The following is a 57,671-nucleotide window of genomic DNA, read 5'->3' on the forward strand; positions in this document are numbered from 1 at the left end:
TACATGTTCACCAACACCGGCGCATCATCGCCATGCCGGGAGTACCAATCCTCCAACCGGCCCAGTTCCAGCGCCTCACCACCGAAAACGACGTAACGCAGCGCCAGGTCACTTCCTGGGTTTTCTCGGTCGGCGGCCATCAACTGGTAGAACGCCGACGGCGTCTGGTTGAGGACCGTCACCCGCTCAGCGGCCAGCAGCTCCAGGAAATTTTCCGGAGAACGCGACGTCAGGAACGGCACCACCACCAGACGGCCGCCATACAACAGCGACCCCCACAACTCCCACACCGAAAAATCGAACGCATACGAGTGGAACAACGTCCACACATCATCCGACCCGAAACCAAACCACCGCTCAGTGGACTTCAGCAGCCGCACCACATTCTGATGCGGCACCACCACACCCTTAGGCCGACCCGTCGAACCCGACGTGTAAATCACATACGCCGGATGCTCCGCAAGCAGCCCCACCCCGCCCAGGTTCTCGTCCGGGCGACCGGTGACGTCATCCTCATCGAGCAGCACCCTGGGCAGGTTCTCAGGCAGCACCGCCGCCGCCTCGCTCGTGGTGACCGCCAGGACCGGACCGGAGTCCTGAAGCATGTAGGCGATCCGGTCCGCCGGATAATCCGGATCCACCGGCACATACGCCGCGCCCGCCTTCAACACCGCGAGCACACCCACGACCAAGTCGATCGAACGCGGCAACGCCAAAGCCACAAACCGCTCCGGCCCCGCCCCACGCTCCACCAGCAACCGCGCCAGCCGATTCGCCGCAGCGTTCAACTCCCCATACGTGACGCTCACACCCTCGAACGTCACCGCCACCGCATCGGGAGTACGCGACACTTGGGCTTCGAACAACGCCGGAATCGTCGCCCGCTCCACCGCGGCACCGGAACCACCGGCCCATTCGGTGAGGATCGTGCGCCGCTCCGCCTCGTCCAGCAGGTCCACCGACCCGATCGGCACGTCCGGGTCGGCCAGCAGCGCCGTCAGGAACCGTTCGAACCGGGTGACCAAGTCCTCGGCGGTCGCTGGGTCGAACCGGTCGAGGGCGTACTCCAGCTCGCCGTCCAGCCCGTCGGCCGTCTCGGTGAGCACCATCAGCAGGTCGAACCGGGCGGTGCCGGCGTGCAGCGGTTCGGGTTCGGCGGTGAAGCCGGGCAGCTCCAGCCGGGCCTCGGGGTTGTTCTGGAAGGTCAGGCCCACTTGGAACAGGGGGTGGCGGCCCAGGTGGCGGGGTGGGTTGAGCACCTCCACCAGCCGCTCGAACGGCACGTCCTGATGCGCGTACGCCGCCAGATCCGTCTCCCGCACCCGCGACACCAGCTCACGGAAACTCGGATCACCCGAGGTATCGGTCCGGAAGACCAGCATGTTGACGAACATACCGACCAGATCGTCCAACGCCTCATCGGTACGCCCCGCGATCGGCGACCCGATCGGCACGTCCGTCCCGGCACCCAGCCTGGTCAGCAGCGCTGCGAACGCGGCCTGCGCCACCATGAACGGGCTGCCGCCGGTCTGCCTGGCCAGCTCCAGCAGGCCGCGGTGCAGCTCGGCGGGCAGCCGGAACCTCGCGGTGCCGCCCCGGTAGGTGGCCTCGGCCGGACGCGGCCGGTCGGCGGGCAACGCGATCTCCTCCGGCAGCCCCGCCAACACCTCCCGCCAGAACCCAATCTGACGACTGACCAGCGACTGCGGATCACCCTCCGAACCGAGCAGTTCCTGCTGCCACAACGTGTAGTCGGCGTACTGCACCGGCAGGGGGGTCCAGCCGGGGGCCCGTCCCTCGGCGCGCGCCGCGTACGCGGTGATCAGGTCGCGGGCCAGCGGGGCCATCGACCAGCCGTCGGCGGCGATGTGGTGCATGAGCAGCAGCACCACGTGCCGGTCCGGCGCGAGGGTGAACAGGTGGGCGCGCAGCGGCGGTTCGGCGGAGATGTCGAAGGCGTGGCCCGCCGCCGACGCCAGCCGCATCGGCAGCTCGGCCTCGGTGGTCTCGGTGATCGTCAGGTCGGGCCCGGCCGCCGCCGGGTCCAGCACGAGCTGGCGCGGGACGCCGCCGCCGTCGGGCAGCACGGTGCGCAGCGACTCGTGCCGTTCCACCAGGTCGCCGAGGGCGGCCCGCAGCGCGGCGGGGTCGATCCGGCCGGTGATCCGCAGCGCCACCGGCAGGTTGTAGGTGGCCGACGGCCCCTCGAACCGGTTGAGGAACCACAGCCGCTGCTGGGCGTACGAGGGCGGCACGATCGGCGGCCGCTCGGCCGGGACCAGCGGCGGCCGGGCCGGGCCGGTGTCCTCGCCCAGCAGGTCGGCGAGCCCGGCGACGGTCGGGGCCGTGAACACCGAGCGGATCGGCAGCTCCACGCCCAGCGTGGTCCGTACCCGGCTGACCACGCGCATGGCCAGCAGCGAGTCGCCGCCGAGGGCGAAGAAGTCGTCGTCCACGCCGACGCGCTCGGCGCCCAGCAGGTCGGCGAAGATCCCGCACAGGATCTCCTCGCGGGGCGTGCGCGGGGCCCGGTGCTCCTTGTCCGTCACGACGAGCTCCGGCTTGGGCAGCGCCTTGGTGTCGACCTTGCCGTTGGGGGTCAGCGGCAGCTCGTCCAGCACCACCAGCGCCGCCGGGACCATCGTCTCCGGCAGGTGCTCGCGGACGAACGCGCGCAGTTCCTCGGCGTCCACCTCGGCGCCCGGTGCGGGCACCACGTAGGCGACCAGTTTCTTGACCGGGGCCGCCGGAGGCCGGGCGGCCGGGCTCGGCCGGGCGGCCGACTCCCGGAACGCGGCGCGCAGCGGCGCGGCGTCGTCTCCGGTGAGGTCGAGGTCGGCGACCTTGCGGTCCGGGTCGGCCACCACGGCCTCGACGAGGGCGAGCAGCCGGCCGGCGAGCCGGTCGACGGTGACCCGGTCGAACACGTCGGTGCGGTAGCCCAGCCGCAGGTGCAGCCGTTCGCCGGGCACCACATCCAGCGTGAGCGGATAGTGGGTGGCGTCCAGCAGGTCCGCCCCGGTCAGCCGGACACCGCCGATCGAGGCGCCCAGCAGGGACGCGTCCAGCGGGTAGTTCTCGAACACCGTCATGGTGTCGAACAGCGCGCCCGTCCCGGCCAGCCGGTGGATCTCGCCCAGCCCGAGGTGGTGGTGGGGCAGCAGCTCGGACTGCTCGCGCTGCAGGCGGGTCAGGAACGCCGCCACCGTCTCGTCGGCGTCCAGCCGCACCCGGACCGGCAGCGTGTTGATGAACAGGCCGACCATCCGCTCGACGCCGGGCAGCTCGGGCGGCCGCCCGGAGACCGTGGCGCCGAACACCACGTCGTCGCGGTCCAGCAGGCGGGCCAGCAGCAGGCCCCACACGCCCTGCATGAGGGTGTTGGGGGTCAGGCCCAGGGTGCGGGCCCGGGCCGGCAGCCGGTCCGGCAGCCCGGCGGGCAGCTCGATCTTGAGCTTCTCCGGCGGGGCGGGGGCGCGGTCGGCGGCGGCGGGCGCGACCAGCGTGCCGGTGGTGCCCTCCAGCGACGTACGCCAGGCGGTCTCGGCGGCGTCGGGACGCTGCGCGGCCAGCCAGGCCAGATAGTCCTTGTAGGCGGGGACGCGCGGCGGCTCCTGCCCGGTGTAGAGGGTGAGCAGCTCACCGGCCAGCGCCGGCATCGACCAGCCGTCCAGCACGATGTGGTGGAAGGTCAGCAGCAGCCGGTGGCGTCCGGCGCCCAGCGCGATCAGCGCGAACCGCAGGAACGGCGGGCGGGCCAGGTCGAACGGGCGGGCCCGTTCCTCGGCCATGAACCGCCGGACGGCGTCCTCGCCCCTGCCCGCCAGGTCGATCTCCCGCCAGGACGGCTCCCGCCCGGCCCGCAGAACAAGCTGGACGGGGGTGCCGTCGGCGCTCTGCACGAACGCGGTGCGCAGCGCGGGATGCCGGCCGGGCAGGGCCCGGGCGGCGGCGCGCAGCGCGGGCACGTCCAGGTCGCCGTCGAGGTCGAGGACGAGCTGACCGGTGTAGACGTCGGTGGCCTCCTGGCCGGCCGCGGCGGCCTCGGCGGCCAGCAGAGCGTGGAAGAACAGGCCCTGCTGCAGGGGTGCCGGCGGCCAGACGTCCGCCAGCTCCGGGTGCTCGCGCTCCAGCCGTTCGATCTCCGCCTGGTCCAGCGTGACCAGCGGGAAGTCCGACGGGGTGTGGCCGCCCGCGCCGGCGGCCCGGGCGTGCGCGGCGATGCCCCGCAGGGCCTCGAACCACGCCTGCGCCAGCTCCCGCACGTCGGCCTCGTTCAGCAGGCCGCCCGGCCAGGTCCAGGTGGCCGTCAGGCGAACGCCGTCACCGGTGTCGCGGGCGACGGCGTCCACGGCCAGGACGTGCGCCAGCGGCATGGCCTCGTCGGCGCCGCCGTCCAGCGCGCCGGCCTCGTCGGCCACGCCCCAGTCCCCGGCGGGCGCCTCGACCCGGCCCAGGTAGTTGAAGACAAGCTGCGGTGCGGGCAGCGCGGCCAGCACCGGGGCGGTCTCGTCGTTGAGGTGGCGCAGCAGGCCGAAGCCGAGGCCGTCGCCCGGCACGGCGCGCAGCTGCTCCTTGACCCGCTTGACGGCGGTCCCGACGGCCGGTCCGCCGGCGCGCACGGCGGCCCAGTCGGCGGCGCCGGGGTCCAGCCGCACCGGATGCTTGGCGGTGAACCAGCCGACGGTGCGGGACAGGTCGATGCCGGGCCGCAGCTCCTCGCGGCCATGTCCCTCCAGGTCGACCAGCACGGAGGCGGCGTCCCGGCCCCGGCGGCGGCGCCACTCGGCGACCGCCAGGGAGAACCCGGCCAGCAGCACGTCGTTGACCCGGCCGTGGAAGGCGACCGGCGCCTCGCCCAGCAGCCGGGCGGTGACGTCGGCGTCCAGCTCCAGTTCGAGGCGGGCGGCACCGCCCCGGGTGTCGGTTGCGGGGTCGAGCGGGCGGCCGGCCAGCGGCGCATCGCCGTCCCCCAGGATCGCGACCCACCGGTCGAGCTCGGCGACGCGCTCGGGGCGGTGCGCCTCGTCGCTCAGCAGCTCCGCCCACCGGCGCAGGGAGGTACCCACCGGGTCGAGTCCGGCCGGGCGGCCCCCGGCGACGGCGGCCCAGGCGGTGACCAGGTCGGGCAGCAGGATCCGCCAGGACACCCCGTCCACGACCAGGTGGTGCAGGCACAGCAGCAGGCGGCCGGGCGTGGCGGGCCCGGCGTCGAGCCAGACCAGCTGCGCCATGATCCCGGCGGCCGGATCGAGCCGCCGCCGGGCCGCCTCCAGCTCGGCAGCAACAGCGTCCGCCATCGCCTTCCCCTCAGGCCCGTCGGGTCCCTCGGAGACCGCGACGCGCAGCACGCAGGCGGCGGCGTCCACCGAGCCCGGCGGGGTGATCTCCAGACCGCCGCCGGGCAGCTCCCGCATCCGCAGCGCGTCGTGGTGGTCCAGGACGGCCTGCAGCGCGGCGGCCAGATGACCGGTGTCCAGCCCGGCGGGGGCGCGCAGCACCACGCTCTGGCTGAAGCCCCGGGTGGGGCCGCCCAGCTCCCGCAGCCAGCGCACGATCGGGGTGGCCGGGACCGGGCCGACGCCCGAGTCCGGCGCACCGCCCGCCGGGCCGGCGTCGGGCTCGGCGCGGACCACGGCGGCCAGCTCCTCCACGGTCGGGTGCTGGAACACGTCGCGCGGCGAGATCACCAGCCCGGCCGCGCGGGCCCGCGACACCAGCCGCATCGCGATGATGGAGTCGCCGCCCAGGTCGAAGAAGCCGTCGTCCAGCCCGACCCGTTCGACGCCGAGGATCTCGGCGAACAGCCCGCACAGCGTCTCCTCGTGCGGGGTGCGCGGCGCGCGGTGGGCACGTTCGCCCGTCCGGGCGAGGAAGTCGGGGGCGGGCAGGGCCTGCTGGTCGAGCTTGCCGTTGGCGGTCAGTGGGAGGGTGTCCATCACCACGACCGCGGCGGGCACCATGAATTCCGGCAGCGACCGCGCCACATGGGCGCGCAGTTCCCCCGGGTCGGCGGCGGCGCCCTCGGCGGGCACCACGTAGCCGACCAGCAGCTTGCCGCCGGGTCCGTCCCGGCGGGCGACCACGGCGGCGTGCGCCACCGCCGGGTGGGCGGCCAGCACCGTCTCGATCTCGCCGAGCTCGATCCGGAAGCCGCGGATCTTCACCTGGTGGTCGGCCCGGTCCAGGTACTCCAGCGTCCCGTCGTCGTTCCAGCGGGCCAGGTCGCCGGTGCGGTACATCCGCTCCCCGGGCGCCCCGAACGGGCAGGCCACGAATGAGGTGGCGGTCGGCACCGGCAGGTCGAGGTAGCCGCGGGCCAAGCCCGTCCCGGCCAAGTACAGCTCGCCGGGGACGCCCGGCGGCACCGGGCGCAGCGCGGCGTCCAGCACGTACGCGCGGGTGTCGGCCAGCGGCCGGCCGATCGGGACGGACGTCTCGCGCTCGCCCAGCCGGCCGCGGACCGGCAGGGCGGTGGCGTAGGTGGTGGCCTCAGTTGGCCCGTAGACGTTGACGACCTCGGTGTCCGGGCAGGCGGCCAGCACCCGCCGCATCGCCGACGCCGAAGCGGCCTCGCCGCCGGTGTGTACCACCCGCAGCGCCGCGAACGCCTCCGGGCTCTCGGCCGCCACCAGGTTGAACAGCGAGGTGGTGGCGAACATGCGGGTCACGCTCTCGTCGGCGACGACCCGCCGCAGCGCGTCGGCGTCCAGCGCGCCCGGCTCGGCGACCACAGCGGTGGCGCCGTTCAGCAGCGGCGCCCACATCTCCATGGTGGACGCGTCGAAGGCATGTGCCGAGTGCACCAGCACCCGCTCGGCCGGCGCCACGGCGACCAGCGGGTCAGCAGCGAAGTCGGCAACGTCGCGGTGGCTGATCGCCACGCACTTGGGATGGCCGGTCGAGCCGGAGGTGAAGATGCCGTAGGCGAGCTGGCCGGGGTGGACGGGGACGCCGGGGTCGGTGGCGGGCTGGGCGGCCAACAGCGGATCGGCGTCCACCACCAGCGACGGGACGCCCAGGCCTGTGGCCCGGCCCGCCATCGCCCGGTCGCAGACCAGCACCGGCGAACCGGTGTCGGCCAGCAGCCAGGCCACCCGCTCGGCCGGGTAGCCGTGGTGGACCGGCACGTAGTAGCCGCCGGCCTTGAGGATCGCCAGCGACGCGACGATCACCTCCGGCGAGCGCTCCAGCAGTGTCGCCACCGGGGTCTGCGGTCCGACGCCCATGCCGATCAGCCGGTGCGCCAGCCGGTTGGCCCGCTCGTCCAGCTCCCGGTAGGTCAGGCGGACGCCGCCGGCGCGGACCGCCACCGCGTCCGGGGTGGCGGCGACCTGCCGGGCGAACCGCCCGACGACGGTCCTGGCGTCGGTCCCGGTGTCGGCCGTCCGGCCGGTCGCGGTGTCGTTCCAGTGGCGCAGCACCGTGTCGCGCTCGGTATCGTCGAGGATCTCGATCGACCCGAGGGCGGTGCCGGGGCCGGCCTCGGCCAGCCGCCGGACGAAGCGCATGTAGCGCTCGTGGTGGGCGTCGATCTCCTGTCGGGTGTACAGGTCCGGGTGCCCGTCGACGTCGATGCGGGTGCCCCGGCCGTCCAGGCCGTCGTGGATGTTGAACGCGATGTCCTCGGTCAGCCCGAGCGTCAGCGGGTGCGCGGTGGCACGGGCGCCGGCGAAGTCCATGGTGTAGTCGAACGGCATGATGTTGACGACCGCGCTGTACAGGCGGCGGTTCTCCCCCAGCAGCCCGAGGTCGCGCATCAGGTCCTCGCGGCGGTAGCGCTGGTGCCGCAGCGCCCGCGCGGTGGCCCGGGAGACGGCGCGGGTCAGCTCCTCCACCGTCATGGAGGGACGCACCGACACCCGCAGCGGCACGATGTTCGACAGCATCGTGGGGGTCTCGCGGGCCAGCGGGGTGGTGCGGCCGGTCACCGCCAGGCCCAGCACGACGTCGGTGGCGCCGGTCATGCGGGACAGGTAGGCGGCGGTGGCGGCGATCGCCAGCCCGGAGGTGGCGGTGCGCAGGCCCCGCGCCGCCTCGCCCAGCCGGCGGCTCTCGTCGGGGCCGAGCGTGGTGGTGGCACGGACGAAGTCCATGGTGGGCGGGACGGTCCGCCCGGGGAAGCGGGTCAGGCTGACGACCTCGGGCAGGTCGGCGAACCGCTCGGTCCAGTAGGCGCGGTCCCGCTCGTACCACTCGGAGGCGCGGTACTCCTCCTCCTCGGCCAGCAGCGCCCGGTAGGAGCCCACCGAGCGGGGCCGGTAGCCGTGCCCCTCGGCCAGCGCGGTGTAGATCTCGGCGACCCGGGCGGCGACCAGGGCCCCGCCGAAGCCGTCCACGCAGATGTGGTGCGCCCGCAGGTACCACAGGTGCCGGTCGGCGGCCAGCCGAATGATGACCAGCCGGTAGAGCCGCTCCCCGCGCAGGTCCATCGGGGCGGCCATGTCGGCCCGCATCCACTCCCGCGCCGCCGCCATCGGGTCCGGCTCGGCGCTGAAATCGACGGTCGGGATGGTGGCCTCGACGCGCTCGGGCACCAGCTGGTACGGAATTCCGTCACGCTCGGCCAGCCGGATGTGCAGGCCGGGAATCTCATCGGCCGCGATGCGGGCCAGCTCGTCGAACAGCGCCGGGTCCAGCGCCCCCTCGATGTCGAGGTACTGGGCGATGCAGATCGGCACCTGCGGAACGAGTTGCTGCGCGTACCAGACACTGCGCTGCGCGGCGGAAAGGGGGAGAAACTCCGGTGTCGACATCAACAAGCACTTTTCCGGTGAGAGGGCTTTCGGTTACGCGAAGATGAAAGTCAGGACCATCGGGCCGGACCCGTCCCCTTTCCCCGTGTGCCACCCGGCGCCGCAGGCACTGCGAGCCGACGATCCCACCCCGCGCCCGGGTGGCCTCCCCCACCGCAGAGCACCCCGCCTCTACTCAGGAGTAGCGACCCAACAGTCAACCAGTGCGTCACAAGCCCCCGCAATCCCCTCACCATGCGAACCTGTCCCCGGGAAACACTCACAACCGTGACAAAAAATCGGCGCCCGCGGCGGCCCGGCCGGGCGCCCGGCGCCGGCATTGACCGATGTCGGGCAACCGCGGAAGATCACCATCTCGGCCCCGCGCGGGCGGTTTGCGGCCGGCGCAGCCGACTACACACCGTGAGGAACGATTCACCCCTGTGGCGTGAACTCGTGCACCACCACGGCCACCGCGCCCACCGCCGGGTGGCGCTGCAGCACCGCCTCGATCTCGCCGAGTTCCATCCGCACCCCGGAGATCTTGACCTGGCGGTCCACCCGTCCCAGGTACTGCAGAGTCCCGGTGGGCAGCAGCTTCACCGCGTCCCCGGTCTTGTAGAGCCGACCGCCCGGGACGCCGCCGATGGGGTCGCGGAAGAAGGCGTCCCTGGTGCGGTCGTGATCGCCCAGGTAGCCGCGGCCGACGCAGATCCCGCCGACGAACAGCTCGCCGACCTCGCCCATCTCGCAGGCCGCCCAGGTGCCGTCGTCCTCACGGCGCAGCACGTACAGGTCCGCGTTGACGATGGGGGTGCCGATCGGCAGCCGCAGCAGGTCCAGGTCGGCGCGGGTGATCGTGTGGTGGGTGACGTCGTCGGAGCACTCGGTGGGCCCGTAGGCGTTCAGCAGCCGGGCGTGCGGCACGGCCTCCAGCCAGCGCCGGGCCAGCTCGGTGGGCAGTTCCTCGCCCGTGGCGATCATCCACCGCAGCCCGCCCAGCGACCCCTCGGGCGCGCCGGCCAGGTCGTCCAGCAGATGCCTGACCATGGTCGGCACCAGCTCAACGATGGTGATCGCCCGCTCGTCCACCACGCGGGCCAGCGCCACCGGGTCGTGGCCCACCTCGTCGCCGATCACCTCGACCCGGCCGCCCAGCAGCAGCGGGCACAGCATCTGCCAGACCGAGATGTCGAAGCCCAGCGGGGCGGTCTGGGCCAGCACGTCGGCGGCGGTCATCTCCAGGTCGACGATCTTGGCCCACAGGTGGTTGAGCATGCCGCGGTGCTCGACCACCGCACCCTTGGGCCGGCCAGTGGAACCCGAGGTGAACAGCACGTAGCGGGGCTGGTCGAGGGAGTGCAGGCGGGGCGCGCCGGTCCACGGCTCGCAGCCGGCCGCCTCGGCCGCCCGCAGCACCGGGCAGCCGGCCGCCGCGGCGCCCTCCAGCAGCGCCGGGGACCGCTCGTCGGCGCCGGTGTCCAGCAGCGCCAACGCCCCCGCCTGGACCAGCACGTCGCGGACCCGGGCGGCCGGCCAGCCGGCGTCGGCGGGCACGTACAGCGCCCCGAGCAGCTCGATCGCCAGGAACGCCGCCACCACCGTGGCGCACCGCCGCCCGCCCACGCCGACCACGTCGCCGGGGCCGACCCCGGCGCGCTCCAGCAGCGCGGCCAGCCGGCGGGCCTCGGCGGCCAGCTCCCCGTAGGTCAGGGCGCGCCACTCGTCGGCCACCGCCACCGGGTCCGGCCCGGCGGCCAGCCGCTCCACCCGGGTGATCACCGGGTCGGCCAGGTCCACCTCCAGGGTGCGCGTCATGGCCTGCCGCACCGCCAGCTCCCGGGCCCGTCCGGGCTGGTCCGGGCGCATCGGCAGCTCGGCCAGCCCGGCCACGGGCAGCAGCCGGCCGGCGGCCGTTCCAGGGCGCTCCATGGTCACTCTCCGTCAACTAGAAATGCTCCGCCGTCACCGCCGGAACGGTCCGGCGACGACGCACGTCGTAGCTTATGACCGGGCGCGCACCAAATCATCATTTTCTGTACGATTAGTAGCAAGCGGGGCTTGCGGGGGGACATGCCCACGGGTACGGTGAGGCTCCGCCGAGCTTGATCAGCAACATGGTGAGTTCGGGGGATGAGGGGGCCCGGAGACGATCATCCGATCGGGTGGAAGCGTCACCGAGAGAATTCCGAAAAGACTCTTCGAAATCTCTGACCCGGCGATCCGAAAAACATTCCACGACTTTCTCCGTTCCGGACCCTGGATTTCGTACGAGGTTCACAGCGTGCCCATCATCTGCTCGCCGCAGGACTTCAACGTCGAGGACCTTTACGTCGATCTGCGGCCGGTCCTCGGCCACCCGCTGTTCCTGAAGTGCGAGGGGTTCAACTTCGCCGGCTCGGTGAAGCTCAAGGCGGCCGGCGAGATGGTCGCCGCGGCCGAGCGCGACGGACTGCTGACGCCCGGCTCGGTGATCGTGGAGTCCTCCTCCGGCAACCTGGGCATCGCGCTGAGCATCATCGCCGCCAGCAGGGGCTACCGCTTCCTGTGCGTCACCGACCCCCGCTGCAACCCCGCCTCGATGCGGGTGATGCGGGCGCTGGGCGCCGAGGTGCGGGTGGTCTCTCGGCAGGACGCCAACGGCGGCTATCTGGAGAGCCGGATCCGCTACGTGCGCGACCTGTGCGCCGCCGACGGCCGCTACGTGTGGCTGAACCAGTACGCCAACCGCAACAACTGGATGGCGCATTACCGGGGCACCGCCCCGGCCATCGACCGGCAGTTCCCCGACCTGGAGGTCCTGTTCGTCGGGGCCGGCACCACCGGCACGCTGATGGGCTGCGCCCGCTACTTCCGGGAACTGCGCCGCCCGGTCACCATCGTGGCGGTCGACGCGGTCGGCTCGGTCACCTTCGGCGGCGTCCCCGAGCGGCGGCTGGTGCCGGGGCTGGGCACCAGCGCCCGCCCCGCGCTGGTGGACGAGTCCTACATCGACGACGTGGTGCACGTGCCCGAGGCCGACACCATCCGCACCGTCCACCGACTGGCCGCCAAGGGGTTCCTGTTCGGCGGGTCCACCGGCACCGTGGTCAGCGGCGCCGCCCGCTGGCTGGCGGCCAAGTACCCCGGCGAGCAGCCGGTCGCCGTGGCCATCGCTCCCGACCTGGGCGAACGCTATCTCGACTCGATCTACGAGGAGCACTGGGTGCGCGAGCACTTCGGCGACCTGGCCGACGGGCTCGCGCTGCCCGGCGCCGATATCCTCGGCGACTGATCAACTGATCACTCGTCCCACCCCCGACCGGTCTACGGAGCCGTCCCAGATGAGCCAGTCCCCCAGCTTCGCCGTGATCTCCGGCGCCCAGGTGCATCGGGCCGTCAGCGGCCGCGAGGAGCAGATCACCCGTATCGTCGAGGCCGCCTACCGGCTGCACGGCGAGGGGCGCACGGTCAACCCCGACTCCTACTTCCTGCGCTTCCCGGACCGGCCGTCCTCGCGGATCATCGCGCTGCCCGCCTCGGTGGGCGGCGAGGTGGACGTGCACGGTATCAAGTGGATCTCCAGCTTCCCGGAGAACGTGGCGGCCGGGATCCCCCGCGCCTCGGCGGTACTGATCCTCAACGACACCGCGACCGGCTACCCGTTCGCCTGCCTGGAGAGCTCCATCATCAGCGCCGCGCGCACCGCCGCGTCCGCCGCGCTGGCGGCCGTCGAGCTGAGCGCGCGGCGGGGCGTGCGGCCCACCCGGGTCGGGTTCTTCGGCGTCGGGCTCATCGCCCGCTACCTGCACACCTACCTGGCCGGGAACGGGCTGGAGTTCGAGTCCCTGGGCGTGCACGACCTGTCGGCCGAGCACGCCGAGGGCTTCAAGGGCTACCTGGAGCGCACCGAGCGCGGGCAGATCACCGTCCACGACAAGCCGGAGGACCTGATCCGCTCGTCGGACCTGGTGGTCTTCGCCACCGTCGCCGGCGAGCCGCACGTGCTGGACCCGGCCTGGTTCGCGCACAACCCGCTGGTGCTGCACGTCTCGCTGCGCGACCTGTCGCCGGAGATCATCCTGTCGTCGTACAACGTCGTCGACGACGTCGAGCACTGCCTGAAGGCCAACACCTCCCCGCACCTGGCCGAGCAGCGGGTCGGCCACCGCGACTTCGTGGCCGGCACCCTCTACGACGTGCTGACCGACAAGATCACCCCGCCTGCCGACCAGCCGGTGATCTTCTCTCCGTTCGGGCTGGGGGTGCTGGACCTGGCCGTGGCGCGCCACGTCTACGACCAGGTCCAGGCGAACGGCGACCTGCAGACCGTCCCGGAGTTCTTTCACGAAATGAAGCGCTACGGCTGATCCCGGCCGCCCGCGGTCACGGGGTGGCCAGGGCCTCGGTCGGGGACAGCCGGGCGGCGCGGATGGCCGGGTACAGGCCCGCGACGCCGCCGATCACCAGGGTGGCGGCGACCCCGCCGGCCATCGCCCAGGCCGGCACCACCGTGGGCCAGCCCTGGGTGAGCGCGTAGATCGCGGTGACCGCGATGCCCAGCGCCACCCCGCCGGCCCCGCCGAGCGCGGCCAGCAACTGCGACTCGGTGAGGAACTGGCCCCGGATCTGGCCCCGGGTGGCGCCCAGCGAGCGGCGCAGCCCGATCTCGGCCCGCCGTTCCAGCACCGAGATGACCATGGTGTTGGCCACCCCGACCCCGCCGACCAGCAGCGCCACCCCGCCGAGCCCGAACAACAGCCCGGTGAACGCCTCGTCGGTGGCGTTCTTGGCCGCCAGCGCGTCCGACGGCCGGGAGACCTGGACCTCGTTGGGCGCCTCGGGGTTGGCAGTGGCCGCCAGCAGGTCGCGCACCTGCTCCACCCGGTCCTCGTCGGCCCGGGTGTAGATGGTGGTGGGGTGGCCGTCGAAGCCGAGCCTGTCCTCGGCCACCTCCCAACCGACCAGCGCGGCCGTGTCCAGTTCGGCGGCCAGCGCCACCGGGTCGAGGATCCCGATCACGGTGAACCAGCGGCCGCCCAGCAGCACCTGGACGTCCGGGCCGGCGGCCCCGATGCCGAGCCGGTCGGCGGCCAGCGAGCCCAGCACCACCGCGGGCTGCCGGGCGGTGGCCCGGTTCAGCCAGGTGCCGCTGGCCACGGTCGCGCCGACGGTGCCGGGCAGGTCCAGCCGGGCCGCGTGCACGCCGATCCCGCCGGACTCGCCCTCCGGGATGCGGTCGTTGCGGTAGACCTTGGCGTCCTCGACCTTGCCGGTGCCGGACGCCGACCGCACCCCGGGCACCCGGCCGATCATGCCGATCGCCTGCTCGGGCAGCGTGGCGGCCTTGCCGAAGAAGTCGCTGCCGGGCCCCACGGTCAGCAGGTTGGTGCCCAGCCGGTCCAGCGTGGCCTGCAGGTCGGCCCGGCTGGAGGAGGAGATCCCCACCACCGACGTCATCGCGGCGATGCCGATCGCGATGCCCAGCGCGGACAGGAACACCCGCAGCGGCCGGGCCCGCAGTCCCGCCGCGCCGACCCGCAGCACGTCCCGCGGCGCCAGCCGGTTCGACCGCCGCGTCTTCTCCCGGCGCCCGCCCGCCGGCCGCCCGTCCGCAGTGCCCTTCGCCCGGAACGGGGCGCGCCGGATCACGGCAGCACCGCCGGCTCGGGCTCGACGGCCGAGTCCCGTACGACCCGGCCGTCGCGCAGCTCGATCCGCCGGGGCAGCGACGCCGCGATGTCGCGGTCGTGGGTGATGACCGCCACCGTGGTCCCGGCGTCGGCCAGTTCCCGCAGCAGCTCCAGCACCCCGGCGCCGGACACCGAATCCAGCGCCCCGGTCGGCTCGTCGGCCAGCAGCAGCGACGGCTCGCCGACCACCGCGCGGGCGATCGCGGTCCGCTGGCGCTCCCCGCCCGACAGCTGGTGCGGCCGGTGGCCGAGCCGGTGTCCGAGCCCGACCCGTTCAAGGGCCGCCCGGGCCCGGCGCCGCCGCTCCCGCAGGGGGACGCCCGCGTAGAGCAGGCCGTCGGCCACGTTGTCCAGCGCCGGCACTCCGGCCGCCAGATGGAACTGCTGGAACACGAAGCCGATCCGGCCACCCCGCAGCATCGACAGCCTGCGGTCGCTCAGCTTCGACACGTCCTGCCCCTCGAACAGCACGGTGCCGGAGCTGGGCCGGTCGAGCGTGCCCAGCAGGTGCAGCATCGTGGACTTGCCCGAGCCCGACGGGCCGACGATGGCCAGCAGTTCGCCCGGGCGCACGGCCAGCGACACCCGGTCCAGCGCGGTCACCCCGCCCGGGTAGGTGCGGGTCACCTCCCGGAGCTCCACCACCGGGGTCACTTGGGGATCCCCACCTTCATGCCCTCGCCGAGCCCGGTGCCCTCGACCTCGACCATGCCGTCGGCGAACATCCCGACCTCCACCGCGACCGTGCGGGTGGTCGAGCCCTCGACCACCTGGACGCCGTATCCGCCGTCCGGCAGGGCCAGCAGGGCGGCGACCGGCACGGCCAGCACGTCGCGTTCCCGGTCGGCGGTCAGCCGGACGTCCACCGGCGCCTGGTCGAGCCGGCCGAGCCCGCGGTCGTCCGACAGCGACACGACGACCTCGATGGTGCTGGCGGCCTCCGCCTCCTCGGCCTCGCCGCCCTGCTGGGTGGCCACCGAGCCGACCTTGGCGATCCTGCCCTCGACGCTGTCGCCGCCGGGGATCTCCACGGTGACCTTGGCCCCCTTCTCGGCCAGGTTCTGCAGGTCGACGTCCAGGTCGATGGTGACCATCCGGGTGGTGCCGGTGTAGGTGAGCAGCGCGCCGGACGCCGGGTCGCCCACGGCCTTCTTGTGGTCGGTGATCCTGATCCGGCCGGACGCGATGACGACCGAGCCGGGCTCGATCCGCCCGGTCTCCGTCACCCCGAGGTCCTCCTGCCACTGCCGGACCGCCTCGGCGGTCGCGGAGCTGAAGGTCTTGTCGACGGTGAAGCCGGTGTAGCCGAGCGCCCGCAGGTTGCGTTCGAGCTGCAGGACGTCCGAGCCCTCCACGCCGCTGCGCATCGTCCGGTACACCGGCAGCTTCCCGTACAGCAGCGGCACCGGGACGGCGTCCACCTTGTAGACGGTCTCGCCTCGGGAGACCGTGCTCCCCTCGCCGGCCAGCCAGGTGAGCAGGCCCTGCCCGGAGGACCCGCCCCGGGCCGCGCTGAGGGTGCGGGCGGCACCGTAGCCGAGGGTGCCCTCGACCTCCTCGGTCTCGACCAGCGTGGTGCGTTCGACGGTGGCCGTGGCCGGCGGCAGCGAGCTGCGCTCGGGGGCGGCGGGGTCCGCGCCGCCGAACCCGACGGCCGCCCAGCCGGCTCCGCCGAGCGCCACCGCCCCGCCGGCGACCAGCGCCAGCGTCCGGATCCGCCGTGCCATCAGTTCGTGACCTTGGGGCGGGGCTGGAACTTCTGGCACGCCCTCTGGGCCGCCTCGAACTCCTCGTCGCTCAGGCCGTCGCCCTTCTTGCGCGAGATGACGATCCCGCCTTCCGGCCTCGGATCGTCCATCTTCACCCCGTGCTCGCGCATGCACCTGGCGAACTGGCGCAGCTTCTCCTGGTCCTGGGGAGACAGCTTCTGTGGCTTGCCGCCGTTGGGCATGTACTTGCGGCACTTGTTCATCGCGGCCCTCGACTCCTCCTCACCGGCGCCCTTCTGGCCGGATTCCGCGCGCATCCTCAACTTGATGCCGCCGTCCGGGCCGACCTCGGGGTCCGGCATGTCGACCCCGTTCTCGCGCATGCACTTGGCGAACTGACGGACCCTTTCCTGCTCGGCGGCCCGCGAAGCGGCCGCCTTGTCGGCCGCGTTCTTGCCGTCCCCCTGCGAGCCGCACCCGGCGAGCCCCAGGGCCAGCAACGGGACGGCTGCCACCGCGATGGCGGCGCGTCGCTGTCGTCTCATTCGATCGTCTCCCGATCGTGCCGGGCCGATCCCGGCGGATGGCCCGCAATTCCAGCCGGGCCCGCATAACCCCGGCGTAACCCTTCGGGGTTATGCGGGCGTTACGCCCGATGCGTCACGCTGGCCGGCGACCGGTCGGCCACGAAGGAGGGCGCGGGTGCGGGTGCTGATCGCGGAGGACGAGCGGATGCTCGCCGACTCCATCGCCGAGGGGCTGCGCGGCGAGGCGCTCGCGGTGGACGTCGTCTACGACGGGGACGCCGCGCTGGAGCGGCTGGGCGTCAACGACTACGACGTCCTGGTGCTGGACCGGGACCTGCCGGTGGTGCACGGCGACGACGTGTGCCGGGCGGTGGTCGAGTCGGGGGCGTTCGTGCGGGTGCTGATGCTCACCGCCGCCGCCAGCGTGCCCGCCCGGGTGCAGGGCCTGTCGCTCGGCGCCGACGACTACCTGGTCAAGCCGTTCGCGTTCGAGGAGCTGGTGGCGCGGGTGCACGCGCTGGGCCGGCGGTCCCGCCCGGCCGACCCCCCGCTGCTGGAGCGGGCGGGCGTGCGGCTGGACCGGGCCCGCCGCGAGGTCTACCGGGACGGCCGGTACGTGCCGCTGACCCGCAAGGAGTTCGGGGTGCTGGCCGAGCTGCTGCGCGCCGGCGGGGCCGTGGTGTCGGCGGAGGACCTGCTGGAGAAGGTGTGGGACGAGCACATCGACCCGTTCACCAACACGGTGCGGGTGACGCTGATGAAGCTGCGCCGCAAGCTGGGCGAGCCCGCTCTCATCGAGACCGTGCCGGGCGCGGGCTACCGCATCCGCTGAGGAGTGTGCGATGAACGACGGCCTGTGGCGCCGGTTGCGGCCCACCATCCGGGTCCGGCTGACCCTGTGGTACGGCGGCCTGTTCCTGGCCGCCGGGGTGGTGCTGCTGGGCGTCACCTACATGCTGGTGGCCCAGAACCTGCACGGCCAGCAGACCATCGCGACCAAGGTCATGGCGCCGGACATCAAGATCATGCAGGTCCCGTCCTCACCCGACGCCGCGGCGCGAACCGGACCCGACGCCTCGGCGGCCGACCCGGAGCCGGACCAGAGGTTCCGCAAGCTGCTGATCAACGCTGAGCAGGACTACCGCCAGGCGACCCTGAACGCGCTGGTCACCCAGGGCGGGATCGGGCTGGCCCTGGTCAGCACGGTGGCGGTCGGGCTGGGCTGGCTGATGGCCGACCGCGCGCTGCGCCCCGTCCACCGGGTCACCGAGACCGCCCGCCGGGTCGCGCAGAGCCACAATCTGACCGAGCGGATCGCCTACGACGGGCCGCGCGACGACGTCAAGGAGCTGGCCGACACCTTCGACGTCATGCTCGCCCGGCTGGCGCGGGCGTTCGAGGCCCAGCGCCGGTTCGTCGACAACGCCTCCCACGAGCTGCGCACCCCGCTGGCGATCAACCGGACGCTGGTGGACGTGGCGGTGCGGCGGCCCGACGCCACCGAGGACGTGCGCCGGCTGGGCGAGTCGCTGCTGGTGGTCAACGCCCGGCACGAGCGGCTCATCGACGGCCTGCTCACCCTGGCCGGCAGCGAGAACGCCGTCACCGACCGCACTCCGCTGGACCTGGCCGACGTCGCCGGGCACGTGCTGGACCTGGCCGAGGTCGAGGCCGCCGAGCGGGGGGTGACGGTGCATCGCGCCCTCGGCCAGGCGCCCACCGCCGGTGACCCGGTGCTGCTGGAACGGCTGGTGCAGAACCTGGTGGAGAACGCCGTCCGGCACAACGCGGCCAAGGGCGGTGAGCTGTGGCTGGCCACCCGCTGGTGGCCGCACTTCACGGAACTGGTGGTCGCCAACACCGGGCCGGTGGTGCCGCCGTACGAGATCGAGACCATCTTCGAGCCGTTCCGGCGGCTGCGCGGCGACCGGGTGCGCTCCGACCGGGGGGCGGGGCTGGGGCTGTCGATCGTCCGGGCGATCGCGACCGCGCACGGCGGCCACGTGACGGCCCTGCCCCGGGAGGGCGGCGGCCTGACGGTGACGGTGCGGCTGCCGGGCCGGCAACCGGCCGGACCGCACCCGGGCGCCCGGTCGGGCGCCCGGGAGGTCTAGACGCGCGCGCAGCGGGCACTGGAGGCCCATGTGTGAGAGAAGAGCGGACGTGCAGGGGCTGAGCGATCTCGAACTGTACGTCTACGACGCGGTGGCCAGCGCCGACACCGGTGGCGGAGCGGTCGGCGACACCGAGATCGCGGAGATCGCCGCGGCCGCCGGGCACGGCGAGGACGAGGTGCGGCGGGCGCTGGACAGGCTGGTGAGCCTGAACCACCTCCGGTCCCATTCGGCGGGATACACGTTGGGTCCGCACGACTGGGCGCCGTAGGGTGACCGGCCGGTGAACGCTCGACCGGGAGGGGTGGGCATGCGGCTGGCCGTCACCGAGGAGCAGGAGGAACTGCGCTCCACACTGCGCCGTTTCTTCACCGGCAAGTCGCCGAGCGGCGAGGTGCGCCGGCTGATGGCCACGGCCGAGGGGTACGACCCGGCGCTGTGGGAGCAGATGGCCGGGCAGCTCGGCCTGCCGGGACTGGCGATCCCCGAACGGTACGGCGGCGCGGGGTTCGGCCTGCGGGAGCTGGTGGTCGTCCTGGAGGAGATGGGCCGGGCGCTGGTGTGCGCGCCGTTCCTGTCCACCGCCGTGCTGGCCGCCCACGCGCTGCTGGCCTCCGATGACGAGGAGGCCATGCGGAAGCTGCTGCCGGGGCTGGCGGAGGGCGCCACGATCGCCACACTGGCCTTCGCCGAGGACGGCGGGCGCTGGGACGCCGACGGCATCGCGATGACGGCCGACCAGGGGCACCGCCTCGACGGCGTCACGTCGTTCGTCCTGGACGGGCACGTCGCCGACCTGGTGCTGGTGTTGGCGCGGGCCCCGGGCGGCCTGTCGCTGTACGCGGTGGACGGCGACGCTCCCGGGCTGACCCGTACCCTGCTGCCCACCCTGGACCAGACCCGCAGGCTGGCCCGGCTGGAGTTCGCCGGGACGCCCGCCAGGCCGGTCGGCCGGCAGGGCGCGGGGGCGCGGATCCTGGCGCGCACCCTGGACGTGGCGGCGGTGGCGCTGGCGGCCGAGCAGCTCGGCGGTGCCCAGCGGGTGCTGGAGATGAGCGTGGAGTACGCCAAGGTCCGCCACCAATTCGGCAGGCCGATCGGCGCTTTCCAGGCCATCAAGCACAAGTGCGCCGACATGCTGATGGAGGTGGAGTCGGCCCGTTCGGCGGTGCTGTACGCGGCGACGGCGGCCGACGAGGACCCCGCCGAGCTGCCCGTGGTGGCCGCACTGGCCAAGGCGTACGTCTCGGACGCCTTCTTCCACGCCGCCGCGGAGACCGTCCAGATCCACGGCGGCATCGGCTTCACGTGGGAGCACGACGCGCACCTGTACCTCAAGCGGGCCAAATCGTCACAACTGCTGTTCGGCGACCCCGCCCATCATCGGGAGCGGGTCGCCCAGATGATCGGCCTGTAGGCTCGGCCGCATGCCCCCCACTCCGCAGGCGGCCAGTGGCTGCCTTTTCGGTCTGGCCTACGGGGACGCCCTCGGTGCTCCGACGGAGTTCCTGAACATGCGGCAGATCCGCCGGCGGTTCGGCGCGGACGGGCCGCGGGACCTGCCCGGCACGCCCGCGCTGGTCACCGATGACACCCAGATGACGATCGCGGTGGCCGAGGGGCTGCTGAGCGCGCTGGAGCACCCGCCGTTCACCCCGGACCTGGTGCTCCCCCGCTGGCGGCGGCACTTCATCGACTGGCTGCACGACCCGGACAACAACCGCGCCCCGGGCAACACCTGCCTGCGCGCCTGCCGGAACCTCGACGCCGGGACGCCGTGGGTGGAGGCGACCCAGCACGACTCCAAGGGGTGCGGCGCCAACATGCGGGTGGCACCGGTGGGCCTGGTGCCCGGGCTGTCCGACGAGCAGCGGTCCGGCGCCGCCCAGCTTCAGGCGGCGCTCACGCACGGCCATCCGACCGGGCTGGCGGCCAGCGAGCTGACCGCGTTCGCGGTCTGGTGGCTGCGGGAGGGGACGGCGCCCGCCGACCTGCCCGCGGCGCTGCGCGAGCACTGCCATGCCCAGCGCGCCGTCTACCACGAGCGGTGGCTGGAGGACCTGTGGCGGCGTCCGGCCGTTCCCGGCCTGTCCTCCCGGCGGGCGACCCCCGGATCCCCGGAAAGCGGGCCAGGCGATCCTCGCTCCGCCGGCGCTCCGCTGCGGTCGCCTGACCCGCAGACGTTCATCGCCCGGGGCTGGGACGAGTGCCTGGCCGTCCTCGACCGGCTCGACGAGGCGCTGGCCAGGGCCGACCGGGACGCCGACCCGTGCGAGATCACCGGGGCGGGCTGGGTGGCCGAGGAGGCGCTGGCCACCGGACTGCTGTGCTTCCTGCTGTTCCCCGGCGATCCGGTGGCGGCGATCCGGCGGGGGGCGGCCAGTTCCGGCGACTCCGACTCCATCGCCTGCCTGGCCGGGGCGTTCGCCGGCGCCCATCTGGGCATGGCCGTCTGGCCCGCCGAGTGGGCCGGGCGCATCGAGTACGCCGGCGACCTGGCCCGCTTCGGCCGCGCCTGGGACTGAGGGGCCGCCCGTCGTGCCGCACTCCGTCCAGTACGTCCTGCCGGGCGCAGGCGACGACATCGCCGGCAGGCTGGAGCGGGCGCTGACCCGGGCGGGACGCTCGGTGCTGGCCCGCCGCCCGCTGGCGGGGCCGGAGCCGTATCCCCTGCCCGAGCCTGGCACGCTGCGCTGGCAGGTGCGGCGGCTGCCGGCCGACCTGGTGTTCGACGAGGACTTCAACGTCCCGGGCGCCGACGAGCCCGATCCGGCGTTCCTGCTCGTCCAGGAGACCATGCCCGGGGGCGAGCGGTGGTCGGACGAGGGCTGGGACCTGACGCTGTGCCGGGAACTGTCGGCCGAGGCCGACGGCTTCGTGTGCGCCCTGGACAACTGGGACTACATCTGCCGCCACGGGGTGGCGATGTTCCTGGCCGGGCGGACCGTCGAAGCCCGGGAGCGGACCGTCCACAGCGCCCTCTCCCTGGGCGGCCCGCGGCCCGACAACTGGTGGCTGTCGGTCTGGGACATCCATGGCCGCCACACCATGGAACTGTTGGACGAGAGCGCGTGCTGGTTGTTCGGGCAGGTGGCGCACACCGAGGACTGGATCGTCACCCCCGCCGGGCCGTTCACCGCCGAGCCGCCCTCGCCCGTCTGCCGCGTCGTCCTGCCCGGGCTGGAGCAGGCGCCGCCCGGGCCGCTCCCGCCCGGCGTCCGGGTGCGCGCCGGGCGGCTGGACGGCGCGCCGTTCACGGTGCTCGGCCACGAGGGCCGGTTGGCCGATCTCGACCTCGCCGCGCTGTCGGCCGGGATCTCGCAGCCGGTCGTGGGGCTGGAGGTGCCCGGCGCGGGCGAGCCGTTCACGTGGGCGCACGCTCGCGGCGGCGAGATCACCGCGACCGGCCGGGGACAGGGCGCCGAGGACCTGCTGGCGGCGGTCCGGCCGCTGGGGGACGCGCCGGGGTTGTTCTTCGGCGGCTGACCCGGGCCCGCGGGCGCGTCTCAGTCCTTCAGCGGGTCATGGCCCCAGTTCATCAGCGAGTACCGCCACCGGGAATCCTCGATCGGCTCTTTCTTCGGCCGCTGCGCCAGGTGGCGCCTGACGTAGCCCACCACCTTGCGCATGTGGGCGTAGTCGTCGTCGCCGAGGTCGGCCGCCTTCGTTCGGAGGATCTCGACGATCCTGCGGCCCGACTCGTGCCCGACCGACTCGGTCCCCTCCGGGCCGCTCTTGCGGCCGCCCTCCCCCGTGACGCCGACGGAGCGGGACAGCTCGCCGTCCAGCCACCGCGCGAGCTCGCCGGGCGTCATGTTGACGGCCGCGCGGAACTGCGCGCGGATCTCCTCCCGCTCCGCGCTCATCCTTCCTTCTCCAGTGCCGAGGGACGGTGCACAGCCTCACCGCCGTGGTCGCTGCGGACGAGGTACTGGGGGTCGTCCTTCGAGGCGCGTACCGTGCGGCCCGCCGCCTCGGTGTCGGAGGTGATCTTCTTGAGGACGGTCCCCTGCGCCCTGCCGCCGTGGGACCGCCAGCTCACCCTGTCGCCTTCGGAGAATTCGGCCATGTCGCCCCCATACCCCGTCCTGAGCAGGGCAGGCACCGGCGGCGGCTACCGCTGTGCCAGGGGCTTGGCGTACAGGCCACGCTCGACGACCCGGCGGAGTTGCTCCTCGGTCAGGATCCGGGGCTCGCCGATGGACCTGGCACGGACGTAGACCTCGCACAGCCATTCCAGCAGGCGGGCGTTCTCGAAGGCCTCCTCCAGGTCGTTGCCGATGGTGACGCCGCCGTGGTTGCCCATCAGCGCGGCCCGCATCCCGCCCGCCATCGCGGCGCGGACGTTGTCGGCCAGTTCGGGCGTCCCGTACGTGGCGTACTCGGCGACCTTGACGACCCCGCCGAGCAGCAGGGTGTTGTAGTGGATCGGGGGCAGCTCGGTCATGGTCGTGGCGACCACCGTGCCGTAGGTGGAGTGGGTGTGCACGATCGCCGGCGCCCCGGTCGCCTCGTAGATCGCCAGGTGCATGGGGGTCTCGGAGGAGGGCGCCGGACCGCCCTCGACGACGGCGCCCCGCAGGTCGATCACCGGGCAGTCCTCGGGGGTCATGCGCTCCAGCCGCATCCCGGTGGGCGAGACCGCCACCAGATCGCCCCGGCGCATGCTGATGTTGCCCGACGCTCCGAGGACCAGGCCGGTGTCGACCATCTTCCGGCCGATCTCGCACAGTTCCCGGCGCTCGTCCCGCAACAGCATTACGAAAACCTTTCATGTTCGCCGGGGTTCCGGTCGTACGCTACCGACCTGCCGATTCGCCGCGGAAAGCGGCCCCGACCGGCGTCCCGCCGGGCGCCCGCCCCGCCGGCGTCCCCGCACGGAAACGGCCCCCGGTGCGACCGCGCCGCCGCACCGAGGGCCATGTCCGAGAAAGTAGACGCTTGAGACGTCCTGGTGGTTTCCGCCCTGTTACGAAGAGGACCCGCCCGAGGGAGTGATCACGGCCGGGTCCGGCCGCAGCGCCGGCTCGGGCAGGGCCCGCACGCGCTGGCCGAGCACCGCCTCGGCGGCGTTCACCAGCTCGGCCAGCCGGAGCACCTCGCTGCGGTGGAACGGCGGGGCCCCGGTCCGCGCCACCAGCAGGGCCAGCTCCCCACCTCCGATCGGGACCAGCGCGTAGCGGGTCCCGTCCTCGGCGGTGAACGCGCGGGGCCGCAGCGGCTCCAGGGGCGGCACCTCGATCCCGCCGAACACGCCGAGGCTGGTGTGCACCAGCACGGCGCCGGCGGCCTCCTCCTGCCCGATCCCCTGCTCGATCCCCTGCTCGATCCTGACCAGCCCCGCCCAGTCCGCGCTGAGCATGGCCGGCACCGCGTCGGTCAGGATGGCCAGGCCCGCGTCCTCCCGGGCGGCGGCGAGCTGCCCGATCAGCGTGGCGTCCTGGTTGGTCCCCGGCGGCTCCAGGGTCGGCCAGATGCCGACCACCTCCACCCCCGGCACGGAGGCCAGCCCCTCGCACAGCCGCTCGATCCCGGCGCCGGTCGGCCAGGCCACCGTGAAGTCGTCCAGCGCCCGGCCGCTGTCACGTTCCAGAACGGCCATCTGCACGACGTCGGCGCCCGCCGCCCCCAGGATCCGGGCCACCTTCCCCAACGAGCCCGGCCGATCCGGCAGCCGCACCCTGATCCGCAACACCATCGTCACCTCCTCGCAGGTTCCCCAGCCTGCGCAAGTCCGGTTTCCATCGTGTTACCGATCCGTTTCCCTGTCGAGAAGCATGGGGTGAAACCAATTCGAATATCCCTTCTGCGTTCTTCCTGCGCCTCGGCGGCACGCCCGGGCGCGGGGTGATGCCGAACCCAGGCCCAGACCAACATCCGCCCAGGAAAAGGCCGTCTTCGCGGCCCGGAACGCAAAGGGCGGGTCTATCGCGGGGGGTTACGGCTCGTTAATGTTGCTGCACGTGTCGAGTGCCCAGGACCCGCCTTCCGACGAAGGCCCCGTCACCGCCGGACGCAACGGAGCCACCGGGCCCCCGGAGCCCGATCCGCCGCCCGAACGCCGCCCCGGCGCCGAGGCCCGCGCCCGGACCGCCGGGGAGCCGTCCCGGCCCGCCGACCCCACCGACCCCGTCGGGCCGGACCGGCCCGCGGCCGGACCTGCCGAGCCGGCCGAGTCCGCCGAGCCGGCCGGGGCGAGCCGGCTGGCCGCCGAGCTGGCCAGGCTGACGGTGGCGGTCGAGCGCGAGCACGAGCGGGCCGCGCACCGCGAGGCCGTGATCGACCGGCTGCACGAGGACGTCCAGACGCTGCGCCGCGGCGAACTGCAGGCGCTCTTCGATCCCGTCCGCGCGGTGCTGTACCGGCTGCACGACCTGACCGGGCGCGAGTCGCGCCGCTGGGTCGACGACCCGCCCGACCCCGGGCACGCCGCCGCGCTGCTGGCCGCGGTGAGCGAGGAGATCGCCGAGGCGCTGGCGCGCACCGGCGTGGAGCGCTTCGCCACCCGGCCCGGCGACCCCTTCGACCCCGCCCGGCACCGCCCGGTCTCCGTCGAGACCGTCGAGGACCCCGCGCTCGACGGCACCGTCGTCGGCGTGTGCGCCGACGGCTTCGAGCGGGCCGGCCGGGTGGTCCGCAAGGCCGAGGTCCGCGTCGGCCGCCCCCCGTCCACCGGCCGCGACCCCGCGGCCGGCCCCGCGCCGCTTTCCCGATCCAATGATCGAATCAGGTGAGCAGAACATGGCTGTCTACGGCATCGACCTGGGAACCACGTACTCGTGCATAGCCTCCATCGACGAGGTGGGGCGCCCCGCGGTCCTGCGCAACATCGAGGGCACCGACACCACCCCCTCGGTGGTCTACTTCGAGACCAGTGACAACGTGATCGTCGGCGCCACCGCCAAGGACACCGCGGTGCTGGAGCCCGACAACGTGGTCAGCCTGATCAAGCGGGACATGGGCCGCGACATCACCTACCCGATCCACGAGTTCGGCTACACCCCCGAGGAGCTGAGCGCGTTCATCCTGCTCAAGCTGGCCACCGACGCGCGCACCACCACCGGGGAGGACGCCCGGGACGTGGTGATCACGGTGCCGGCCTACTTCGGCGCCGCCGAGCGGGACGCCACCCGCAAGGCCGGCCGGATCGCCGGGCTCAACGTGATCGACATCATCTCCGAGCCGATCGCGGCGGCGATCACCTACGGGGTGCTCAACCCCGAGCAGGACCGCACCATCCTGGTCTACGACCTGGGCGGCGGCACCTTCGACACCACGGTCATCGCGCTGCGCGGCGGCCACATCGAGGTGATCTGCACCGACGGCGACCACGAGCTGGGCGGGGCGGACTGGGACTCGCGGGTGGTGGAGTACCTGGCCGAGCGGTTCCGCGCCGAGCACCCCGACGCCGGCGACCCCCTCGACGACAAGCAGACCGAGCAGCAGCTGCGCCGTGACGCCGAGGACGCCAAGAAGGCGCTGACCACCCGCACCGCGCACACCGTGCGGGTGATGCACGACGGGCGGGCCGCGGCGATCGAGCTGACCCGCGAGAAGTTCGAGGAGCTCACCAAGGACCTGCTCGACCGCACCATCGAGATCACCGGCCGGACCCTGGCCACCGCCGCCGACAAGGGCGTGGCCGACTACGACGACCTGGTGCTGGTCGGCGGCTCCACCAAGATGCCCGCGGTGGCCGCCCGGCTGCAGACCGAGCTGGGCCTGAACCCCCGCATCCAGGATCCGGACCTGGCGGTGGCCAAGGGCGCGGCGCTGTACGCGTTCGAGGAGACCTACCGCCGCCTGATCCGCTCCGGCGCCCAGGAGCGCGCCGAGGAGATGGCCACCAGGGCGGGCCTGTCGGCCGAGCAGCAGCGGCAGATCGCCGGCCGCCAGATCAAGACCGTCGCCTCGCACGCCTTCGGCATCGTGGTGGTGGACCGCGAGACCCAGGCCGAGCAGGTCGCCCACCTGGTGCACGCCAACGACGAGCTGCCGGCCTCGCACACCGAGGACTTCTTCACCGTCTACGACGACCAGACCGCCGCCGACGTGCGGGTGATGGAGCAGGCCGGCAGCGTGGAGTCCGCCGAGCCGATGGACAACACCGAGATCGCCACCGGGGTCATCAAGATCCCGCCGGGCAAGCAGGCCGGCTGGCCGGTCGAGGTCACCTTTGAGCTGGACGCCTCCGGCCTGCTGCACGTCACCGCGGTGGAGAAGGAGACCGGCGAGCGGCTGGAGCTCAAGGTGGACGTCGGCGGCATGTCGGAGGAGGAGGTCGAACGCTCCCGCGCCGCCCTGTCCCGCGTCCAGGTCAGCTGAGCAAGGCCCCATGGGCTTCGACGACGACTACAAGCGGGAGGTGCTGGAGCCCGCGCGGGCGGCCGGCGACCAGCCGCCGGAGGATCTGCGGGTGCGGTACCGGCTGGGCGACCCGCTGGTGCCCGGCCAGGTCGCCGAGCAGGTCCGGCAGGTGCGGCAGTGCTGGCGGCGCTCGCGCGGGCAGCTGAAGTACCGCAAGCTGATCGACCGGTTGGAGGCCGAGCATCGCGAGCTGGCGCCGCTGTTCGCCGCCGCCGAGCGGGGCGACCTGCGGCCGCTGACCGAGCGGCTGCGCGGCGGGCGGGAGCGGACCGAGCGGCGGCTGGCCGACGCCCGGGCGCGGCTGGCCGACGCGGCGGGCGGGCTGCGCATGGTGACCCCCGCCGAGGTGGAGGAGCTGGCGCGGGCGGCCGGCACCGGGCGGGCCGAGCTGGCGGCGGCCGCGGCGGCCGACCGGATCGAGATCCGCGAGCCGGACCGGCTGCCGCTCTCGCCGCCGTACGCCGGGTACCGCAAGGTGCGCGAGTCGCTGGACGTGCTGGGCCACCGGCATCTGGCGGAGTTCCTGTTCGGGGACGCGGCCGGGCCGATCCAGGTGCTGGGCGGGTTCGCCGCGCCGGGGGCGCCCGCCGGACCGGCGGCGCTGCCGGAGGCCGTGCGGGAGGCGGCCGAGCAGTGGGCCCGGCGCACCCGCGACAGCAGCAGCACGCACGCGGGCACGGTGCTGGTGGCGCTGCGGGCGGTGCCGCCGGACGACCTGGTGCTGTACGACGTCGTCGCCAGGTTGCGGGAGCGGCGCCGGCAGCGGGCGTCGGAGGGCGCCCTGCTGCGGCACGCGGTCGAGGACCTCGGGATCGAGCCCGGTGACGCGCGCCGCCTGGTGTTCGCGGTGCTGCGCGAGAGCGGCCCCGGCGGCGGCCCGGCCGACCGGCTGCGGGCGCTGCTGGACGCGGGCGAGGTGTACGCCGCGGCGCTGCTCGGGGAGTCCCTGGACGAGGAGGACGGGCCGGACGTGCCGCCCGAGGCCGAACTGCTGGCCGAGGAGGCGCGGCAGCGGGTGGCGGCGGCCGTGCGGCTGCGGGACGCGGCCGGCGCCGAGCGCGACCCGGACCGGGCCTGGCGGATGCTGGCCGACGCGCTGGCGCTGGTGCGGGACCTGCCGGGAGCCGAGGAGCACCAGCGGCGGCTGCCGCCGCGTCCGGTGCCCCGGGTGGAGGCGGTCGCCGAGGGCACCGGGGTACGGCTGGACTGGGCGCCCAGCCCGTCCACGGTAGGCGAGATCACCTACGAGGTGGTGCGGCGGCGGGGGCGGTCGCCGGGCGGGGACGGTGACGGGGACCCGGTGGCCTCGGGCGCCACCGGGGCGTTCGACGTACGGCCGCCGGTCAACGTGCCGCTGTACTACGGGGTGCTGGCCCGGCGCGGCGAGGCGGTGGCGCCGATTGCGTGCACCGGCCCGGTCGTCGTACGTCCCGAGCCGCAGTCGGTGGAACTGGTGGCCGGCGACGGGGCGGTGACCGGCCGGTGGACCGCCCCGCCGGGCGCCGCGCGGATCCTGGTGACCCGCGACGGACGGCCGGTCCCCGCGGAGCGGGACGGCTTCCGGGAGCCGGTGCCCAACGGGATCACCCATCACTACCGGATCTGCGCCGTCTACGCCGACGGCGAGGGGCGGGAGGTGGTGACGCCGGGGGTGGTGGCCTCGGCGACGCCGAACGCGCCGCCGGAGCCGGTGCGCGAGCTGACAGTGGAGTCCGACCCGGCCGATCCGGCGCGGGCGCTGGCCCGGTTCGCCCAGCCCGCCGGCGGCACCGTCGAGATCGTGATGCTGGACGCGCCGCCGCCGTGGCGGCCGGGCACGCTGCTGCCGGTGGCGGAGGTGCGGCACGCGGCCCGCCGGGTGCCGGCCACCCCGACGTCACGGGGCCTGGCGCTGCGCCCGGGCGGCGGCGGCTGGCTGCTGGCGGTGACGGTGGCCGGGGACACGGCGGCGATCGGCGCCTGCCACCGACATGTCAATCTGCCCCCGCTGCCCGCGCTGGTGGCCGAGCGGCGGGGGGAGGCGGTGCACGTCGGCTTCGACTGGCCCGACGACATCGCGGAGGTGGAGGTGGCCTACCGGGCCGGGACGGGCTCCCCGGCCGACGGGCGCCTGGTGGTCACCCGCGCCGCCTACGAGGCCCGCGGCGGGATCCATCTTCCGGTGCCGCCGGATCTGCCGGTCACGGTGACGGTGGCGCCGGCCGGGATGCGGCAGGGCTCCCGGGTGGTGGGCCCGGCCGTGGAGGCCACGGTGCCGGCCCGGCTCCAGGTCCGCTACGACCTGGAGCGCTCAGGGCCGCCCTGGAAACGGTCGCTGACCATCCGGCTGCTGGCGCCGCGCCCACTGCGGCTGGCCCGGCTGACGCTGGTGCACCGGCCCGGCCAGGTGGCGCCGCAGCGCCCGGAGGACGGCCGGGCGCTCGGCTCCTGGGACGAGGTCCCGGTCCCCGGCGAGCTGTCGGTGTCGGCGCCCCGCGATCGGGGTCCATACTGGCTTCGCTGTTTCGCCGACGACGACTCCATCGAGCTGGTCGACCCCCCGGTCCGCCGTCTCGAGCACAACAGGTAATGCCCGGCCGGAAAACCGACGACGAAAGCTGCGGCGAGGACGACGTGCCACCACAGATCCCTTTCGGGGCCAGTGCCCCGTCTCCGGTCCCGACGACCGGGGCGGCAGCACGGGGAGCCTGCTGACGTGGGCAGGGGCAGACTGTCGCGGGCCTCGGGCCCGCCCCTGGGCAGGATCGGCATCCCCGGCCTGCGCGGCGGGGAGGACGTCGGCTGCCCGTACTGCTTCGCCAGGGTGCCCGTCCAGCGGATCGAGTTCCGCTGCGTGGGCCGGGCGGGCCGGGCGCCGGGCTGCGCGCCCGAGCTGGACGAGCGGCTGGCGGAGTATCTCGGCTCGACGGCGGGGGCGTCGCTGCCACCGGTGTTCGCGGCGCCCGGCCGCGGCGGCCGGGCCGACTGCCCCCGGTGCGGGCGGACGACCGGGCGTCGGGTGTGCCCGCACTGCCACAATCCGCTGCCCTCGGCGTACTGCGAGGCCCCCGGCAGGATCGTCGCGCTGGTGGGGGCGAAGAACGCCGGCAAGAGCACCTACATCGCGGTGCTGCTGCACGAGCTGATGAACCGGGTCGGCACCGAGCTGGACGCGTCCCTGGTGGCCTGTGACGACCGCACCATCGACCGGTACAAGCGGGACTTCGCCCGGCCGCTGTACGAGGAGCGGCGGCTGCTGCCGACCACCGCCAGCGCCGCCACCGCCCCTCGCGAGCCGCTGGTCTACCTGCTGACCCGGACCCGGCGGGCGCGGCGCCGCCCGCCGGCCCAGATGGCCAGGCTGGCGCGGCTGGCTGGCCGGGAGCGCACCGAGTCGCTGGCGCTGGTGCTGTTCGACACCGCCGGGGAGGACCTGCGCAGCCGGGAGGTGCGGGACCTGCACCTGCGCTATCTGGAGGCGGCCGACGCGATCGTCTTCCTGGTCGACCCGCTGGAGCTGCCGGGGGCGCGGGCGGCCGTCCGCGACGAGGCGGCGGCGGCCCTGCCGGCGGCGCCGCCCGACCCCGACGGTGAGCCGATCAACGTGATCGCCCGGGTGACCGAGGCGCTGCGGCAGCGGCGGGGCACCCGGCCCGGCGAGCGGCTGCCGGTGCCGGTGGCGGTGGCGCTGACCAAGATCGACGCGCTGGCCCCGGCGCTGGCCCGGCAGTCGGCGCTGCACCGCTCGCGCCCGTCGCCGGGGACGCTGGACCTGGACGACCGGGAGGCGGTCGACGCCCAGGTGCGGGGCCTGCTGCACCAGTGGCAGGCCGGGCAGCTGGATGTGTACCTGCGCCAGCAGTACGCCGAGTACGCGCTGTTCGGGGTCTCGGCGCTGGGCGGGATGCCCAGCGACGGCCGGGTGGGCACCGGCGGGGTCCGGCCGCACCGGGTGGAGGATCCGCTGCTGTGGCTGCTGTACCGGTTCGGGATGCTCGAAGGGACGCGCGGCGCGGTGACCGACGGGAACGGGGGCTGACAGGTGGCCTGGCAGCTGCACTACACCTCGGCCCGCAGCGGGCCGACGGGCCGGTCGGGATTTCAGTTCGTCGCCGAGACCCCGGGCCTGCCGCCGGGGGTGCGGGCGGCGGTGACCCCGTTCATGGCGTACCGGCCGCCGCCGGACGCGCCGCTGTCGCCGAATCCGCAGGAGCTGGAGCGCTTCCCGGTCGCGCTGGCCTACGAGCCGGTGGGCGGGCGGGCGCTGCTGGTGCGGTCGCGCTATCTGGGCCAGGACTACTCCGGGCGGTACGGCAACTTCTTCGCGCACGCCGTGGTGGCCGAGCGGGAGGAGCTGGAGGGGCTGCGGCCGATCGAGCTGTGGCAGGCGGAGATCTGGGCGGAGCGGCCGGGCGAGGGCGAGCTGGCGGCGCTGGAGGACCTGCCGCCCGGCGCCGGGGTCTCCCCCGAGACGCTGGCCGGACGGATGGCCGGCGACGGCTCTCACCGGCTGCTGGTGCGGCTGGTGGACGCGGCGGTGGCGGCGCTGGAGCGGGGGCACGGCCGGCTGGTGCTGGTGTGCGAGGACGCCGAGCCGATCGTGCGGTGGATCGCGGTGTTGTCGTACTCGCTGCCGGCGGCGGCCACGGCACGGCTGTCGTTCACCACTTTCAGCGCCGATCCCGCCGGAGCGCCGCACCGGGTGGTGGGTACCACCCCCGGCGTCTGGTCGGCCGCCCACCACGACGACCCGGCGTTCTTCGTGGGCCCTGACTCCGGCGAGGACTCCACCGGGAGCGAGGACGACGGCGAGGGCGGACGGTTCGCGCGGACGGTGGCGGCCTGCTGGCGCGACCGCGACTTCGCCGGCCTGGACGCGCTCGGCGAGCTGGCCGCCGTCCAGTTCGCCGACGGTGCGGGCGACGGCGGGCTGCGCGGGGCGGACGGGCTGCCGCTGGCGCGGGTACTGGACCGGGCGGCGGCGCTGCTGGCGCTGTGCCGGGGCGAGGAGGGGGTGGCGCCGCAGGAGGAGGCGGCCGCCGCCGAGCTGCTGACCCGGCACGGCGCCCGGGTCCCCGAGTGGGTGTGGACGGAGCTCGTCCCGGCGCTGCCGGGAGTCGGCTTCGACTTGGCGCTGGCGATGCACACGTGGGCGCGGCGGACGAAGGCCGCCGACGTCGCCGACCGGTGCGCGGCGCGCTGCGTGATCCTGGCGCTGGAGGATCCGGCGCTGGCCGCCCGGCTGCCGGAGTGCGAGCTGCCGGACGAGGCCCTGGCGCGGCTGACCCCGCTGGTGGTGCGGGCGCTGGAGCGGGCCGCCGGCCTCACCGAGGTGGGCCGGCTGCTGGCGCTGGCCTCACGGATCGGCGCCGTGCTGCCCGCCGAGGACGTCCGGTCGGCCGCCGCCGGGTGCGCCCGCCGCGGCGCGGGCGACCTGCCCGAGGCGATGGCCGCCGCCCCGGCGCAGTGGCGCGAGCGGCTGGCCGACGGCGTGGTGGCCGGGCTGGCGCAGGTCGACCCGCGCGAACGCGCGGGCCTGCTCACCGACCGGGCCTGCGATCTGCTGCAGGCGCGGGACTGGACACAGGAGCCCGGGGTGGGGCTGACGGTCCTGGCGTCGGTGGGCCGCCGTCACCGGGACCGCCGGGTGGACGTCACCGGAGCGCTGCTGCGGCTGTCGGGCCCGGACGCCGGGGAGGTCGACGCCGTCCTGCGGGAGGTGTGGGCGGTGCCGGCGGCGGCGCAGGAGTGCGGCGCCCTGCTGGACGCCTACGAGGAGCTGGTGCCGCGCTATCCGGCGCTGGCCGCCCTGCCGTCGCGGACGTTCCGGCAGGCCGCGCTGGACGGCGACACGGCACTGGAGGATCCGGTGCTGCTGCGGGTGGCCGGGCAGGTGCTGGCGGCCTTCCCCGAGGGCGAGCGCGCCGAACGGGACGCCTCCGTGCTCATCGCCTACGCCAAGACCGTCGGCGCGGTGAAGGCGGAGGCCGCCGCCGCGGGGCTGGACGCCGTGCACGCCGCCGCGGGGCGGGCGACGGCGGAGCTGTGCGAGGCCGTCTTCGCCGGGGCGGCCCGCCGGCTGGCCCGCCGCGACCCCGGGTTCCGGGCGGCGGTGCTGGCGGGCGTGTCCGCCTCGGTCCGCACCCGGCTGGCCGGGCGCTGGATGGAGCCGCGGGGGCGGGGCCTGTGGGGGCGTTCGGGATTCGGCGCCGCCCAGCGCAACGAGCTGGTCGAGGTCGCGCTGCGGCTGCGGCTGGCCGGCGCGTCCGAGCCCCGGCTGGAGGCGTGGGCGCGCGCCGCCGCCGGCCGGTGGCGGGCGGCCCGGCAGCTGGAGACGTACCTGCGCGACGAGCCCGGCCTGCGCGAGGAGCTGCGCAGGCTGGTCTCCGACGCCCCGGCCGGCCGGCGGGAGGGCTGAGCGATGCCCGCCGTCATGGTCGTCCTGCTCATCGCCTTGTGGCTGGGCGCCATGTGGGTGGGCTTCGTCGTCATCTTCCCGGTGCTGTTCACGCTCACGCTGCTGACCGCTGGGGCCGCCGCGCTCGGGTTCGCCTACCTGCAGGCGTGGCGGACGCTCACCCCGGTCACCGCCAAGGGGCCCTCGCCCGTCCCGGTGCCGGACGTGGCCTACCGGCACTACCTGCTGGACCAGGTGTGGCGTGACTGGTGGGCCGTGGCCCGGGTGGTCGTCCCATGGGCCTGGCAGTCCGCCCGGGCGGTGACGGGGAGGGTCACCCGCACGCTGCTGGGCGGGCTGTGGGGTTACTTCCTGTTCCCGGTGTGGCTGGCGCTGTACGCGGGCATCGCGGTGGCGGCCCTGCCCGCCACGGTCATCGGCGTCGCGCTGACGGCCATCTACGGGATCGTCTCGCTGGTGGGCCTGGGCGGGTGGCTGGGCTGTGTGGCGTTGCTGGGCCTGGTCGAGCGCGCGTTCATGGCGTACGGGCGGATCCTGCAGACCTGCCCGCACCCGTTCTGCTACGAGAAGATCGCGCTGCCGGTGTACGAGTGCCCCGGCTGCGGCACCCGGCACCGGCGGCTGGCCCCCGGCACGGCGGGCGCGTTCCGGCACGTGTGCCGGTGCGGAGCGCGGCTGCCGACCACGATCCCGCTCGGCCGGTACCGGCTGACCGCCTACTGCCCGCACTGCAACGGGCGGCTGCCGGAGCGGATCGGCCGGGTGCGGGTGGAGCCGCTGCCGTTCGTCGGGGGTCCGGCGGCGGGCAAGACGACGTTCATGTTCCTAGCCATCCGGGCGCTGCACGCGCGGGCCCGGTCGGCGCGCGGCAGGCTGGCGTTCGTCGAGCGGCGGCACGCGCAGGCGTACGCGGGCGCGGTGCGGGAGTTCCAGCGCGGGGGGCGGCTGGCCAAGACCGGCCCGGAGCTGCCGCTGGCCACCATGGTGGACGTGGAGCTGCCCGGCGCGGGGCATCGCATCCTCTACCTGTTCGACCCGGCGGGCGAGCACTTCACCGGAGCGACCGAGATGGAGTCGCTGCGCTATCTCGACCACGGAGAGGCACTGCTGTTCGTGGTGGACCCGTTTGCGCTGCCGGCGGTGCGGCGGGCGCTGAGCGAGGACGAGCAGGTCGCGGTGGAACGGGCGGCGCCGTCCTCAGAGGAGGACCCGGCCGACACCCTGCAACGGGTGCTGAACGAGCTGCGCTCGCGCCCGGACCGGGGCCGGCAGCGGCGGGTGGCGGTGGTGCTGACCAAGACGGACCTGCTGCGCAGCACCATGGTCGGCCGCTCGCTGGAGTGCCCGGACGGCCCGTTGCCGGACGGGCCGGACGGGCCGGACGGCGTCGCGGACGCCGGGGGCGCCCGGGTGCGCCGCTGGCTGGACGAGGTGGGGCTGGGCAACGCTATCCGGGCGCTAGACCAGCTGGCGGGGCAGGTCCGTTACTTCGGCTCGGGGCTGGACACCGCCCCGTTCGAGGTGGCGGACCTGCTGGGCTGGGTGACGGGCCTGCCGGCGGACGGGCGGCGGCCCGCCCCCGGCGCGGACGCCCCAGATCCGGCCGACGAGGTGCCCGGAACGGCCCCGCTGCGCGATCCGTGGCCGGTCCGGGGCCGGGAGAACGCGTTGGTCCCCATCGGCTACCAGGCGGGCCGCTGGTCGGTCTTCGCCGGGCTGGTGGTGCTGGGCGTCGCCGCACTGGCCCTGGGCGTCGGTCAGGGCGTGCAGGCCCTGCCCTGGACCTAGCGGGGTGCGGACGGTGCCGCTCTCAGGCCGGGTCGCGGCGGGGTTCCAGGGCGGCCAGTACGAAGTCGGCGACCTCCGCGGCGAAGCGGGCGGCGGACTTGGGGCCGTCGGCCCGGTACCAGCGGGGCATCTCGTTGACCATGCCGAAGACCACCAGGGTCACGGTGTCGGCGGGGGCCACCGGCGCGAACACCCCCTCGCGCTGCCCCCGCTCGACGATCTCACGGAAGGCCACGTGGTAGCGGCGCCGGTCGGCGCGGACGGCGGCCATCCGGGTGCGGTCGAGCCGGTGCATCTCCCGGGAGAAGACCTGGGCCTCGTCGATGTGCTCGGCGGTGGAGGTCACCAGTTCCCCGATGACCGCCCGCACCGTGGCGGGCGGGTCCAGCCCCGCCGCCAGGATCCGTTCCAGGTCGGCCAACTGCCGGGTGATCAGCGAGCGGTAGATCTCGTGCAGCAGGTCCTGCTTGGAGTCGAAGTAGTGGTAGAGGCCGCCCTTGGTGATCTCGGCGCGGTCCACGATCTGCTGCACCGAGGTGCCGTCGAAGCCCCGCTCGGCGAAAAGCCGCACCGCGGCGGCCAGGATGCGCCGCTCCACCCGCGACGTCCGCGCCCCGGCGGGCCGCCCACCACCGGCCATGCGCCCCGTCCTTCCGCCGCTGTTCACCTTTGGCCCCGTCTCCTCTAAGTTTGCCAGGTACCGACCAGTCGGTATCCGAGGAGGACGGGTCTTGACCGCTGTGGAGACCGTGACCGGCGCCGTCGACGTCGCCGAGCTGGGCCGGACGTACATGCACGAGCATGTGTTCGTCCTGTCCAGCGAGCACGTCCAGAACTACGGCGCCGGCGCCTGGTGGGACGAGGAGGAGCGGATCGCCGACGCGGTGACCAAGCTGCGCGGCCTGGTCGCACACGGGGTCACCACGATCGCCGACCCGACGGTGTGGGGGCTGGGCCGCTACATCCCGCGCGTGCGGCGGATCGCCGAGCAGGTCCCCGAGCTCAACATCATCGTGGCCACCGGCCTGTACACCTATGACGACCTGCCGTTCCAGTTCCACTACCGAGGCCCGGACACGCTGCTGGGCGGACCGGACCCGCTGGTGGAGATGTTCACCCGCGACATCGTCGAGGGCATCGCCGACACCGGCGTCAAAGCCGCCTTCCTCAAGTGCTGTGTCGAGGCCCAGGGGCTGACCCCCGGCGTCACCCGCGTCCTGCGCGCGGTGGCCGCCGTCCACCGGGAGACGGGCGCGCCGATCACCGTCCACACCTCCGCCGGCGCGCAGAGCGGGCGCCTGGCGGTCGGCCTGCTCGGCGAGGAGGGCGTGGACCTGTCCAAGGTCGTCATCGGCCACGCGGGCGACAGCAACGACCTGGACTACCTGATGGAGCTGGCCGACACCGGCGCGATCCTCGGGATGGACCGCTTCGGTCTGGACGTCTACAACCCCACCGCCCAGCGGGTGGCCACCGTCGCGGCGCTGTGCGAGCGGGGGTACGCCGACCGGATGGTGCTCAGCCACGACGCCAGCTGCTACATGGACTGGTTCGGCCCCGACCCCGAGTCGCTGCGCGGCATGGTGCCGAACTGGCACTACGAGCACATCGGCGACGACGTCCTGCCCGCGCTGCGTGCGCTCGGTGTCACCGACGCCCAGTTCGACCAGATGCTGGTCGGCAACCCGCGCCGTTACTTCAGCCGTTCCTAAAGGTCTTCCGTCCAGAGGACGCGCACGTCGGCGGCCCCGCGTACGGCCGCCAGGCGTGCGCCCTCCTCCTCGAGGCCGGCGCGGATCCCCGGCGGCACGGGCTCGAACGGCGTGACGGTGACCTCCAGGCGCCGGCCGGCCGTCCGGGCCCGCCAGGTCGCCGTGACCTCCCCGTCGGCGAGCACCACGCCGGGGCTGCTGATCGCGCGCCATACCTCCTTCTGCCGTGCCCGGTCGGGGACCAGCAGGTCGCGGTCGCGGGGTTGCAGGAACGGGTCGTTGGCCGCCAGCAGCCGTACCCCGCGCGGCGGCGGCGCGGCCAGCAGCGCCTCGGCACGGTCAGCGGGCAGGAAGCGCGGCCGTCCGTCCACGCGGACCTCCTGCAACCCGTCGGGCCAGGCGGGCCGGATCGCGGTGGCGGTCGTGCCGAGGAACCTGGCGACGTCCACCGGGGCGGCCGGCCCCAGGAGCCGGAGGTAGGCACCGATCAGGTCGCCGGTCCCTGCCGCCTGTGCCGGCACGCCGGGCGTCCCCTCGACCGGCGCGAGCATCGTGGGCCTGCCGCCCGGCAGCAGTTGCACGCCCGCGGGCAGTCCCACCTGCTGGAACAGCAGACCCGAGATGTGCTGGGCCTGGCAGGTCGGGCACCAGTAGGTCAGCTCCGGGGGAACGCCGTCGCTGACCGCCCGGCTCACCTCCCCCTTGGTCATCGGCCGGGTGACCACCTCGCGCATGACCTGCGCCGCCGACCGGAACGCGGTCAGCCCCATCCCGGCGGCAGCCTTGAGCGGGGCACTGCGCATCCGGGCGGCCGCGTCGGCGTCGCTCAGCGGCCACAGCGCCGCCGCCAGGGCGGGCAGGTCCGCCCGCCGGTGCAGGTGCGGCGCCCCGCGCGTGCTCCAGATCATCACGGTGGAGCCGTCGTCGGGAGGCGTCCACCGGCGCGCGGCCAGCCCCACCGCCGCCGTCCCGGGCGGGGTGTCCTGGACCCCGAGGTCGAGCACGGCGGGCTCCCCCGCCGGTTCCTCGTACAGTTCGTGCGCCGCCACCCGGTATGCCATGACCTGCGTGCGGTCGACTTCGATCGTCGCCATGCCACCCCATCCTGGATCCGGTAGCTGCCATCCTCTGTCAGCTACCGTCCGCGCCGCGGCCGTTCCCGCGCGTCCGGCACGAACGCCTCGACGGGCGTCTTGCGGATGTGGTCGTAGATGATGGAGGTCCGCACGTCGGCGATGTTGCGGTACCGGGAGACGTGGTCGACCACGAAGTCCCGCAGGTGGCCGGTGTCGCGCACGGCCACCTGGACGATGAAGTCGTCGCCGCCGGAGACGACGAAGACGGCCAGGGTCTCCGGCAGGCCGGTCATGTACTCGCGGAAGCCCTCCACCGCCTCCCGGACCTTGGGCTGCAGCCGTACGTTGATCAGCGCCTGCAGCGGCCGGCCCAGTGCGGCCAGGTCGACCTCGGCGTGGAACCCGGTGATCACCCCCCGGCCGCGCAGCGACCGCACCCGCTCCAGGCAGGTGGACGGGGCGATGCCCAGCCGTTCGGCCAGTTCCCGGTTGGTCTGCCTGCCGTCGGTCTGCAACGCCTGCACGATCGCCGCATCAAGTTCGTCCATGACCGCTACCTTCCTCCATGGGCCGAATTAAATTCGGAATCATCGTTTTGAAGTTGAGACTAATGCAGCAATCCTGTCAGTCTCCTGTCAATGCTTCGGAACTCGACGGGAGGAATCCGTGACCGTCTCCGTCCCTACCTGGCTCGGCTCACTTGAGCAGCGGCCCGACCTGCCAACCCGGGAACTGCCCGTCAAATGGGTGATCGTCGCTGACCGGGAACTGCCCCGCGGGCTCCAGGTCAACGCCGCCGCGTGTCTGGCCGCCGCGGTCGGCAAGGCCGCTCCCGACTTGGTCGGTGACGGCGGCGCCGACGCCTCGGGCACCCCGCACACCGGGCTGCCGTGGACCGGCTGCACCGTCCTGGCCGCGACCGCGCCCATCGTCCGGACACTGCGCGCTACCGCCATCGCCGAGCCCGATCTGCTGGTGGCCGACATGGCCTCGATCGCCCAGCGCGTCCGGGTCTACTCCGACTACCTCGACCGGCTGGCCCGCACCGAGGACGAGGACCTGGCCTACTACGCCGTCAGCATCGCCGGCCCTCGCGCCCTGGTCGACCGGCTCACCGGCCGCTTCCCCCTGCTGCGTTAGCCCGACCGCGCCCGATCTTGGGTCGCCGCCGGCCGGCGGGCACAATGAAGGGGTACCACCACGACCCGGGATGTGAGCGATGAGCCGGCGCGCGCCGATCGACGACCCCGGCGATGCCGCCCTGCAGGTCTCGCCGCCCAAGGAGTACGCGGCCGGAGTGCCCGGCGTGACCGCGGCGCTGCGGCAGTCGTGGGACCAGATGGGCGCCCGCCGCACCGCGCTCACCCTGCTGCGGGTCAACCAGAAGAAGGGCTTCGACTGCCCCGGCTGCGCCTGGCCCGAGGGCGATCACCGGCACAGGGCCGAGTTCTGCGAGAACGGCGCCAAGGCGGTGGCCGAGGAGGCCACCAGCCGCCGGGTCACCCGTGAGTTCTTCGCCCGGCACACCATCACCGAGCTGGCCGGGCGTTCGGACCACTGGCTGGGGCAGCAGGGCCGGCTGACCGAGCCGATGCTCAGGCGGGAGGGGGCCGACCACTACGAGCCGGTCTCCTGGGATGAGGCGTTCGGGCTGCTGGCCGAGGAGCTGACCGGGCTGGACTCCCCCGACGAGGCCGCCTTCTACACCTCCGGCCGCACCAGCAACGAGGCGGCGTTCGTCTACCAGTTGCTGGTCCGCGCGTTCGGCACCAACAACCTGCCCGACTGCTCCAACATGTGCCACGAGTCGTCCGGCTCGGCGCTCACCGAGACGATCGGCGTCGGCAAGGGCTCGGTGCTGCTGGAGGACCTCCACCGGGCCGACCTCATCTTCGTCGTCGGGCAGAACCCGGGCACCAACCACCCCCGGATGCTGTCGGCGCTGGAGCGGGCCAAGCGGAACGGTACGCGGATCATCGCGGTCAACCCGCTGCCGGAGGCGGGCCTGATGCGCTTCAAGAACCCGCAGCGCGCCTCGGGGGTGGCCGGCCGCGGCACCGCGCTGGCCGACCGGTTCCTGCAGATCAGGCTGAACGGCGACCTGGCGCTGTTCCAGGCGCTCAACCGGCTGCTGCTGGACGAGGGCGCGATCGACCGGGAATTCCTGGACGCGCACACCGTGGGCCTGCCGGAGCTGACCGGGCACCTGAACGGGCTCGACTGGGACGACGTGCTCGCCGCCACCGGCCTGACCCGCGCGCAGATCGACGCGACGCTGCGGGACGTGCTGGCCGCCGAGCGCATCATCGTGTGCTGGGCGATGGGCCTCACCCAGCACCGCAACTCGGTGCCCACCATCCGCGAGGTGGTCAACTTCCTGCTGCTGCGCGGCAACATCGGCAGGCCGGGCGCGGGCGTGTGCCCGGTGCGGGGCCACTCCAACGTGCAGGGCGACCGGACGATGGGCATCAACGAGCGGCCCTCCCCGGCGTTCCTGGACGCGCTGGCCGCCGAGTTCGGGTTCGAGCCGCCGCGCGAGCACGGGTTGGACACCGTGCGCGCCATCGAGGCGATGCGTGACGGCAAGGTCAAGGTGTTCCTTGGCATGGGCGGCAACTTCGTGCGCGCCACCCCCGACTCGGCGGTGACCGAGGCGGCGATGCGGTCGTGCCGGCTGACCGCGCACGTGTCCACCAAGCTGAACCGCTCCCACACGGTGACCGGGCGGCGGGCGCTGATCCTGCCGGCGCTGGGGCGCACCGAGACGGACGTGCAGGAGTCCGGGCCGCAGTTCGTGTCGGTCGAGGACTCGATGGGCATGGTGCACGCCTCGCGCGGGCGGCTGGCCCCCGCCTCGCCGCACCTGCTGTCGGAGGTGTCCATCGTGTGCCGGCTCGGCCTGGCGATGGGGCTGGTGGGCTTCGACTGGGCGGGGATGGAGCGCGACTACGACGTCATCCGCAACCACATCTCCCGGGTGGTGCCGGGCTTCGCCGACTTCAACCGGCGGATCCGCGAGCCGGGCGGCTTCACTCTGCCGCACGCGCCCCGCGACCGCCGCGAGTTCCCCCTCGCCGGCGGTCGGGCGCGGCTGACGGTCAATGCCCTGGAGGTGCTGCGGGTGCCAGAGGGCCGCCTGCTGCTGCAGACCGTCCGCAGTCACGACCAGTACAACACCACGGTCTACGGGATGGACGACCGCTACCGCGGCATCCGCGGCGGCCGCCGGGTGGTGTTCGTGCACCCCGACGACCTGGCCGCGCTGGGGCTGGCCGACGGCGCCACCGTCGACCTGGTGAGCGAGTGGCACGACGGCGTCGAACGGCGCGCTCCCGGCTTCCGCGCCGTGGCCTACCCGACCGCGCGCGGCTGCGCGGCCGCCTACTTCCCGGAGACCAACGTGCTGGTGCCGTTGGACAGCACCGCCGACATCAGCAACACTCCCACGTCCAAGTCCATCGTCGTCCGGCTCGAAGCCGCGGCTTGATCGCTTTACCGTAGGAGCCATGACCGACCTCCCCGACCGCCGGGTCCCCTCCGATCCGCGCGAGCTGCGGGCCTCCGACGCCGACCGCGAACGGGTGGCCCAGACGCTGCGCGAGGCCGCCGGCGACGGCCGGATCAACCTTGAGGAACTCGAGGAACGGCTGACCGCCGCCTACACCGCCCGCACCTACGGTGAGCTGGAGCCGCTGACCCGCGACCTGCCGATCGGCGCGGCGTCCGGCGCCGGGCACCTGACCGCGCCCGACCAGCGCGTCACCGGCGGCGAGCCCACCTCCCGGATGGGCGTGGCCATCATGAGCGAGTTCAAGCGGTGGGGCCGCTGGACGGCGCCGCGCCGCTTCACCTCCTTCGCGTTCTGGGGCGGCGGAAAAATCGATCTGACCGAGGCGCGGTTCAGCGAGCCGGAGCTGCGCATCAACGCGTTCGCCATCATGGGCGGCATCGACGTCGTCGTCCCCGACGACCTGGACGTCACCGTCCGCGGGTTCGGCATCATGGGGGCGTTCGACGACAAGGCCACCGGTCCCGGCGTCCCCGGCGCGCCCAAGGTGGTGGTCGGCGGCTTCTCCTTCTGGGGCGGCGTGGCGGTCAAGCGCCGCGCCCGCAAGCAGCTCGACGACTGACTCCCGCCCGCCCGAGGGAGTCCCGGACCCGGGTGAGGGTCAGTGCCCGGCCAGCTGCCGCCGGTAGCCCGCCACAGCCTGGTCGACCGCCGCCATGTCGTAGCCGCGCAGTACGACGTCGAAGCCGGGTTCGTTCAGCTCCCACGCCTCCAGCGGGTCGGGGTCGAGCCCGTAGGCGCGCAGGGAGTAGCGGCCGAGGTGGCCCCACAGCCGGGTGATGAACCGGTCGACCTGGTGCCGGTCGTAGCCGCGCCACCGCACCGTGAAGCCGTGCTCGCGGCGGATCTCCTCGCGCAGCTCCGGCGGCAGCTCCGGTCGGGCGGCCGGGCGGTCGCCGAGCACGAAGGCCAGCCCGCCGTCCGGCTCGTCGTCGGGCAGTTCCACGCCCTCCAGCGCGGCCAGCTCCCGGCGGTAGCGGCGCATCGCCCCGTCCACCTCGAAGCGGTCGTAGCCGCGCAGCACGACGTCGAACGTGGTCCAGCCCAGATGCTTGAGCGTGATCGGGGCGCCGCTGAGCGGAGCCCGGCCGAGCGTGCCCTCCAGCTGCGCCACCACATCGTCCACCTGCCGCGGGTCATAGCCGCGCAGGACCATCGAGAACTCCGGCATTCCGGGCACCTCCGCGACGCACCGTATTAAATCCCGGGCACCGCGGCCACCGGGTCTCAAAAGTCCAGCTTCCGGGACGGCCCGGACACCCTCCCGGCGGGCGGCCGCGGCGTATCGGACGGCTCCCCCGCGGACGCGGTCCGCGGACCTGGTGCCGTACCGGGTTCTGGTCCGCTCAGGCGGCACCGGCGGGCTCCTGCTCACGGACCAGCGACAGCGAGCGCAGCAGGCGCGGCGCCACCAGCGAGGCGGCGGCGGCCACGGCGGCGGCGCCGAACACCATCCCCCAGGCAAACGGCCCGAGCGGGGTGCAGCCGAAGAAGTGGCTCACTCCGGGGGTCTCGGTCACCCCGACGAGCACCAGCAGCGAGGCTCCGCAGGTGAGCAGCACCGCCGGGCTGCGCCACCCGGCCTGCAGCGTCTGTACGAGCTGGGTGAACACCAGCGCCGCCAGCGCCATCGTCGACGCGCGCCGCCCGCGCCCGGTCAGCCGTCCGGCGTGCCAGGCCAGGATCGAGCCGAACGCCGTCACCGCGCCGCGCAGCACGATCGCCTCATGCATCGGGTCGGCCAGCGGCCCGCCGCGCCGCGCCGGCGGCGCGGTGACCGTCGCCTCGCCGTCGTGGGAGGGCGGGGCCAGCGCCACGGCCAGCGCGGGCATCATGTCGGTGAGCGTGTTGACCAGCAGGAGCTGCCGGGTCGACAGCGGGGCGCGGCCGCCCAGCGCGGTGCCGTAGACGGTGAAGGCGACCTCCCCCGCGTTCCCGCCGACCAGGATCGACACCGCGTTGCGGACGCTGTCCCACAGGGCCCGGCCCTCCAGCAGCGCGTCCACGATGGCCGGCAGGTCGCCGCCGCGCAGGATCAGGTCGGCGGCCGACTGGGCGGCCCGGGAGTCCCCGGCGGCCAGCCCGATGCCCACGTCGGCCAGCCGGATCGCGGCGGCGTCGTTGGCGCCGTCCCCGGTCATCGCCACGATCCGGCCCGCCCGCTGCAGGGACTGCACGATCCGCACCTTGTGCTCGGGGCTGACCCGGGCGAACACCGAGGTGCGGGCGATCCGGGCGATGCGTTCCTGCTCGCCGAGGCGCTCCAGCTCCGTCCCGGTCAGCACCCGGTCCGGGTCGGGGATGCCCAGCTCGGCGGCGATGGCCTGGGCGGTGGCCGGATGGTCCCCGGTAATCATCACGACCTTGATGCCGGCCCGGCCGAGCCGCTCGACCGCGGCGGGCGCCTCGGGGCGCAGCGTGTCGGCGATGCCGATGAAGCCCACCAGCACCAGCTCGGCGGTCTCGGCCAGCTTCTCGGCCTCGGCCATGTCGGCCTCGTCCGGACGCGCCTCGGCGACCGCCAGCACCCGCAGCCCGTCGCCGGCCAGCCGCCGTACGGTACGGCGCGCCTGCCTGCGGCCCTCGTCGGTCAGCGGACGCGTCTCCCCGCCGGACGCCACCCGGCCGCAGCGCGGCAGCACCACCTCGGGCGCGCCCTTGACGGCGATGAACGGCGTCTCCCCGGTGTCCCCGGCGGCCATCCCGGTCGCGGCCGAGTAGCCGCGGTTGGGCTCGAACGGCGTCTCGTGCACCAGCCGCCAGCCCTCGTCCGCGCCGAGCAGTTCGCGGGCCGCCTCCGCCACCGCCCGGTCGGTGGCGTGCCGCAGCCCGGCGGCGTCCTCGGCGGTGGGGCAGGCGCGCCCTCCGATGGTCAGCAGTCGGCGGCCGAGCGGGGAGCCGGGCTCGGCGTCGGCCTCCGGCCCGGCGAGCCGGACGACCTTCAGCCGCCCCATGGTGAGCGTGCCGGTCTTGTCGAAGCACAGCGTGTCGACCCGGCCCATCGTGCCGAGCGTGCGGGAGGTGCGGACCAGCACGTTGCGGCGCGACAGCCGGCGGGCGGCGGCCAACTGGGCGACGGTCGCCACCAGCGGCAGCCCCTCGGGGACGGCGGCGATCGCCACCGACACCCCCGAGCAGACCGCCTGCCGGACCGACACGCCCCGCAGGAAGGCCAGCGCCCCGACGAGCGCCCCGCTCAGCCCGGCCACCGGCAGCGCCAGCCGGGTCAGCTCGTTCAGCTGGGCCTGCACACCAGCCGGGGCGGCGGCCCGCCCGGCCAGCGCGGCGGCCCGGCCCGCCTGGGTGGCCGTCCCGGTGGCTACCACGACCGCCTGTGCCCGGCCGGTCAGCACCGTGGTGCCCTCGTAGACCATGCAGGACCGCTCGGCGAGGTCGGCGCCGGGCGTGGCCTGCACGGATTTGGGCAGCGGCAGCGATTCCCCGGTCAGGCTGGCCTCGTCCACCTCCAGGTCCTCGGCGACCAGCAGCCGGGCGTCGGCGGGCACCACGTCGGACGGGCCGATCGCGATGATGTCGCCGACGTACAGGTCCTCGGCGGGGATGCGCTCCCAGCCGTCGGCCTCACCGCCGTCCTCCAGCGGGGGCCGCGGGTCGCCGGGCCGCAGCCGCCGGGCCGGCGGACGCTGCCCGAGCAGCAGCCGGCCCAGCGCCCGTTCGGCGCGCATCCGCTGCACCCCGCTGATCACCGCGTTGCCCGCCATCACCCCGCCGACCAGCGCGGCGTCCACCTCGGACCCCACAATCGCGGAGGCCGCGGCGCCCAGTACCAGCACCGGCGTCAGCGGGTCGCGCAGCTCGCGGCCCACGGCGGTGGCCAGATCCAGTACCGCGCGCACCGGGCCGTGCGAGGGTCCCGGCGGGCCGTGCCCCTTCTGGGCGGCGCGCAGCGCGACGTGCTGCGCGCGCAGCTCGGTGGCGCGTTCCAGCGCGGTGTCGGGGTCCAGCGCGTGCCACGGCAGCCGGGGCAGCGGGGCCGGCGCGCGCCGGGTGCTCAGCCGGCGGGCCGTCACCACCCCGCCGGCCATCGCCACCAGGGCCGCGCTGTAGACGGGGGCGAGCATGAACGGGGAGGAGCGGCGCCGCTGGGTGATCACCAGCAGCGTGCCCAGCGCGGCGCCGCCCAGCGCCAGCCGGGCCGACCGCCTGCTGGCCTCGCGGGCGGCGCCGACGGCGGTCAGCAGCCGCCACACCTGTTCCAGCCCCGGGCCGCAGACCAGGTCGGCGCCCCAGCCGCCGGAGCGGTCCGCGGCCGAGGTGCCCAGCACCGCCACCCCCACGTCGGCGGCCAGCGCCGCCTCGGCGTCCCCGGCGGTGACGACCAGCACCCCCGCGCCGGTGGACTGCAGCACCCGCACGTGCTCGGCCAGCGGGGTCGTGGTCGGCAGCGTGTCGTCGGCCAGCGCCAGCAGCTCGGCGGCCGAGGCGTGCTCGGTGAGCAGCACCCGCGCCCCGCTCTCGCGGGCGGCCGCCAGCACGGCGTCGGCCAGCGGATCGAGCCGGCAGCCGACCCGGACCCGGCCGCGCACCCTGCCGTCGGGCTCCACCACCTCCATCCGCAGCCCTCCGGGGTCGGCCGGCGACCCCGGATCGAGCCGTCTCAGCAGGCGGCCGTTGTCGTCGGGGCGCTCGCGCAGCTCGGGGTCGGCGGTCAGCAGCCGGGCGGCGATCCGCCAGACCTCGGGACCGCCGGCGTCCAGGACCTGCAGACCGTCCCCGCACAGCACGGCGGACTCCAGGATGACCGCGCGGATGCGGTCGAACTTCCGGTAGGCCGAGCCCTGCAGCGGGACGACGCCCTGCCGCGACAGTTCCCGGTCGAGCATCGCGGCGAAGCTCTCGCGTCCTATCCGGGCCGCCCTCGGCACTGTGGCCAGCACGATGTCGGCCGCCCTGCCGGGGTCGCGGGTCAGGCCCAGCACCGCCCCGGAGGCGACCAGCGTCGCCGGCGCGGACCGGTTGACGTACTGCTCGATGGGGCCGGGCGCCAGCGGAACGGGCCGGGGAAGGTGCGGCACCGCCTGGTCGGGCAGCCCGCCCTCGCTCAGCTCCCGCTCCCGGCGGCGCCACACCGCACGGCGCTCGGCGAGCTCGGCGAGCAGCAGCGTGCGGTGGAGGGCGTCCACCCCCATCGACCCGGGGTCCTGGGTCAGCCCGTGCACGAGCGCGGTGGTGAGGGTCAGCGCCAGTTCGGTGCCGTGCCGGCCGAGCCTGTCCTCCAGGATCCGCCGCAGGGCCGGCTGCGAGTCCACCAGCGCGACCGCGGCTCGCACGCCGCGCGGCACGCGGGGCCAGTGCAGCAGCCGCCCGGCGACGCCCACCGCGAACGCGGTGCAGTCGGCGGCCAGCATGATCGCCTCGGCGGTGACGGGCGCCCGGGCGGCCGGATGGCCGTATCCGGGCAGGTCCTCCTCGGTCCCCTCGGCGAGCCCGTGGGTCTCCTCCACGGTCCGGACGGCGTCGACGAGTTGGTCCGTGGAGACCGCGCCCTCGTCGAACGAGGCGAGGACCTCCCCGGTGACGGCGTTGACCTCGGCCCAGTTCACGCCCCGTACGCACTGCACGGCCCGGCGCACGGCCTCCTGCGCCCTGCCGTCGCGGCCGGCCCGCAGCCCGCGCACCTCGATGTAGGCGCGGCCCCGGTCGGACCAGACCCGGCGCCGCCTGCGCCGGCCGACCAGGTTGGCCAGTTCGGCGTGCTCGGCCAGGCGCGGCAGGTCCAGGGACCGAGGGCGGGGCACCGGGGGAAGCGGGGGCCGGGGCGGGGCGGGCAGCGCACGGGCGGCGCGCACGGGCAGGGCCACCGCGGTCGCGGCGGCCCTGGGTACCAGCCCAACGGCCGATCGCAGCAGGCCCATCGGCGCATCCTCGTATCCGGCGGCGGCGTACGTTGAAGGCCACTACCCCTCTGACCAGCGACGACACCCGGTCTTTGGCAAGGCGGAGGTCACCAGGCGTCGATGAATCCACGGCCGCCGGGCGGCACCTGCGCCCGGCCGAACGCGGTGCTGATCCAGCGGCGGGTCTCGGCCGGGTCGATCACGTCGTCGATCTCGAAGACGGTCGCCGCGCTGAGCGCCCTGCCCTGTTCGTAGGCCGCCGCCACCAGCCCGTCGAAGGCGGCCTGCCGCTCGGCGGGGTCGGCGATCGCCTCCAGTTCCCGGCGGAACCCCAGCCGGACCGCGCCCTCCAGCCCCATGCCGCCCAGTTCCCCGGTCGGCCAGGCCACCGTGGCGACTGGCACCCGCAGACTGCCGCCGGCCATCGCCTGCGCGCCCAGCCCGTACGCCTTGCGCAAGATCACCGTGCAGATCGGCACCCGCAGGTGGGCGCCCGTCACGAACAGGCGGGCGAAGTGCCGGACGGTGGCGGTCTGCTCGGCGTCCGGGCCGACCATGAACCCGGGGGTGTCGCACAGCGACACTACGGGCAGGCCGTGCGCGTCGCACAGTTGCAGGAAGCGGGCGGTCTTGTCGGCGGCGTCCCGGTCGATGGCGCCGCCCAGGTGGCCGGGGTTGTTGGCGATCAGCCCGAGCGGGCGGCCCTCGATCCGCACCAGCGCGGTGACGACGCCCGCGCCGAAGCCCCGGCGCAGTTCCAGGACCGAGCCGGTGTCGGCGAGCACGTCGATGACCGCCCGCACGTCGTAGGCCCGGCGGCGGTCCTCGGGGACGAGGGAGCGCAGCCGCCGCTGGTCCTGCGCCGTCCACTCCGGTGACGGTCCCTGGAAGTACGCCAGGTAGCGGCGCGCCACCGCGACCGCCTCGGCCTCGTCGGCGACCGGTACGTCCACCACCCCGTTGGGCACCTGCACCGACATCGGCCCGATCTGCTCGGGGGCGAACACCCCGAGCCCGCCGCCCTCGATCATCGCCGGGCCGCCCATGCCGATGTTGGCGTCCGCGGTGGCGATGACGACGTCGCAGCAGCCCAGCAGCGCGGCGTTGCCGGCGAAGCACCGCCCGGCCGCGATGCCCACCAGCGGCACCCGTCCGCTCAGCCGGGCGAACAGGTGGAACGCCATGGTGTCCAGTCCGGAGACGGTGGTGGTGTCGGTGTCCCCCGGCCGGCCCCCGCCGCCCTCGGCGAACAGCACCACCGGCAGCCCCCGCCGGGCCGCCAGCTCGAACATGCGGTCCTTCTTGAGGTGGTTCATCGCGCCCTGGGTGCCGGCCAGGACCGTGTAGTCGTAGGCCATGACCACGGCCTGGTGGCCGTTGACGTCGCCGACCCCGGCCACCAGCCCGTCGGCCGGGGTGCGCTCGATCAGCTCCTCCAGCGGGCGGCGGCGGCGCTGGGCGGCGATGGTCAGCGCGCCGTACTCGGTGAACGTGCCCGGGTCGCACAGGTCCTCGACGTTCTCGCGGGCGGTGCGCCGGCCGGTGCCGTGCCGGCGGGCGACGGCCTCGGGACGGGCGGCGTCCAGCCCGATCTCATGCCGCCGGATCACCTCGGCGAGATCGGCCCTGACCGCCCCGTCGTCGGCCTCCCCCGGCGCCGGGCCCGCCTGCGGCGCGCCGACCTCCGCGGCCCCGACGGCGGCGAACTCCAGGTAGGCGACCGGGTCGCCCTCCGCGACGGTGTCGCCGGGCGCGACCGGCAGCCGCCGTACGACCCCGGCGGCGGGCGCCTCCACGACGTGCTGCATCTTCATCGCCTCGAGCACGACCAGCGGCGCACCGGCCGCCACGGCCGCGCCCTCGCTCGTCTCGACGCTTTCCACCAGGCCGTGCATCGGCGCCGGGACAGGGGTTACGGGGGTGTTCGTCACGCTCGCGGATCCTGCCACAACGAACTCGGGGAGCCGGGGGTCAGGGGGTCACGCGCTCGAAGACGGCGGCCAGGCCCTGCCCGCCGCCGATGCACATCGTCTCCAGCCCGTAGCGGGCCTGGCGGCGCTCCATCTCGTACATGAGCGTGGCCAGGATGCGGCAGCCGGTGGCGCCGACGGGGTGGCCCAGCGAGATGCCCGAGCCGTTGACGTTGAGCCGCTCGAAGTCGCCGGCGCCGAAGCCCCACTCCCGGGTGACGCCGAGCACCTGCGCGGCGAACGCCTCGTTCAGCTCGATGAGGTCGATGTCGGACAGCGCGAGCCCGGCCCGTTCCAGCGCGCGTGCGGTGGCCGGGACGGGGCCGAGTCCCATCAGCTCCGGCGGCACCCCGGCCACCGCCCACGACACCAGCCGGGCGCGGACCCGCAGTCCGAGCCGGTCGGCCTCCTCGCGGGTGGTCACCAGGCAGACCGCGGCGCCGTCGTTCTGGCCGCTGGCGTTGCCCGCGGTGACCGTCGACTCGGGGTCCAGCCTCGTGCGCACGGGCCGCAGCCCGGCCAGACGCTCCAGCGTGGTGTCGGCGCGCGGGTGCTCGTCGCGGTCCACCACGACGGTCTCCTTGCGGCCGGCCACCTCCACGGGGACGAGCTCGTCGTCGAAGCGGCCCTCCTGCTGGGCGGCGACCGCGCGCCGATGGGAGCGCAGCGCCAGTTCGTCCTGCTCCTCGCGGGCGATGCCGTACCGGGCGCGGACGTTCTCGGCGGTCTCCAGCATCCCGCCGGACACCGGGTGGTGCTCGCCACCGGGGGTGACGCGCGCCCGGTCCAGGCGGTCCATCAGCTTGATCTCCGCGCCGGGCCGGCCCCAGCGCAGCCCGGTCGCGTAGTACTCGACCTGGCTCATGCTCTCCGCGCCGCCCGCGATAACGGTGTCGCAGGCGCCGTCGCGCACCATCAGCACGGCGTTGACGACCGCCTGCAGACCGGAGCCGCACCGCCGGTCGACCTGGCTGCCGGGCGTGTCCACCGGCAGCCCGGCGTCCAGCGCGGCCACCCGCCCGATCGCCGGGGCCTCGCCGCTGGGGTAGCACTGGCCGAGGATCACCTCATCGACCCGGTCGGCGCCGGTGCGCTTGAGCAGTTCGGCGATGACCGTCGCGGCCAGCCGCTGCGGCGGGACGTCTTTGAGCGCCCCGCCGAACCTGCCGACGGGAGTACGGACGGGCGAGCAGATGACGACCTCACGCATGCGGCGACCTCCTGACCGAACCACGTTCATCAGAGTCTGCCGTATCGGCCGGGCCCGTCCGGCGGCCGGTGCGGGCACTGTCCGCCCGCCCAGCCCGGCCCCCGTCCGGCTGGGCCGGCGACCATGACGGGGCGCCGGCCGCCCGGCCGGCGCCCCGGGATCCGGGCTCGTCCGCAGCCGGCGGGCGGGGCGACCGTAGACGATCACCGCGCCCACCGGCCGGGCGTCACCCCTGGGCGACCGCGCCCTCGGCCAGCAGTTCGTCCACGTCGGTGAAGCCGAGCCTCTCCAGCACCTCGCGGGTGTGCTCGCCCGGCAGCGCGGGCGGCCCGGCGATCGCGCCCGGAGTCCGGGAGAGGCGGGGCGCGGGCGCCGGCTGCAGGTGCCCGCCCTCCTCCACGAAGACCTCCCGCTCGGTGTTGTAGGGGTGCTCGGCCGCCTCCTTCAGGGACAGCACCGGCGCCACGCAGGCGTCCCCGGGCAGGAAGATCTCCGCCCACTCGTCGCGCGTCCGGGTCCGGAAGGCCTCGGCGAACCGCTCGCGCAGCACCGGCCACCCCGACCGGTCGTGCTGGGAGGGCAGATCGTCGGCGTCCTTGATGCCCAGCAGCCGGATGAACTCGGCGTAGAACTGCGGCTCGATCGCGCCCACCGCCACGTGCCTGCCGTCGGCGGTCTCGTACACGTCGTACCAGGGCGCGCCGGTGTCGAGCATGTTCACCCCGCGCTGGTCGGTCCACAGGCCGCCCGCCAGGAAGCCGTGGATGAACGTCGACAGGTGCGCGGTGCCGTCCACGATCGCGGCGTCCACCACCTGGCCCTGCCCGCTGACCTTGGCCTCCAGCAGGGCGGCGAGCACTCCGACCACCAGGTACATGCTGCCGCCGGCGAAGTCGCCCAGCAGGTTCATCGGCACCTGAGGCGGCCCGCCCGCCCGGCCGATGGCGTGCAGCGTCCCGGTGGTGGCGATGTAGCCGATGTCATGCCCGGCGCTGTGCGCCAGCCGCCCCTGCTGCCCCCAGCCGGTCATCCGCCCGTACACCAGCCTGGGGTTGACGGCCGCGCAGTCGTCGGGGCCGAGCCCGAGCCGCTCGGTCACCCCCGGCCGGAAGCCCTCCAGCAGCACGTCGGCCTGCTCGACCAGGCGCAGCACGACCTGCCTGCCCCGTTCGCTCTTGAGGTCCACCGCGATCGAGCGCTTGCCCCGGTTGGAGAAGTCGGTGCTCCTCGGGTCCAGAGCCGTGTCGGAGCCTCCGGGGCCCATGGCCTTGCCGATGTCCCTCGACTCCGGCGGCAGCACCGCCGAGGGCCGGTCCACCCGGATCACCTCGGCCCCCAGATCGGCCAGCAACATGGCGGCGAACGGCCCCGGCCCGATCCCGGCCAGCTCGATCACCCGCACACCCTTCAGCGGCCCCTGCTTCGACGCGCTCATCCACGCTCCCTTTCGAACGCCGGTGTCACCCGCCCGCGGCTCCACAGAACCACGTTCGGCGACCCCAGTCTGCCCGATCGCGGTAAGCGCTCGCTGACCACCCCGCCGGTGCGATCACCGGCAGGAGGTCAGCAGGAGCCGGCCACGTCCGGCAGTCTCGGGGGTGGGACCGGGAGGTCGTGTCTGACCAGGCCGAGGCGCAGGGCGGCCATGACCGCCTGGGTGCGGTTGGCGGCGCCGAGCTTCTCGTAGAGGCGGGCGGTGTAGGTCTTGGCGGTCGAATGGCTCAGGTGCATGGTGCTGGCGATCGCGGCGATGGAGCGGCCCTCCATGAGCAGGGTCAGGACCTGGCGCTCGCGGGGGCTCAGCAGCCCGCCCGTCCGGCGGCGGGCCAGGGCCCGGGCCAGGCCGGCGGAGGTGAACGAGCCGGGGGCGACCGCGGCGTGCCGGATTGCGGCGGCGATCTCGGCGGCCGGGGCGGTGGTCGTCACGTAGGCCGAGGCGCCGGCGTCCATGGCGGCGAACAGCACCTCGTCGTCCCCGGGCGGGCCCAGCACGACCGCGCCCAGCTCCGGGTCGCGGGCGCGCAGCGCACGGACCAGGCCCAGCCCGTCCCCGTCGGGCAGCCGGGCCGCCACCGTGACCACCTGGGGCGACCGGGCGGCCACCCGGGAGACGGCCTGGGCGAGCGAGCCGGCCTCCCCGACGACCTCGACGTCCGGCTGGCGTTCGGCGATCCACGCCAGCCCGTGGCGGGACAGCGTGTGGGCGTCCACCACCACAACCCGAATGCCCATCGGACCTCCCAGGGGACGACCGGGACCGAGTCCTGCCGGTGGACTCGCAACGGCTCCCGGATCGCGCAAGAGTGGGACTCTGACAGCTGGGACGATTCACAGCAAGACCAGGTTTACCACTGGCAACAAGGATCTATACGCCCAAGTAAGGTCACGGAAGTCAACTCGGGGTCACCGGGCTCACCGGCGGACAAAATGATCATGCCGCGACCATCGGTTCTTCCGCCGCGTGTCGGCCGTTCGGCGGACATGTCGGCCGAACGGGCAGAGTTTTCCGGCCAAAAGACGGCTTAACGCACCGGCGCCGCCCTCACCACTCTTTTTCCCCGCAGGCGAACGTCGCCGCCCGGCCGGTGCGGGGGCCGGATCGGACCGTTCCCAGCTCGAAGGGGCACATACCCATGGTTAACAGAATGATAACGGCATTGGCCGTCCGTCTCCAGGCGGCACGCGACCGGGACGACGCCGGCGTGACGGCCGTGGAGTACGGCCTGATGATCGCGGTCCTGGTGGCGATCATCGTCGCCGCCGCCACCGCCCTCGGCGGCGGCATCACGGCGGCGTTCGACGCCGCGGCCGAAGCGCTCACCCCCTGACCCTCCGGCCGTCGGGCGGACCCGCCCGGTGGCCGCCGGTTCCCGCTCCGCCGATCCGGCCGACCCTCCGGGGGGAGACACGATGCCAAGCCGACGCAGGGCCCGCGGGTTCCCCGGCGGAGCGGGAACGACGCGGGCCCCGTCCACCCGGACCGACCGTGGGGTCGTCGCCGTGGAGATGGCCCTGCTCCTGCCGGTGCTCATCATGCTCATTTTCATGATCATCGACTTCGGCCGCGCGTTCAACGCCCAGTTGCGGCTCAACGAGGCCGCCCGGCAGGGGGTCCGCACCGCGGTGCTGACCCAGCCGCCGGCCGACCCCCAGACCGCGGCGGCCGACATCATGACGACCGCGCTCGGCGGGCTGGCCGTGGCCGACCCCGGCGCGGTCGAGCCCTGCGCCGGGACGGCCGCCCAGGCCAGGGCCACCGTCGTCTACGACTTCCAGGGGACGCTGTTCAACCGGACGCTGATCGGACAGGCGGTCATGCAGTGCCCGACCTGAGACTCCTCCCGCGGGGCCGGTCCCGCGGCCCCCGGGACGAAGGGGTCGTCAGCACCGTGTTCGCCGTGCTGATGAGCAGCCTCGTGGTGGTCGGGATGCTGGCGCTCGTCGTGGACGTCGGCCTGCTCTACGTCGAACGCGAGGAACTGCAGAACGGGGCCGACGCCGGCGTCCTGGCCGCGGCACGCGCCTGCGCGCAGGACGAGGCGTGCACCCCCGCCGCGTTCGTGAACGCGGCCCAGACCTCCGCCGAGCAGAACGCCAGGGACGGCGCGGCATGGGCCATCCTGCGCTGCGCCCGCATCAACGGAGCCGCCGCCGGCCCGTGCCCCCTCGACGACACCCAGCTCACCAGATGCGTCGGCCCGCGACCGGCCGGCGGCAACTTCGTGGAGATCAGGACGCGCACCAGGACCGCCGACGGCGGCACGCTGTTCCCCCCGGTCTTCGGCGCCGCGGTGCTCGGCAGCAGCTACCAGGGCGGCCAGGCGGCCGCCTGCGCCCGCGCCGCCTGGGGACCGCTGGGCGGGCACTCCCACGCGTTCGCGTTCGGCATCGCCGAGTGCGCCTTCGAGGACCTGACCTCCAGCCCGCCGCCCGCCGGCTCGGGATTCGTCCCGGCCGACCGGATCAAGACGGTGACACCGGATCCCGCGCAGCAGGCGCAGGTGCGGCAGCGCGACTGCGCCAACCCCGCGGACCCCGCCCCCGCGACCGGTCCCGGCGCCCTGGCCTGGCTCGGCCCGCCCGGCGGCGACTGCCTCCAGGACCTGCGGGCCGACACCGACGTGGCGGGCATCGAGATCCCGTCCGACTGGACTCCCCCGTCCTGTCAGGCGGAGGGCGGAACGGTGACGCTGGAGACGTTCCTGGCCGACAACCGGCGGCCGCTCCCCGTGCCCGTCTACGACTCGGTCACGCCGGGCGGCGGCGGGAGCCACAGGTACCACATCACGGGCTTCGCCTACTTCCTGCCGACCGGCTACTGGTTCGGGCCGGGGAGCGCCCAGCCCTCCTGGTCGGACGGCGAGGACTGCGACGGGTCGGGCGCGACGTCCGCCGGTCCGTGCCTCATGGGCTTCTTCACCAAGGGAACCGTGGTCGGGGCCGTGGGAACGGGCCCGGACCGCTACGGGCTGAGAGCCATCCAGCTGATCGGATGAAGCACACGGCAGAAATGAGGGCACCGTGAATCGCCGGCTGATCACCATCGTGGTGGCCGTGGCGCTGGCCGGGCTGGGCAGCCTGATGGTGTACGGGTACGTCCGCGCCGCCGACGAACGGGCGCTGCGGGGTCAGCGTCCGGTGGACGTCGTGGTCGCCGCCAAGGCGATCCCGGCGGGCACCTCCGTCACCCGGCTGGTGCCCGACGGATACGCCACGATCCGTAAGTTCCCCGCGGCGAGCGTGCCCGACGGGATTTTGTCCCGAATCGAGGACGCCGGCCCGGACATGGTCGTGGGCTCGGGCGTCAAGGAGGGGGAGCTGATCCGCCGGGCGCTGCTGGTGCGGCGGGGCGCCACCCAGGCGTTCACCGTCCCGGACGGCAAGATCGCGCTGACGGTGGAGCTGACCGATCCGCAGCGGGTCGCCGGCCATGTGGTGGCCGGTTCCAAGGTGGCGGTGTTCGTGACCGTCAAGATCCTCAACTCCGACGGCAAGCCGCGGGGGGAGCTGACCGAGACCAGGCTGCTGATGTCCGGAATCGAGGTGCTGTCGACCGGGCCCGCCGCCGAGGCCAAGGACAAGAAGTCCTCCGCCGAGACCAGGGCCACCAGCCTGGTCACCATGGCCGTCACCCAGCGGCAGGCCGAGAAGCTCGTCTGGAGCTCCTCCGGCATGCGGCCCGGGGAGGGGACGGCCCTCTATCTCGGCCTGGAGGGCGGCTCCTCGGAGCTGTCGGAGACCGGGTCGGGCGTCAGCAGCTTCAAGGTCTTCTCCCCCTAGGCCGGGTGGTGTGATGCCGATCATCTGCGAGCCCGACGAGGGCGCCGCCCGGCGGCTGGCCGTGGGCTTCCGCGAGCACGGCCATGCCGTCAAGGACCTGGAAACGCTGGAGCGGACGCTGGCCGCCCGGCCGGACGAGCTGATCGTCGTGTTCGGGCCGGGCGCCCCGCTGGAGGGGGTGCTGGCCTTCGCCGCCGGCCGCCGGATCGACCGCCCGGTGCTGGGGGTCGTGCTGGTCCGCACCGTGCTGGAGGTCAACACGCTGGCCCAGGCGATGCGCGCGGGCATCCGGGAGGTGGTGCCCGACCGGGACTTCCCCGCCCTGATGGAGGCGTGCAAGCGCTGCTGGGAGGTCTCGGCCCGGCTGCGGGCCACCGAGCAGGCACAGCCGTCCGAAGGCGCCCCGGAGCCCGGCAGGGACGGCAAGGTGGTGGTGCTGTTCGCCGGCAAGGGGGGCTGCGGCAAGTCGATGCTCTCCACCAACCTGGCGGTCGCACTGGCCGGCCGGGGCCGGGAGGTCTGCCTGGTGGACCTGGACCTGGCCTTCGGCGACGTGGGCATCATGCTGCAGCTGAGCCCGCAGCGCACGATCGTCGACGCGGTGCCCATGGGCGGGCACCTGGACCAGACCGGCATCCGGTCGATGCTGGCGCGGCACGAGTCGGGGGCGTGCGCGGTGCTGGCGCCGGTCGCCCCCGGGGACGCCGAGAAGATCACCGGCCGGCTGGTGACCGACCTGCTGGCGGTGCTGCGGCGAATGTTCGACGTGGTGGTCGTGGACACCCCCTCGCAGTTCAGCGAGCCGGTGCTGGCCGCGCTGGACGCCGCCGACCGGCACCTGCTGCTGGTCGGGCCCGAGGTCACCGCGCTCAAGGCGCTGCGGGTGACGCTGGACATGCTCGACCTGCTGGGCTATCCGGCGTCCACCCGGCAGGTCGTGCTCAACCGCGCCGACGCGCGGGCCGGGCTGTCGCGTTCGGACATCGACCGGGTCGCCGGGCGCCCGATCGGCGTGCGCGTCCCGTCCAGCCCGGACGTCCCGGCCTCGATCAACAAGGGCGTGCCGCTGGCCATGGCCCATCCCGGCCACCAGGTCAGCCGCGCCGTCCAGGAGGTGGCCGATCTGGTGCTGGAAGAGGACAGGAGAACCGCGGGCCGGGGCCGCCGCCGGGGCGGGCTCCGCCGGGCGAAGGCGGGACGGTCGTGAGCAGCCTGGGCGAGCGGCTGGCCCGGCTGCAGCGCGACGGCGAACGGCCCGCCGGGGAGCCGACCACCGCCCTGGTCCCCTCCCCCAACCGCCGCTCGACCCGGCCGGTCGACCCGTTCGCGGGCCTCAAACGCCGGGTCCACCAGGCGCTGGTGGAGACGCTCGGCCCGCGCATGTACGACGCCAACCTCAGCGCCGGCGAGCTGGAGCAGCGGGTCCGCACCACCCTGCAGACGGTCCTGGAGCAGGAGGACACCCCGATGACCGCGGCCGACCGCGGCCGGGTGAGCCAGGAGGTCCTCGACGAGATCCTCGGGCTGGGGCCGCTGGAGCCCTACCTCAACGACCCGGAGATCAGCGAGATCATGGTCAACGGGCCGGGCCAGATCTACGTGGAGCGGGACGGCAGGCTGCATCTGGTCGAGGGCGCGTTCGCCGGTGAGGGCAGTCTGCGCCGCACCATCGACAAGATCGTGGCCCG

43 protein-coding genes (1 of these 43 running past the window's edge) are annotated in these 57,671 nt (G+C 74.3%); 24 read left to right on the top strand and 19 right to left on the bottom strand.

Going from position 1 to position 57,671, the window contains the following annotated elements; translation table 11 throughout:
* The coding region (locus C4U03_RS07640; RefSeq protein WP_103937420.1) for a non-ribosomal peptide synthetase at positions 1-8,756 on the bottom strand (8,756 nt) is incomplete at its 3' end.
* Positions 8,757-9,170: 414 nt separating this feature from the next.
* The gene (locus tag C4U03_RS07645; protein WP_103936992.1) at positions 9,171-10,667 is read right to left on the bottom strand and encodes an amino acid adenylation domain-containing protein; all 1,497 of its coding nucleotides are present in this window, start codon (positions 10,665-10,667) and stop codon (positions 9,171-9,173) included.
* 352 nt (positions 10,668-11,019) lie between these two features.
* On the opposite strand from C4U03_RS07645, the gene sbnA reads away from it, so the two are divergent.
* Positions 11,020-12,009 (top strand): 2,3-diaminopropionate biosynthesis protein SbnA, encoded by a 990-nt coding sequence (gene sbnA / locus C4U03_RS07650; protein WP_103936993.1) that lies wholly within the window; start codon positions 11,020-11,022, stop codon positions 12,007-12,009.
* 49 nt (positions 12,010-12,058) lie between these two features.
* Positions 12,059-13,084: a 2,3-diaminopropionate biosynthesis protein SbnB gene (gene sbnB / locus C4U03_RS07655; RefSeq protein WP_103936994.1), complete on the top strand. Its 1,026-nt coding sequence runs from the start codon at positions 12,059-12,061 to the stop codon at positions 13,082-13,084.
* Positions 13,085-13,100: 16 nt separating this feature from the next.
* On the opposite strand, the gene C4U03_RS07660 is transcribed toward sbnB, so the two are convergent.
* The 4 genes from C4U03_RS07660 to C4U03_RS07675 all read right to left on the bottom strand — a co-directional run bounded on the left by C4U03_RS07660 (position 13,101) and on the right by C4U03_RS07675 (position 16,661).
* Entirely contained in the window at positions 13,101-14,276 is a 1,176-nt protein-coding gene (locus C4U03_RS07660; RefSeq protein WP_200827165.1) for an ABC transporter permease, read from the bottom strand.
* A gap of 86 nt (positions 14,277-14,362) precedes the next feature.
* Positions 14,363-15,052 carry an ABC transporter ATP-binding protein gene (locus C4U03_RS07665; RefSeq protein WP_200827166.1) on the bottom strand — a complete coding sequence of 230 codons (690 nt, stop codon included), beginning with the start codon at positions 15,050-15,052 and terminating at the stop codon, positions 14,363-14,365.
* Between the two features lie 5 nt (positions 15,053-15,057).
* On the bottom strand, positions 15,058-16,134 hold the full coding sequence (locus tag C4U03_RS07670; RefSeq protein ID WP_103936996.1) for a peptidoglycan-binding protein: 1,077 nt from the start codon (positions 16,132-16,134) through the stop codon (positions 15,058-15,060).
* The gene (locus C4U03_RS07675) at positions 16,134-16,661 is read right to left on the bottom strand and encodes a hypothetical protein (RefSeq protein ID WP_146087284.1); all 528 of its coding nucleotides are present in this window, start codon (positions 16,659-16,661) and stop codon (positions 16,134-16,136) included. The genes C4U03_RS07670 and C4U03_RS07675 overlap by 1 nt, the downstream gene beginning before the upstream one ends.
* 157 nt (positions 16,662-16,818) lie before the next feature.
* Here C4U03_RS07675 and C4U03_RS07680 point away from each other — a divergent pair, with 157 nt between their 5' ends.
* The 6 genes from C4U03_RS07680 to C4U03_RS07705 are packed head-to-tail and all read left to right on the top strand — an operon-like array spanning position 16,819 to position 22,243.
* A complete protein-coding gene (locus C4U03_RS07680) occupies positions 16,819-17,475 on the top strand; it encodes a response regulator transcription factor (protein WP_200827121.1) in 657 nt (218 codons plus the stop codon).
* A gap of 10 nt (positions 17,476-17,485) precedes the next feature.
* On the top strand, positions 17,486-18,757 hold the full coding sequence (locus C4U03_RS07685; RefSeq protein ID WP_103936998.1) for a sensor histidine kinase: 1,272 nt from the start codon (positions 17,486-17,488) through the stop codon (positions 18,755-18,757).
* 49 nt (positions 18,758-18,806) lie between these two features.
* Positions 18,807-19,028 (top strand): hypothetical protein, encoded by a 222-nt coding sequence (locus C4U03_RS07690; RefSeq protein ID WP_103936999.1) that lies wholly within the window; start codon positions 18,807-18,809, stop codon positions 19,026-19,028.
* Between the two features lie 12 nt (positions 19,029-19,040).
* Positions 19,041-20,174, top strand: a complete 1,134-nt coding sequence (locus C4U03_RS07695) for an acyl-CoA dehydrogenase family protein (protein ID WP_327372395.1) — start codon at positions 19,041-19,043, stop codon at positions 20,172-20,174.
* Positions 20,175-20,184: 10 nt separating this feature from the next.
* Complete coding sequence (locus C4U03_RS07700) at positions 20,185-21,282, top strand: ADP-ribosylglycohydrolase family protein (protein WP_103937001.1); 1,098 nt, start codon at positions 20,185-20,187, stop codon at positions 21,280-21,282.
* A gap of 13 nt (positions 21,283-21,295) precedes the next feature.
* Entirely contained in the window at positions 21,296-22,243 is a 948-nt protein-coding gene (locus C4U03_RS07705) for a hypothetical protein (RefSeq protein ID WP_103937002.1), read from the top strand.
* Between the two features lie 20 nt (positions 22,244-22,263).
* Here C4U03_RS07705 and C4U03_RS07710 read toward each other — a convergent pair whose 3' ends face one another.
* From C4U03_RS07710 to C4U03_RS07725, 4 genes are all read right to left on the bottom strand, one after another.
* Positions 22,264-22,623 (bottom strand): DUF3140 domain-containing protein, encoded by a 360-nt coding sequence (locus C4U03_RS07710; RefSeq protein WP_103937003.1) that lies wholly within the window; start codon positions 22,621-22,623, stop codon positions 22,264-22,266.
* Complete coding sequence (locus C4U03_RS07715; RefSeq protein WP_103937004.1) at positions 22,620-22,826, bottom strand: hypervirulence associated TUDOR domain-containing protein; 207 nt, start codon at positions 22,824-22,826, stop codon at positions 22,620-22,622. The genes C4U03_RS07710 and C4U03_RS07715 overlap by 4 nt, the downstream gene beginning before the upstream one ends.
* Positions 22,827-22,871: 45 nt before the next feature.
* Positions 22,872-23,516, bottom strand: a complete 645-nt coding sequence (locus tag C4U03_RS07720) for a class II aldolase/adducin family protein (protein ID WP_103937005.1) — start codon at positions 23,514-23,516, stop codon at positions 22,872-22,874.
* Positions 23,517-23,726: 210 nt separating this feature from the next.
* Positions 23,727-24,455 carry an ACT domain-containing protein gene (locus tag C4U03_RS07725; RefSeq protein ID WP_235017705.1) on the bottom strand — a complete coding sequence of 243 codons (729 nt, stop codon included), beginning with the start codon at positions 24,453-24,455 and terminating at the stop codon, positions 23,727-23,729.
* Positions 24,456-24,720: 265 nt separating this feature from the next.
* Here C4U03_RS07725 and C4U03_RS07730 point away from each other — a divergent pair, with 265 nt between their 5' ends.
* The 6 genes from C4U03_RS07730 to C4U03_RS07755 all read left to right on the top strand — a co-directional run bounded on the left by C4U03_RS07730 (position 24,721) and on the right by C4U03_RS07755 (position 35,309).
* Positions 24,721-25,491, top strand: a complete 771-nt coding sequence (locus tag C4U03_RS07730) for a nucleotide exchange factor GrpE (protein ID WP_235017706.1) — start codon at positions 24,721-24,723, stop codon at positions 25,489-25,491.
* A 7-nt stretch (positions 25,492-25,498) separates the two neighbouring features.
* Positions 25,499-27,082, top strand: a complete 1,584-nt coding sequence (locus C4U03_RS07735; RefSeq protein WP_103937007.1) for an Hsp70 family protein — start codon at positions 25,499-25,501, stop codon at positions 27,080-27,082.
* A gap of 10 nt (positions 27,083-27,092) precedes the next feature.
* Positions 27,093-29,693 (top strand): hypothetical protein, encoded by a 2,601-nt coding sequence (locus C4U03_RS07740; protein WP_103937008.1) that lies wholly within the window; start codon positions 27,093-27,095, stop codon positions 29,691-29,693.
* A 126-nt stretch (positions 29,694-29,819) separates the two neighbouring features.
* The gene (locus C4U03_RS07745; protein ID WP_235017707.1) at positions 29,820-31,142 is read left to right on the top strand and encodes a TRAFAC clade GTPase domain-containing protein; all 1,323 of its coding nucleotides are present in this window, start codon (positions 29,820-29,822) and stop codon (positions 31,140-31,142) included.
* Positions 31,143-31,145: 3 nt separating this feature from the next.
* Positions 31,146-33,521, top strand: coding sequence for a GAP1-N2 domain-containing protein (locus tag C4U03_RS07750; RefSeq protein ID WP_103937009.1), 2,376 nt, complete (start codon positions 31,146-31,148; stop codon positions 33,519-33,521).
* Positions 33,522-33,524: 3 nt separating this feature from the next.
* Positions 33,525-35,309 (top strand): TRAFAC clade GTPase domain-containing protein, encoded by a 1,785-nt coding sequence (locus tag C4U03_RS07755; RefSeq protein ID WP_103937010.1) that lies wholly within the window; start codon positions 33,525-33,527, stop codon positions 35,307-35,309.
* Positions 35,310-35,331: 22 nt separating this feature from the next.
* Here the strand turns inward: C4U03_RS07755 and C4U03_RS07760 are convergent, their stop codons facing one another.
* A complete protein-coding gene (locus C4U03_RS07760; RefSeq protein ID WP_103937011.1) occupies positions 35,332-35,949 on the bottom strand; it encodes a TetR/AcrR family transcriptional regulator in 618 nt (205 codons plus the stop codon).
* A gap of 91 nt (positions 35,950-36,040) precedes the next feature.
* Here C4U03_RS07760 and C4U03_RS07765 point away from each other — a divergent pair, with 91 nt between their 5' ends.
* Positions 36,041-37,021: a phosphotriesterase family protein gene (locus C4U03_RS07765; protein WP_200827122.1), complete on the top strand. Its 981-nt coding sequence runs from the start codon at positions 36,041-36,043 to the stop codon at positions 37,019-37,021.
* On the opposite strand, the gene C4U03_RS07770 is transcribed toward C4U03_RS07765, so the two are convergent.
* Both C4U03_RS07770 and C4U03_RS07775 read right to left on the bottom strand, forming a co-directional pair.
* The gene (locus tag C4U03_RS07770) at positions 37,018-38,115 is read right to left on the bottom strand and encodes a DNA glycosylase AlkZ-like family protein (protein WP_200827123.1); all 1,098 of its coding nucleotides are present in this window, start codon (positions 38,113-38,115) and stop codon (positions 37,018-37,020) included. The two genes, C4U03_RS07765 and C4U03_RS07770, sit on opposite strands and share 4 nt — an antisense overlap.
* A gap of 41 nt (positions 38,116-38,156) precedes the next feature.
* Positions 38,157-38,645, bottom strand: a complete 489-nt coding sequence (locus C4U03_RS07775) for an Lrp/AsnC family transcriptional regulator (protein ID WP_103937013.1) — start codon at positions 38,643-38,645, stop codon at positions 38,157-38,159.
* Between the two features lie 118 nt (positions 38,646-38,763).
* Here C4U03_RS07775 and C4U03_RS07780 point away from each other — a divergent pair, with 118 nt between their 5' ends.
* From C4U03_RS07780 to C4U03_RS07790, 3 genes are all read left to right on the top strand, one after another.
* Positions 38,764-39,237 carry a DUF2000 domain-containing protein gene (locus C4U03_RS07780; RefSeq protein WP_103937014.1) on the top strand — a complete coding sequence of 158 codons (474 nt, stop codon included), beginning with the start codon at positions 38,764-38,766 and terminating at the stop codon, positions 39,235-39,237.
* A 79-nt stretch (positions 39,238-39,316) separates the two neighbouring features.
* Entirely contained in the window at positions 39,317-41,584 is a 2,268-nt protein-coding gene (locus C4U03_RS07785; protein ID WP_103937015.1) for an FdhF/YdeP family oxidoreductase, read from the top strand.
* 19 nt (positions 41,585-41,603) lie between these two features.
* Entirely contained in the window at positions 41,604-42,227 is a 624-nt protein-coding gene (locus C4U03_RS07790) for a DUF1707 SHOCT-like domain-containing protein (RefSeq protein ID WP_103937016.1), read from the top strand.
* 39 nt (positions 42,228-42,266) lie between these two features.
* Here the strand turns inward: C4U03_RS07790 and C4U03_RS07795 are convergent, their stop codons facing one another.
* The 6 genes from C4U03_RS07795 to C4U03_RS07820 all read right to left on the bottom strand — a co-directional run bounded on the left by C4U03_RS07795 (position 42,267) and on the right by C4U03_RS07820 (position 52,935).
* On the bottom strand, positions 42,267-42,836 hold the full coding sequence (locus C4U03_RS07795) for a DivIVA domain-containing protein (protein WP_103937017.1): 570 nt from the start codon (positions 42,834-42,836) through the stop codon (positions 42,267-42,269).
* A gap of 175 nt (positions 42,837-43,011) precedes the next feature.
* The gene (locus C4U03_RS07800; protein ID WP_200827124.1) at positions 43,012-47,541 is read right to left on the bottom strand and encodes a cation-translocating P-type ATPase; all 4,530 of its coding nucleotides are present in this window, start codon (positions 47,539-47,541) and stop codon (positions 43,012-43,014) included.
* An 89-nt stretch (positions 47,542-47,630) separates the two neighbouring features.
* Positions 47,631-49,454 carry a carboxyl transferase domain-containing protein gene (locus tag C4U03_RS07805; protein ID WP_235017708.1) on the bottom strand — a complete coding sequence of 608 codons (1,824 nt, stop codon included), beginning with the start codon at positions 49,452-49,454 and terminating at the stop codon, positions 47,631-47,633.
* 40 nt (positions 49,455-49,494) lie between these two features.
* On the bottom strand, positions 49,495-50,703 hold the full coding sequence (locus C4U03_RS07810) for an acetyl-CoA C-acetyltransferase (protein WP_103937019.1): 1,209 nt from the start codon (positions 50,701-50,703) through the stop codon (positions 49,495-49,497).
* A gap of 226 nt (positions 50,704-50,929) precedes the next feature.
* Positions 50,930-52,138 carry a CaiB/BaiF CoA transferase family protein gene (locus C4U03_RS07815; RefSeq protein WP_103937020.1) on the bottom strand — a complete coding sequence of 403 codons (1,209 nt, stop codon included), beginning with the start codon at positions 52,136-52,138 and terminating at the stop codon, positions 50,930-50,932.
* A 128-nt stretch (positions 52,139-52,266) separates the two neighbouring features.
* Positions 52,267-52,935: a response regulator transcription factor gene (locus tag C4U03_RS07820; protein ID WP_103937021.1), complete on the bottom strand. Its 669-nt coding sequence runs from the start codon at positions 52,933-52,935 to the stop codon at positions 52,267-52,269.
* Positions 52,936-53,360: 425 nt separating this feature from the next.
* On the opposite strand from C4U03_RS07820, the gene C4U03_RS07825 reads away from it, so the two are divergent.
* From C4U03_RS07825 to C4U03_RS07850, 6 genes are all read left to right on the top strand, one after another.
* A complete protein-coding gene (locus C4U03_RS07825; protein ID WP_200827125.1) occupies positions 53,361-53,531 on the top strand; it encodes a Flp family type IVb pilin in 171 nt (56 codons plus the stop codon).
* A gap of 82 nt (positions 53,532-53,613) precedes the next feature.
* The gene (locus tag C4U03_RS41060; protein WP_200827126.1) at positions 53,614-54,036 is read left to right on the top strand and encodes a TadE/TadG family type IV pilus assembly protein; all 423 of its coding nucleotides are present in this window, start codon (positions 53,614-53,616) and stop codon (positions 54,034-54,036) included.
* 56 nt (positions 54,037-54,092) lie between these two features.
* Entirely contained in the window at positions 54,093-55,199 is a 1,107-nt protein-coding gene (locus tag C4U03_RS07835) for a Tad domain-containing protein (RefSeq protein WP_327372396.1), read from the top strand.
* Positions 55,200-55,224: 25 nt separating this feature from the next.
* The gene (cpaB, locus tag C4U03_RS07840) at positions 55,225-55,983 is read left to right on the top strand and encodes a Flp pilus assembly protein CpaB (RefSeq protein WP_103937024.1); all 759 of its coding nucleotides are present in this window, start codon (positions 55,225-55,227) and stop codon (positions 55,981-55,983) included.
* Between the two features lie 13 nt (positions 55,984-55,996).
* Positions 55,997-57,190, top strand: coding sequence for an AAA family ATPase (locus C4U03_RS07845; RefSeq protein ID WP_103937025.1), 1,194 nt, complete (start codon positions 55,997-55,999; stop codon positions 57,188-57,190).
* Positions 57,187-57,671 carry the 5' end (the start) of a CpaF family protein gene (locus C4U03_RS07850; RefSeq protein ID WP_103937026.1) on the top strand. It continues 925 nt past the right edge of the window, so 485 of the gene's 1,410 nt are visible here — the first part of the coding sequence; it begins with the start codon at positions 57,187-57,189; its stop codon lies off the right edge, out of view. Before C4U03_RS07845 ends, C4U03_RS07850 begins: the two co-directional genes overlap by 4 nt.

It is taken from the genome of Thermomonospora echinospora (assembly GCF_900108175.1).
GTDB lineage: Bacteria > Actinomycetota > Actinomycetes > Streptosporangiales > Streptosporangiaceae > Thermomonospora > Thermomonospora echinospora.

What these genes read in the sequence shown, in the direction of transcription:
- C4U03_RS07645 (WP_103936992.1), bottom strand. Translation starts at nt 10,667, where the DNA reads ATGGAGCGCCCTGGAACGGCCGCCGGCCGGCTGCTGCCCGTGGCCGGG.
- sbnB (WP_103936994.1), top strand. Translation starts at nt 12,059, where the DNA reads ATGAGCCAGTCCCCCAGCTTCGCCGTGATCTCCGGCGCCCAGGTGCAT.
- C4U03_RS07670 (WP_103936996.1), bottom strand. Translation starts at nt 16,134, where the DNA reads ATGGCACGGCGGATCCGGACGCTGGCGCTGGTCGCCGGCGGGGCGGTG.
- C4U03_RS07675 (WP_146087284.1), bottom strand. Translation starts at nt 16,661, where the DNA reads ATGAGACGACAGCGACGCGCCGCCATCGCGGTGGCAGCCGTCCCGTTG.
- C4U03_RS07685 (WP_103936998.1), top strand. Translation starts at nt 17,486, where the DNA reads ATGAACGACGGCCTGTGGCGCCGGTTGCGGCCCACCATCCGGGTCCGG.
- C4U03_RS07700 (WP_103937001.1), top strand. Translation starts at nt 20,185, where the DNA reads ATGCCCCCCACTCCGCAGGCGGCCAGTGGCTGCCTTTTCGGTCTGGCC.
- C4U03_RS07710 (WP_103937003.1), bottom strand. Translation starts at nt 22,623, where the DNA reads ATGAGCGCGGAGCGGGAGGAGATCCGCGCGCAGTTCCGCGCGGCCGTC.
- C4U03_RS07715 (WP_103937004.1), bottom strand. Translation starts at nt 22,826, where the DNA reads ATGGCCGAATTCTCCGAAGGCGACAGGGTGAGCTGGCGGTCCCACGGC.
- C4U03_RS07720 (WP_103937005.1), bottom strand. Translation starts at nt 23,516, where the DNA reads ATGCTGTTGCGGGACGAGCGCCGGGAACTGTGCGAGATCGGCCGGAAG.
- C4U03_RS07725 (WP_235017705.1), bottom strand. Translation starts at nt 24,455, where the DNA reads ATGGTGTTGCGGATCAGGGTGCGGCTGCCGGATCGGCCGGGCTCGTTG.
- C4U03_RS07735 (WP_103937007.1), top strand. Translation starts at nt 25,499, where the DNA reads ATGGCTGTCTACGGCATCGACCTGGGAACCACGTACTCGTGCATAGCC.
- C4U03_RS07740 (WP_103937008.1), top strand. Translation starts at nt 27,093, where the DNA reads ATGGGCTTCGACGACGACTACAAGCGGGAGGTGCTGGAGCCCGCGCGG.
- C4U03_RS07755 (WP_103937010.1), top strand. Translation starts at nt 33,525, where the DNA reads ATGCCCGCCGTCATGGTCGTCCTGCTCATCGCCTTGTGGCTGGGCGCC.
- C4U03_RS07760 (WP_103937011.1), bottom strand. Translation starts at nt 35,949, where the DNA reads ATGGCCGGTGGTGGGCGGCCCGCCGGGGCGCGGACGTCGCGGGTGGAG.
- C4U03_RS07770 (WP_200827123.1), bottom strand. Translation starts at nt 38,115, where the DNA reads ATGGCGACGATCGAAGTCGACCGCACGCAGGTCATGGCATACCGGGTG.
- C4U03_RS07775 (WP_103937013.1), bottom strand. Translation starts at nt 38,645, where the DNA reads ATGGACGAACTTGATGCGGCGATCGTGCAGGCGTTGCAGACCGACGGC.
- C4U03_RS07785 (WP_103937015.1), top strand. Translation starts at nt 39,317, where the DNA reads ATGAGCCGGCGCGCGCCGATCGACGACCCCGGCGATGCCGCCCTGCAG.
- C4U03_RS07790 (WP_103937016.1), top strand. Translation starts at nt 41,604, where the DNA reads ATGACCGACCTCCCCGACCGCCGGGTCCCCTCCGATCCGCGCGAGCTG.
- C4U03_RS07795 (WP_103937017.1), bottom strand. Translation starts at nt 42,836, where the DNA reads ATGCCGGAGTTCTCGATGGTCCTGCGCGGCTATGACCCGCGGCAGGTG.
- C4U03_RS07800 (WP_200827124.1), bottom strand. Translation starts at nt 47,541, where the DNA reads ATGGGCCTGCTGCGATCGGCCGTTGGGCTGGTACCCAGGGCCGCCGCG.
- C4U03_RS07810 (WP_103937019.1), bottom strand. Translation starts at nt 50,703, where the DNA reads ATGCGTGAGGTCGTCATCTGCTCGCCCGTCCGTACTCCCGTCGGCAGG.
- C4U03_RS07815 (WP_103937020.1), bottom strand. Translation starts at nt 52,138, where the DNA reads ATGAGCGCGTCGAAGCAGGGGCCGCTGAAGGGTGTGCGGGTGATCGAG.
- C4U03_RS07820 (WP_103937021.1), bottom strand. Translation starts at nt 52,935, where the DNA reads ATGGGCATTCGGGTTGTGGTGGTGGACGCCCACACGCTGTCCCGCCAC.
- C4U03_RS41060 (WP_200827126.1), top strand. Translation starts at nt 53,614, where the DNA reads ATGCCAAGCCGACGCAGGGCCCGCGGGTTCCCCGGCGGAGCGGGAACG.
- C4U03_RS07845 (WP_103937025.1), top strand. Translation starts at nt 55,997, where the DNA reads ATGCCGATCATCTGCGAGCCCGACGAGGGCGCCGCCCGGCGGCTGGCC.